54 protein-coding genes and 1 tRNA gene (1 of these 55 only partly in view) are annotated in these 56,876 nt (G+C 66.5%); 45 read left to right on the forward strand and 10 right to left on the reverse strand.

Features of this window, described 5'->3' with window-relative positions; translation table 11 throughout:
• From PKO50_RS03455 to PKO50_RS03500, 10 genes are all read left to right on the forward strand, one after another.
• Positions 1–1,285, forward strand: partial view of a tape measure protein gene (locus PKO50_RS03455; RefSeq protein ID WP_275628827.1) — the final stretch only. It extends 1,994 nt beyond the left edge of the window; 1,285 of the gene's 3,279 nt are visible here — the last part of the coding sequence; the start codon falls outside the window, past its left edge; its stop codon occupies positions 1,283–1,285.
• Positions 1,285–1,710: a hypothetical protein gene (locus PKO50_RS03460; RefSeq protein WP_275628828.1), complete on the forward strand. Its 426-nt coding sequence runs from the start codon at positions 1,285–1,287 to the stop codon at positions 1,708–1,710. The genes PKO50_RS03455 and PKO50_RS03460 overlap by 1 nt, the downstream gene beginning before the upstream one ends.
• On the forward strand, positions 1,701–2,006 hold the full coding sequence (locus PKO50_RS03465) for a hypothetical protein (RefSeq protein ID WP_275628829.1): 306 nt from the start codon (positions 1,701–1,703) through the stop codon (positions 2,004–2,006). Before PKO50_RS03460 ends, PKO50_RS03465 begins: the two co-directional genes overlap by 10 nt.
• A gap of 65 nt (positions 2,007–2,071) precedes the next feature.
• Positions 2,072–5,644, forward strand: coding sequence for a hypothetical protein (locus PKO50_RS03470; RefSeq protein WP_275628830.1), 3,573 nt, complete (start codon positions 2,072–2,074; stop codon positions 5,642–5,644).
• A 1,026-nt stretch (positions 5,645–6,670) separates the two neighbouring features.
• Positions 6,671–7,366, forward strand: coding sequence for a hypothetical protein (locus tag PKO50_RS03475; RefSeq protein ID WP_275628831.1), 696 nt, complete (start codon positions 6,671–6,673; stop codon positions 7,364–7,366).
• A 70-nt stretch (positions 7,367–7,436) separates the two neighbouring features.
• A complete protein-coding gene (locus tag PKO50_RS03480; RefSeq protein WP_275628832.1) occupies positions 7,437–9,128 on the forward strand; it encodes a hypothetical protein in 1,692 nt (563 codons plus the stop codon).
• The gene (locus PKO50_RS03485; RefSeq protein ID WP_058487173.1) at positions 9,128–9,364 is read left to right on the forward strand and encodes a hypothetical protein; all 237 of its coding nucleotides are present in this window, start codon (positions 9,128–9,130) and stop codon (positions 9,362–9,364) included. The genes PKO50_RS03480 and PKO50_RS03485 overlap by 1 nt, the downstream gene beginning before the upstream one ends.
• Before the next feature lie 68 nt (positions 9,365–9,432).
• Positions 9,433–9,846: a cell wall hydrolase gene (locus tag PKO50_RS03490; RefSeq protein ID WP_058487174.1), complete on the forward strand. Its 414-nt coding sequence runs from the start codon at positions 9,433–9,435 to the stop codon at positions 9,844–9,846.
• Between the two features lie 9 nt (positions 9,847–9,855).
• Positions 9,856–10,230: a hypothetical protein gene (locus tag PKO50_RS03495; protein WP_275628833.1), complete on the forward strand. Its 375-nt coding sequence runs from the start codon at positions 9,856–9,858 to the stop codon at positions 10,228–10,230.
• A gap of 71 nt (positions 10,231–10,301) precedes the next feature.
• Positions 10,302–10,550: a hypothetical protein gene (locus PKO50_RS03500; protein ID WP_275628834.1), complete on the forward strand. Its 249-nt coding sequence runs from the start codon at positions 10,302–10,304 to the stop codon at positions 10,548–10,550.
• Positions 10,551–10,618: 68 nt separating this feature from the next.
• Here the strand turns inward: PKO50_RS03500 and PKO50_RS03505 are convergent.
• A tRNA-Leu gene (locus PKO50_RS03505) sits at positions 10,619–10,704 on the reverse strand.
• 104 nt (positions 10,705–10,808) lie between these two features.
• Here PKO50_RS03505 and queA point away from each other — a divergent pair.
• The 6 genes from queA to PKO50_RS03535 all read left to right on the forward strand — a co-directional run bounded on the left by queA (position 10,809) and on the right by PKO50_RS03535 (position 16,943).
• On the forward strand, positions 10,809–11,852 hold the full coding sequence (gene queA / locus PKO50_RS03510; protein WP_275628835.1) for a tRNA preQ1(34) S-adenosylmethionine ribosyltransferase-isomerase QueA: 1,044 nt from the start codon (positions 10,809–10,811) through the stop codon (positions 11,850–11,852).
• Positions 11,853–11,865: 13 nt separating this feature from the next.
• Complete coding sequence (gene tgt / locus PKO50_RS03515; RefSeq protein WP_275630421.1) at positions 11,866–12,984, forward strand: tRNA guanosine(34) transglycosylase Tgt; 1,119 nt, start codon at positions 11,866–11,868, stop codon at positions 12,982–12,984.
• A 39-nt stretch (positions 12,985–13,023) separates the two neighbouring features.
• Entirely contained in the window at positions 13,024–13,365 is a 342-nt protein-coding gene (gene yajC / locus PKO50_RS03520; RefSeq protein ID WP_109933685.1) for a preprotein translocase subunit YajC, read from the forward strand.
• Positions 13,366–13,431: 66 nt separating this feature from the next.
• Positions 13,432–15,294, forward strand: coding sequence for a protein translocase subunit SecD (secD, locus tag PKO50_RS03525; protein WP_109933686.1), 1,863 nt, complete (start codon positions 13,432–13,434; stop codon positions 15,292–15,294).
• A gap of 13 nt (positions 15,295–15,307) precedes the next feature.
• Entirely contained in the window at positions 15,308–16,225 is a 918-nt protein-coding gene (gene secF / locus PKO50_RS03530; RefSeq protein ID WP_089389514.1) for a protein translocase subunit SecF, read from the forward strand.
• Between the two features lie 181 nt (positions 16,226–16,406).
• On the forward strand, positions 16,407–16,943 hold the full coding sequence (locus tag PKO50_RS03535) for a glycine zipper 2TM domain-containing protein (protein ID WP_009616158.1): 537 nt from the start codon (positions 16,407–16,409) through the stop codon (positions 16,941–16,943).
• Positions 16,944–17,444: 501 nt separating this feature from the next.
• Here the strand turns inward: PKO50_RS03535 and suhB are convergent.
• Positions 17,445–18,260: an inositol-phosphate phosphatase gene (gene suhB / locus PKO50_RS03540; protein ID WP_089389513.1), complete on the reverse strand. Its 816-nt coding sequence runs from the start codon at positions 18,258–18,260 to the stop codon at positions 17,445–17,447.
• A gap of 152 nt (positions 18,261–18,412) precedes the next feature.
• On the opposite strand from suhB, the gene trmJ reads away from it, so the two are divergent.
• From trmJ to PKO50_RS03645, 21 genes are all read left to right on the forward strand, one after another.
• A complete protein-coding gene (gene trmJ, locus PKO50_RS03545; protein ID WP_109933687.1) occupies positions 18,413–19,192 on the forward strand; it encodes a tRNA (cytosine(32)/uridine(32)-2'-O)-methyltransferase TrmJ in 780 nt (259 codons plus the stop codon).
• Positions 19,185–19,961, forward strand: coding sequence for a serine O-acetyltransferase (gene cysE / locus PKO50_RS03550; protein WP_109933688.1), 777 nt, complete (start codon positions 19,185–19,187; stop codon positions 19,959–19,961). The genes trmJ and cysE overlap by 8 nt, the downstream gene beginning before the upstream one ends.
• Before the next feature lie 139 nt (positions 19,962–20,100).
• Complete coding sequence (gene iscR / locus PKO50_RS03555) at positions 20,101–20,598, forward strand: Fe-S cluster assembly transcriptional regulator IscR (RefSeq protein WP_009616162.1); 498 nt, start codon at positions 20,101–20,103, stop codon at positions 20,596–20,598.
• Positions 20,599–20,626: 28 nt separating this feature from the next.
• Positions 20,627–21,841 (forward strand): IscS subfamily cysteine desulfurase, encoded by a 1,215-nt coding sequence (locus tag PKO50_RS03560; protein WP_009616163.1) that lies wholly within the window; start codon positions 20,627–20,629, stop codon positions 21,839–21,841.
• A gap of 26 nt (positions 21,842–21,867) precedes the next feature.
• On the forward strand, positions 21,868–22,254 hold the full coding sequence (gene iscU / locus PKO50_RS03565; RefSeq protein WP_074978984.1) for a Fe-S cluster assembly scaffold IscU: 387 nt from the start codon (positions 21,868–21,870) through the stop codon (positions 22,252–22,254).
• A gap of 26 nt (positions 22,255–22,280) precedes the next feature.
• Positions 22,281–22,604 (forward strand): iron-sulfur cluster assembly protein IscA, encoded by a 324-nt coding sequence (iscA, locus tag PKO50_RS03570; protein WP_009616165.1) that lies wholly within the window; start codon positions 22,281–22,283, stop codon positions 22,602–22,604.
• Between the two features lie 7 nt (positions 22,605–22,611).
• Positions 22,612–23,133: a co-chaperone HscB gene (gene hscB / locus PKO50_RS03575; protein WP_275628836.1), complete on the forward strand. Its 522-nt coding sequence runs from the start codon at positions 22,612–22,614 to the stop codon at positions 23,131–23,133.
• Between the two features lie 45 nt (positions 23,134–23,178).
• The gene (gene hscA / locus PKO50_RS03580) at positions 23,179–25,038 is read left to right on the forward strand and encodes a Fe-S protein assembly chaperone HscA (RefSeq protein ID WP_275628837.1); all 1,860 of its coding nucleotides are present in this window, start codon (positions 23,179–23,181) and stop codon (positions 25,036–25,038) included.
• Between the two features lie 6 nt (positions 25,039–25,044).
• Positions 25,045–25,383: an ISC system 2Fe-2S type ferredoxin gene (gene fdx, locus PKO50_RS03585; protein WP_089389507.1), complete on the forward strand. Its 339-nt coding sequence runs from the start codon at positions 25,045–25,047 to the stop codon at positions 25,381–25,383.
• 13 nt (positions 25,384–25,396) lie between these two features.
• Positions 25,397–25,597, forward strand: a complete 201-nt coding sequence (iscX, locus tag PKO50_RS03590) for a Fe-S cluster assembly protein IscX (protein WP_089389506.1) — start codon at positions 25,397–25,399, stop codon at positions 25,595–25,597.
• A 323-nt stretch (positions 25,598–25,920) separates the two neighbouring features.
• Positions 25,921–26,352, forward strand: a complete 432-nt coding sequence (gene ndk, locus PKO50_RS03595; RefSeq protein WP_009616170.1) for a nucleoside-diphosphate kinase — start codon at positions 25,921–25,923, stop codon at positions 26,350–26,352.
• Between the two features lie 27 nt (positions 26,353–26,379).
• On the forward strand, positions 26,380–27,522 hold the full coding sequence (gene rlmN, locus PKO50_RS03600; protein WP_275628838.1) for a 23S rRNA (adenine(2503)-C(2))-methyltransferase RlmN: 1,143 nt from the start codon (positions 26,380–26,382) through the stop codon (positions 27,520–27,522).
• A gap of 18 nt (positions 27,523–27,540) precedes the next feature.
• Complete coding sequence (pilW, locus tag PKO50_RS03605; RefSeq protein WP_109933692.1) at positions 27,541–28,296, forward strand: type IV pilus biogenesis/stability protein PilW; 756 nt, start codon at positions 27,541–27,543, stop codon at positions 28,294–28,296.
• A complete protein-coding gene (locus PKO50_RS03610; protein ID WP_275628839.1) occupies positions 28,293–29,324 on the forward strand; it encodes a RodZ family helix-turn-helix domain-containing protein in 1,032 nt (343 codons plus the stop codon). Before pilW ends, PKO50_RS03610 begins: the two co-directional genes overlap by 4 nt.
• Positions 29,325–29,326: 2 nt before the next feature.
• A complete protein-coding gene (ispG, locus tag PKO50_RS03615; protein WP_009616174.1) occupies positions 29,327–30,439 on the forward strand; it encodes a flavodoxin-dependent (E)-4-hydroxy-3-methylbut-2-enyl-diphosphate synthase in 1,113 nt (370 codons plus the stop codon).
• An 18-nt stretch (positions 30,440–30,457) separates the two neighbouring features.
• Positions 30,458–31,747, forward strand: a complete 1,290-nt coding sequence (gene hisS / locus PKO50_RS03620) for a histidine--tRNA ligase (protein ID WP_089389502.1) — start codon at positions 30,458–30,460, stop codon at positions 31,745–31,747.
• 26 nt (positions 31,748–31,773) lie between these two features.
• Positions 31,774–32,418 (forward strand): YfgM family protein, encoded by a 645-nt coding sequence (locus PKO50_RS03625; RefSeq protein WP_089389501.1) that lies wholly within the window; start codon positions 31,774–31,776, stop codon positions 32,416–32,418.
• Between the two features lies 1 nt (position 32,419).
• Complete coding sequence (gene bamB / locus PKO50_RS03630) at positions 32,420–33,562, forward strand: outer membrane protein assembly factor BamB (RefSeq protein ID WP_109933696.1); 1,143 nt, start codon at positions 32,420–32,422, stop codon at positions 33,560–33,562.
• 86 nt (positions 33,563–33,648) lie between these two features.
• Positions 33,649–35,136, forward strand: coding sequence for a ribosome biogenesis GTPase Der (gene der, locus PKO50_RS03635; protein WP_089389499.1), 1,488 nt, complete (start codon positions 33,649–33,651; stop codon positions 35,134–35,136).
• A gap of 182 nt (positions 35,137–35,318) precedes the next feature.
• Positions 35,319–36,467, forward strand: a complete 1,149-nt coding sequence (locus tag PKO50_RS03640) for a pyridoxal phosphate-dependent aminotransferase (RefSeq protein WP_275628840.1) — start codon at positions 35,319–35,321, stop codon at positions 36,465–36,467.
• Positions 36,455–37,264: an amidohydrolase gene (locus PKO50_RS03645; protein ID WP_275628841.1), complete on the forward strand. Its 810-nt coding sequence runs from the start codon at positions 36,455–36,457 to the stop codon at positions 37,262–37,264. The genes PKO50_RS03640 and PKO50_RS03645 overlap by 13 nt, the downstream gene beginning before the upstream one ends.
• A gap of 862 nt (positions 37,265–38,126) precedes the next feature.
• Here the strand turns inward: PKO50_RS03645 and PKO50_RS03650 are convergent.
• Positions 38,127–39,056 carry a sulfotransferase gene (locus PKO50_RS03650; RefSeq protein ID WP_275628842.1) on the reverse strand — a complete coding sequence of 310 codons (930 nt, stop codon included), beginning with the start codon at positions 39,054–39,056 and terminating at the stop codon, positions 38,127–38,129.
• A 100-nt stretch (positions 39,057–39,156) separates the two neighbouring features.
• Positions 39,157–40,110 carry an aldo/keto reductase gene (locus PKO50_RS03655; RefSeq protein ID WP_109933700.1) on the reverse strand — a complete coding sequence of 318 codons (954 nt, stop codon included), beginning with the start codon at positions 40,108–40,110 and terminating at the stop codon, positions 39,157–39,159.
• A 344-nt stretch (positions 40,111–40,454) separates the two neighbouring features.
• Here PKO50_RS03655 and dapA point away from each other — a divergent pair, with 344 nt between their 5' ends.
• Positions 40,455–41,321: a 4-hydroxy-tetrahydrodipicolinate synthase gene (gene dapA, locus PKO50_RS03660; protein WP_275628843.1), complete on the forward strand. Its 867-nt coding sequence runs from the start codon at positions 40,455–40,457 to the stop codon at positions 41,319–41,321.
• A 65-nt stretch (positions 41,322–41,386) separates the two neighbouring features.
• Complete coding sequence (locus tag PKO50_RS03665; protein WP_275628844.1) at positions 41,387–41,722, forward strand: DUF5629 family protein; 336 nt, start codon at positions 41,387–41,389, stop codon at positions 41,720–41,722.
• A 422-nt stretch (positions 41,723–42,144) separates the two neighbouring features.
• On the opposite strand, the gene leuA is transcribed toward PKO50_RS03665, so the two are convergent.
• On the reverse strand, positions 42,145–43,815 hold the full coding sequence (gene leuA, locus PKO50_RS03670; RefSeq protein WP_275628845.1) for a 2-isopropylmalate synthase: 1,671 nt from the start codon (positions 43,813–43,815) through the stop codon (positions 42,145–42,147).
• A 404-nt stretch (positions 43,816–44,219) separates the two neighbouring features.
• On the opposite strand from leuA, the gene PKO50_RS03675 reads away from it, so the two are divergent.
• The 4 genes from PKO50_RS03675 (at position 44,220) to PKO50_RS03690 (ending at position 47,981) form a co-directional block, all read left to right on the forward strand.
• The gene (locus PKO50_RS03675) at positions 44,220–44,630 is read left to right on the forward strand and encodes a DUF2946 domain-containing protein (protein WP_275628846.1); all 411 of its coding nucleotides are present in this window, start codon (positions 44,220–44,222) and stop codon (positions 44,628–44,630) included.
• Between the two features lie 110 nt (positions 44,631–44,740).
• Positions 44,741–46,852 (forward strand): TonB-dependent copper receptor, encoded by a 2,112-nt coding sequence (locus tag PKO50_RS03680; protein WP_275628847.1) that lies wholly within the window; start codon positions 44,741–44,743, stop codon positions 46,850–46,852.
• 107 nt (positions 46,853–46,959) lie between these two features.
• Positions 46,960–47,472, forward strand: coding sequence for a copper chaperone PCu(A)C (locus PKO50_RS03685; protein ID WP_109933705.1), 513 nt, complete (start codon positions 46,960–46,962; stop codon positions 47,470–47,472).
• Positions 47,473–47,573: 101 nt separating this feature from the next.
• Complete coding sequence (locus PKO50_RS03690; RefSeq protein WP_109933706.1) at positions 47,574–47,981, forward strand: DUF6491 family protein; 408 nt, start codon at positions 47,574–47,576, stop codon at positions 47,979–47,981.
• Positions 47,982–47,984: 3 nt separating this feature from the next.
• Here PKO50_RS03690 and PKO50_RS03695 read toward each other — a convergent pair whose 3' ends face one another.
• The 3 genes from PKO50_RS03695 to xseA all read right to left on the reverse strand — a co-directional run bounded on the left by PKO50_RS03695 (position 47,985) and on the right by xseA (position 51,482).
• The gene (locus PKO50_RS03695) at positions 47,985–48,821 is read right to left on the reverse strand and encodes a M23 family metallopeptidase (RefSeq protein ID WP_275628848.1); all 837 of its coding nucleotides are present in this window, start codon (positions 48,819–48,821) and stop codon (positions 47,985–47,987) included.
• Positions 48,822–49,323: 502 nt separating this feature from the next.
• Complete coding sequence (locus tag PKO50_RS03700; protein ID WP_275628849.1) at positions 49,324–50,097, reverse strand: M15 family metallopeptidase; 774 nt, start codon at positions 50,095–50,097, stop codon at positions 49,324–49,326.
• Between the two features lie 5 nt (positions 50,098–50,102).
• Positions 50,103–51,482 (reverse strand): exodeoxyribonuclease VII large subunit, encoded by a 1,380-nt coding sequence (gene xseA / locus PKO50_RS03705; RefSeq protein ID WP_275628850.1) that lies wholly within the window; start codon positions 51,480–51,482, stop codon positions 50,103–50,105.
• A 137-nt stretch (positions 51,483–51,619) separates the two neighbouring features.
• Here xseA and guaB point away from each other — a divergent pair, with 137 nt between their 5' ends.
• Together guaB and guaA are read left to right on the forward strand one after the other, a co-directional pair.
• Positions 51,620–53,089: an IMP dehydrogenase gene (guaB, locus tag PKO50_RS03710; protein WP_089389482.1), complete on the forward strand. Its 1,470-nt coding sequence runs from the start codon at positions 51,620–51,622 to the stop codon at positions 53,087–53,089.
• A 121-nt stretch (positions 53,090–53,210) separates the two neighbouring features.
• Entirely contained in the window at positions 53,211–54,788 is a 1,578-nt protein-coding gene (guaA, locus tag PKO50_RS03715; protein WP_275628851.1) for a glutamine-hydrolyzing GMP synthase, read from the forward strand.
• A 164-nt stretch (positions 54,789–54,952) separates the two neighbouring features.
• On the opposite strand, the gene PKO50_RS03720 is transcribed toward guaA, so the two are convergent.
• Positions 54,953–55,246, reverse strand: coding sequence for a hypothetical protein (locus PKO50_RS03720; RefSeq protein ID WP_275628852.1), 294 nt, complete (start codon positions 55,244–55,246; stop codon positions 54,953–54,955).
• A gap of 35 nt (positions 55,247–55,281) precedes the next feature.
• Positions 55,282–56,421, reverse strand: a complete 1,140-nt coding sequence (locus PKO50_RS03725; RefSeq protein ID WP_275628853.1) for an AAA family ATPase — start codon at positions 56,419–56,421, stop codon at positions 55,282–55,284.
• Positions 56,422–56,876 lie beyond the last annotated feature (455 nt).

Here is a 56,876-nt window from a genome sequence, read left to right on the forward strand (position 1 = left end):
CGCCAAGCTGAAGGAACTGCAGAAGGCAGCAGGCGGTGCGGCCCTGGGTGTCTCTGACCTGAGCACAGGCCTGGAGTCGCTAAAGGATGTACAGAACGCCATCGCCAATGCCAGGACCTCGGCGGATATCTCGAACATCCGCACCGCGCTGAATAAGCTGTACAACGACGGCAAGATCAAGGCGGACGAGTTCAACCGCTCGCAGAAGGAGCTCAGCGAGAAGATCGCCGAGATGAAGGCTGCCGGCACCACTGGCGCCCAGGGCATGGATGCCTTCGCTGAGTCGACGGACAAGGCCACCGACTCCCTGGAGGCGCAGCGCAAGGCCATCGGCGACGCCATGGAGGAGGAACGCAAGTCGGTGGGGTTCGTGAAGGAGGACATGTCCGACTTCGCGAATTTCTTCTCCGGCGTGATCAGTTCCACCCGCGCGCCGCTGGCCCAGCTCAGCGCCGAGGCGCTGGCGGCCTTCGACCAACTGCGCGGCCTCTCCAGCGCGGCCCCACAGATCGACACCAGTTCGCTGGAGAGCACCACCGAGTCGCTACAGCGCGTGCGCGAGGAGATGGGCAAGGTCGAGGCCGCTGCCTCGATGCCTGGCGTTTCCAGCCTCGGGAAGTGGGCCCTGTCGATGAAGGCCGACAGCGACAGCGTGGCGGTGTCGTACCTGGAGCAGAAGCGGCAACTGCTAAGCCTGCTCGATGGCTACGAGACGGGCGAGATCACCTTGCGTCAGTTCCTGGAGCAGGCCAAGGCCGCGCGCAATGGCATGAACCTGTTGGGCGACTCCGACTTGCGGCAGTTGGAGAGCAGCATTGACTCGGCCAAACAGCGGATGCAGCAGCTGTCCGAGGGCTCGCGCGACACCCTGGCGAGCCTGCGGGAAGAGCTGGCGGGCCTGCGCGGCGAGCAGGATGCGGTGGACCGTAGCAGGTTCAACAGCCGCAAGCAGGACCTGACGACGCAGTTGGCCGACGCACAGAAGGCCGGCGACCTCAACGCCGTGCAGAACCTGATGCAGGCCTTGGCCACGCTCCAGCAGATCCAGGCCGAGACCGACGCCAAGCGCCAACTGGCGGACCAGCAGGCGCGCGTCGACGCCCAGAACGCTGCGCAGGCACAGGCTCCCGCGCCGGCCGCGGCGGCTCCTGCAACTGCAGCACCTTCCCAGCCGATGAAGACCATCCGCCTCGAGGTCCAGGGGCGGAGCGTAGATGTCGGCGTCACCGATGACGGTAGCCAACTGCTCGACGTGCTCGGCAAGGCTGCCTTGAGGACTAGCTGATGATGCTCGACAGCATCGAACTGGATGACCAGCTCGAATGGACCGATGAGTTCACCTGGGACTCGGTGGCGCAGGAGCAGGAGCGCTCCATCACCGGCGCCCTCCTGGTGCAGGAGGGCATCAAGCTGCACGGTCGGCCCATCACCCTGCAGGCCAACGGCGGCGCCTGGACGCCGTTGTCGGTCGTGCGGCAGCTGGAGGCCCTGCGCGACCAGCGGCTGAAGGTCATGGACCTGGTGCTGCCGGACGGCCGGGAGTTCTCGGTGACGTGGAACCGGGCCAACGGCCAGGCGCCCCTGGAAGCCTCCCAGGTGCACCGCACGGTGAACCCGGGGCCAGCCGAGGACTACGAAATCACCCTGCGCTTGATCACAGTGGCCCCCCGCCCCCGAAACACCCTGACCCGGAGAACACCATGCAACTGATTGCCTACTGGATGGGCGGCAGCATCGTGGCCGCTCGTTCGCCGCTGGGCGCTGTCGCCATCATGGAGCAGCACGAGCCCGCCGGCCGCTGGTTGGTCGACGATGCCGTGCCGCTGACCGAGGCCGAACTGGCCCTCCAGGTCAGCCCGGACTCCCCCGAAACCATCGCCCAGGCCCTGGCGCGCTGTCAGGGCGAGCCCGCCCGCGGAGGCAGCCGTGCCGATTCCCGGCTTGCCCAGGCCAGCGAGGGCGGCGGTCGGCCGCAGCTGATCCGCTGGGACTTCCCCGTCGCCTGATCCCTCTCTCTTCCCCCTTTCCCAAACCCGCTTCGGCGGGTTTTTCGTTTCTGGCTGGAGCACACATGGCCATCAGCAAAAGCGACATCAAGCTGCTCAAGTCCCAGCGCCTGACCGACGAGTCGGACGGCGGCGGCCGAGCCACCGGGCAGGCCGTGGTGGATGCCGAAGTGAACAACTTGTTCCCGGACATCTCGCGCCTGGACCGCACCATCGGCCGCATCAACCTGCGCAAGGCCTTCGCGGGCGTCCAGTCGACCAACAGCGACAGCTACCTGGGCGCCCACGCCATCCTCACCCAGGCCCCGGCCGATCCGCGCGTGTCGGTGCTGCTGTTCGGCGGCACCCAGACCGACGAGCGCGCCGACGCCCGCAACGCCATCGAGTCCTACGTCGTGCCGGCGGTGATCGCGCCGTTCGATCTGTTGGGCAACCAGTTGCAGGGCCAGCGCGCTATCGCCTGCATCCAGCGAGAAGAGCAGCGCCTGCCGGAGATCGGCGAGGTTTACCAACTGGTGAACGGCGCCCTGTCGCAGTACGTGCGGATCACCAGCGTGGACGCCCGTCTGGAGAGCTTCACGTACGACTATGGCAACGGCAACTTCGTCAACTTCACCCGGCGCCGCCTCGACCTGTCGATCAGCTCGCCGCTGCTGAGCACGTTCCCGGGCGGCCAGCCGACGCCGGCCGGCACCGCGATGCCTTCCGGCTCCAGTGGCACCAAGAGCCAGATCCTGACCACCCAGGTCGCCGACGCCGCGCACTACTACGGCATCAGCCCGCTGGCCCAGGGCATCGCCCAGGGCGCCCTGAGCGTGCGGGTGAAATCCGTCTACGCCCAGCTGGTGCCGTCGAGCACCCGCGAGAACGCGCTGATCGACCAACTGGCCGGCTACCAGCGTCGCATCGTGCTTGCCACCGGTCCGGCGCGCTCGGTCAACCTGACGTTCGCCCTGGTCAGCGGCGGCCAGTCGCGGACCTTCCTCGGCACCGGCTGCGCCCCGAGCACCCTGAGCTTGTCCGTCAACGGCGGCACCTTCGCCGACGACAGCAAAGGTGGCATCCGCTTCGTGTCGGGCAGCAACTGGATTACAAGCGGCACCATCGACTACGAGACCGGCGAAATCAACCTGGTGCGCACCGGGGCCGGCTATACCGGCGCGGCCACCGCCAGCCACCAGCCCGGCGCCGCGGCGACCGGCGAGACCGTCACCGGCGAGATCCCGGTCGACCTGTCGAACCGTGGCTACGTGTACACGCTGAGCCTGTCCGACGCGCCACCCATGCCGGGCACGCTCGAGATCTCCTACATGGCCTTGGGCAAGTGGCAGACCTTGCGCGACCAGGGCAACGGCGAGCTGGCCGGGGAGGGCACCGGGACCATCCAGTTCGGCACGGGCTCGGTTTCGCTGACACTGAACGCCCTGCCGGATGTCGGTAGTTCGGTGATCTGGGCATACGTGGGGCAGAACAGCGCCGCGTTCACCCAGCGCACCGGCGTGAGCATCCAGGCCAAGGCGAAGGTCAACCGCACGCTGCCCCACCAGGGGCTGCTGCCGGGCTCCTACGTTGCCACCTTCAAGGTCGGCGGGGTGAACAAGACCATCACCGACGCCGGCAACGGCACCCTATCCGGCACCGGCGGTAGCGGCGTCATCAACTACGCCGCCGGCACCGTGTCGATGGAGTTGACCGCCACCCCGGACGCCGGGACGGCGATCACCCACACCTACCAGCAAGGTGCCTTCACCGACACCCCGCTGGCGGTGACCTCGGACGGCACCGGCATGACCACGTTCACCATCCCGGGCGCGCCGCTGAAGCCGGGTTCGGTGCAGATCAGTTGGATCACCAAGCAGCGGCAGGCCGTGCCGGCTATCGACCACGGCGTGCTGGAGAGCGGCAACAGCCTGCCGGTGTACGAGTCCGAAGTGCTGGTCAACAACGCCGTCAGCGACAACACCGCCGGCGGCTGGAGCGGTGGCCGGGCCGGGAGCATCAACTACTCGACCGGCGCCTGCTCGCTGCAGGTGGCGCGGACCTACACCTACAAGGAATTCACCTACGCGACGGAGAAGCACGGGTTCAACCCGGACACCATCGAACTGGTCAGCACCGACCGCAGCGAGATGGAGGCCTTCGGCGGCACGCTGACCATCCGCGCGCAGTCGAACGGCCAGAGCTACGGCGACCAGACCGACACCCAGGCCGTGGTCCCGGTCACCCTGGACCTGCTGCCGGGCGTTGCCGAGACGATCCTGCCGGGCTCGCTGGTGTTCACGTATGCCGGTGAGACCTATGTGGACCGCTCCGGCGTGCTCTACAAGAACGTCAGCAGCACCACGAACGCCGGGGTGGCGGTCGGCTCGGTGGACTATGCCGGCCGCGCGGCCACGCTCAGCACCTACCCGGCCGGCGCTGCGGCGGCCGTCACGCTGCTGGCGTGCCTGACCACGAACTCCGGGTTCGCGGTCAACGCCATGACGTTCCGCACGCCAGGGGCGCCGCTGCGGCCGGCGAGCCTGCAGGTCACTGCGGTGCGCGTCGACACCGCCCAGGTGGTGACGGCCACGGCCGACGCCAACGGCGTGCTGAGCGGGGCGGTGATCAAGGGCACGGTGGACATCGCGACGGGCATCGTCAGGCTGCGGTTCACCAGCAACCTGGACGACCAGACCGGGGCCAGCGACATCCCGGTGATCCCGATCCTGCTGCGCTACAACGCGGTGGTGTATTCCACCCTGCCGCTGGACGCCAACCTGATCGGCCTCGATCCGGTGCGTCTGCCGGCAGATGGCCGGGTGCCGCAGTTCCGCGAGGCCGACGTGCTGGTGATCCGCCACGTCGCGGAGACCGTAGTCGCCTCGCCTGTGGCCGGTGGCACCCTGGCACTCACGCGGCAGCAGCAGGCCGAGATCGAGGTGTTCGACGCCAACGGCACCGCCCTGCGCGCCGCCAGCTTCACGGCGAACCGCGCGGCGGGAACGGTGACGTGGGCCAACCCGCTGGTCCTGCAGGACGAGGCCGGCAACCCGCTGACGCTGCCGCTGGTGGTGCACGACCGCGTCGAGCACATGACGCTGTGCACCGAGGTGCAGATCAGCGGCGAGATCGGCCTGGCCTCGCCGGTGCCCTGGGACATGCCGGCGAACGAGGCGACGGTGAGCAGCGCGCTCAGCTGGGGCGACCTGCAGGCGCGCTATCACCACTGGTTCACCCAGAAGGCCTGGAACACCGGGGCGCCGAACTGGACGGACGCGCCCGTCGGCGAGACCACCACGGCGAACTACAACCTGCTGAGCTACCCGCCGGTGATCACCAACATGGGCGCCATCGACGGGAAGTGGGCGCTGGTGTTCACCTCGGCAACCACCTTCAACGTGGTGGAAGAGAAACTGGGTGTCATCAGCTCCGGGAGCGTGGCATCTGACTGCTCACCGATCAATGCGGAGACGGGAACCCCGTATTTCACAATCCGCAAGGATGGCTGGGGGGCGGGCTGGGCGGCTTCCAACGCGGTGCGCTTCAACACCGATTCGGCATTGGGCCCTGTCTGGCTGGCGCGCACGGTGCTGAGCGGGCAGGGCACGGTTGAGGACGATGAGTTCCGTCTGCAGATTCGAGGGGATGCTGACTAATGGCACGAATCTACCACTGGCAAGACACAGGCAGCCCGAGCCGAACCCTGACCGGTACTGTTGCCAACAAGCTCAGGACGATCTTGTTGGCCTGCCTGGTCAATGGTTATCAGGACAAGCCGGGGGCGGGGTGGACGTTGGTGCATGATGCCACCGGCGGATTCAGCCTGCGCAACGGGCCGGGCACCGGGATCATCAACATTTCGGACTACGACAGTTCTACGTACATGGTCATTAAGGTCACGCTGCTGGAGACGATTACTGGCGACCTGACCAAGTCGATTCCGAGTGGGGACAACCTCCGCTCCGGCCAGGGGCACCGTCGGCAACGCCGCATTTACTCCCGCTCTATGGTTTCCAGCAGAACCTTTCCACGGCGGTTTGGACGGTTGTCGCTGATGAGCGCTCCTTCTGCATGTACATGGGGGGTGGGGCGCAGGACGCAACGTCTACGGGGTATGCCACCCTCCGGGCGGCCTGGTTGTATGCGGGCGAGACCAGCAACGGAACCTTTGTTGCCTTTGGCGGGACACTGACTGGCTCGCCTTCGTCGCCCTCATACGACGGTGACGGCTACACCGTACTACGTGATCCAGTCACCGGATTGGTAATTTCTGGAGCGGGCCTGGAGCTGACTTCGGGCGGTGTCTCGACTGTACAGGCAACGCTGGCGATGACTGACCCTGTTGGTGGGTTGGACTTGCTTCCGTATCCGCTGCTCTATGGCGACCGGGTTTCCGGCTCAGCGGTCTCAGTCGGCAGCTTGCGGGGCGTGGTGGTCAGCCCCAGGCATTTGCGGATGAACGATAGTTCGGCGGAGGCGTTGCTTGGTTTGCCCGTCAGTGGTGACAGTCGCGGCAAGCCGATGACCATCGACGGCATAACCTTGTGCCCGGTAGCCGGTGGCCTTCCTGCGCGTTGCCGCTGCTTCCTTACAGACCATGCGGACTATTGGTGATGGCTACGATTCAACAGGCTCGCCAGGTACAAGGGGCGGCTGCCAGCATGCCGCCGAGGATCGTCAGCATGCGCTTTCTGCGGGATGGCGAGGGAACCCTGAGCTACAAGAAGGCCAAGCTGTTCAGCAACGCTGATGACATGACACTGCTCGCGATTTTCCAGGCATCGGATACTGAGTCGACTTTGCCCCAGCGGTTCCTGGCTTCGGCGATAGATGGCCAATGTCTGATGTTGGCCGTAGACAGTGCAGCGCCTCGCCTGGCCAGGGCCGCCTACCTGGAGATCGGTGCCGACGTGGAGCTGCTGGTGGACATCACCAGTGGTGATTCGTCGGGTGGGATTCCTGCGCAGTTGGAGGCTAGGGTTCGAGTAGATGGCGCGCCGGCCGACCGGGAGGTCGTAGCATTGGAGCGCCCGCTAAACGGCGAGTGGCGGGTGGCCGGTTATGGCAAGACCGAGGCCGGTGAAGCCATATTGTCGCTTCGGGTTACTGGTAGCGGGCGAATCTACACGCTGAGCCCGGACAGTTGGGGGGAGGCGTTCCAGCCGTCCCTCAACGTGGCCGAGGGCGACCTGATCCGGCCCACGGTGTTCATGGGCTGGATCTACCAGGTCACCCAGGCCGGGCAACTGCCCGCCGTAGAGCCGGCCTGGTGGGATGACAGTCTGCAGGGGCCGCAACCGCTGGGCACGGCCCGCGCCGAAGTGCACCGCTACTACCCACCGCAAGGGCGCGGTCCCATTCCTGTGGAGTTGACCTGATGCTGACGCATGACGCGGTGGCGGGCTGGAGCAAGGCCCGCCGCCAGCTCGATCCTGCGCGCCATTCGGCGTGGGGGACGGTCGCCGCCAGGGAGGTGGCCACCTCGGCGCCCTGGGGGAAGGCGAGACGCGGAACGCCGACCTGGCGGGGCGATGGAACACGGTGGCGCAGGCCGACCAGGGCCACGGCGGGCGCTGGGGGGAGGGTGGGGCGCTGGAGGCGGATGCCGCCAGCCGCTGGGACACCGTGGCGCAGAAGGACCTGGCGCAGCGCCTGGGCTGGGATCGTTCGATCAAGCCCCAGGACACCCGCCTGCGCCTGCTCTACAACCCCAGGCCTGCGCGCAAGGACATATCCAGCGGGCAGGCGTGGTTCCGCTGTGATGAGTTCGGCCAGCGCTTCGACGCCGCGGCCGAGCGCGCCGCCAGCCTCTACGTGCCCACGCCGGGCCTGGTGGACTTCAGCTTCGGTGGGGAACGCTACGTGCCCAGCACGTCGGCAATCGTGTTCTTCGACTTCCGCTACAGCCCGCAGCCGCATGCCATCCAGCCGGTGGACAGCGGCGCGGTGGTGCGCTTCACCCCGGCGCGCATCATCGACCAGATGCGGACCATGCCCTGGGGCTGGGGCACGCCGACCGATCCGCGCCCGACGGGCATCGTATACCCGGACTACCCCGGACCCGTGGTCGTCATCGACCCGCCCGAGGAGCCGACCATCCTGGAGACCTACATGATCGCCAACACGGTCACCCTGGTGGAACTGGCCGGCGGCACGCCGCTGGACGCCAGCAACATCCGCATCGGCCTGGACATCGACTCGTTCGCCTGGACGTTCAGCGCCGACCTGTTCGGCCGCACCTCGCTCAACCTGGTGCTGCAGGATGCCGACGGGCCGAAGACGGTCGAGCTGGTGGTCAACGGCTGGACCTGGCACTTCCTGGTCGAGCGCTATAGCGGCACCGGCAAGTTCCCGGAGGAGCGCTACACGATCAGCGGCAGCAGCCGCACCCAGCTCCTCGCCGCGCCCTACGCGCCGAAGCGCAGCGGCATGAACACCAGCCCCATCAACGCCCGCAACATCGTCGACGACCAGCTGGAGTTCACCGGCTTCGCGGCGAGCTGGGACACGGTGTCGATGGGGCCGCCGGACTGGACGCTGCCGGCCGGCGCGTTCAGCTACAGCGAGATGACCGCCATGGAGGTCATCCACCGCCTGGCTGAGGTCGCCGGCGGCATCGTGCGCCCGGCGCTGGCCGACGATGCCTTCACGATCCTGCCGCGGTATCGGGAGGCGACCTGGTACTGGGGCAGCGCGATTCCTGACTGCATCGTGCCGGCGGAGATCGTCGCCGAGTGGGGCAGCGAATGGTCGCCACAGCCGGAGTGGAATTTCGTCTACGTCAGAGGCACCAGCTACGGGGTGGGCGTACAGATTCGTCGCAGCGGCACGGCCGGCGACGATGCTGCGCCGGATGTGATGGAGGAGTGGATGACCGGCACCGACGTGGCCCGTGCCCGCGGCATCTGCGAACTGTCGAAAGGCGGCAGCCAGGCCATCGAGACACGGCGTATCCCCCTGTTCGCGGATGGCGACAACACCCCGGGCCTGGTGCAGCCGGGGATGATCGTGGAGTTCCGTGACCCGGACGTCACATGGCGCGGCCTGTGCCTGGGCGTCGACATCACCGCCGAAGGCGTGGGCGCCTCGCGCGTCTGGCAGACGCTTCGGATCGAGCGCCACTACGGGAGCAGCAGCTGATGGCCACGGTGAATCCCTGGAAGAAATTCATCGGCCTGCTGCCGGGCGGCTCCCGCACAGTGGGCGAGGTGATCAGCGTCGACGCCATGGCCGGCACCAGCGTGGTGGAACTGCGAACCGGCACCCGGGTGCTCGCCCGCGGCACCTCGGTGGCTGCCGGCCAGAACGCATTTCTGGTTGACGGCCAGGTCACCGGCCCGGCCCCGGATCTGCCGCAGTACGACTTCGAGGTCTGAGCCAACCGGCTCCAGGCTTTCAACCCAAGCCCGCCACCTGGCGGGCTTTTTCATGCCCGGAGGAAACCATGGGCCAAGACCGTGATGTGGATGTGCTGGCGCGGACGCTGTGGGGCGAGGCGCGCGGCGAGGGGGCGGCCGGCATGGTCGCCGTGGGCTGGACGATCCGTAACCGCGCGGCGAAGCCCGGCTGGTGGGGGCGGGACATCGTAAGCGTCTGCCAGGCGCCCTGGCAGTTCAGCTGCTGGAACAAGAACGATCCGAACTATCAGTACCTGTCGGGGGCGAAGCAGATCCCGGCGGGTGAGTACCTCCGCGCGCGCGAAGCTGCGCTGGCGGTGATCAGTGGCAGCCAGCCGGATCCGACCGGCGGGGCCACCCACTACTACGCCACCACCATGGCCAAGCCGCCAGCCTGGGCGGCGAAGGCGAAGCGCACGGCCACCATCGGCCGGCACGTGTTCTTCCGCGACGTCCCGTAGGAGCGAACCATGCAGAACTTCCCGTGGAAGGCGGCCGGCCTGGTGCTGGCTGCGCTGCTGCTGGTCGCCGTCGGCGCCGGCCTGGGTGTGTGGCTGGCAGCCGAGCACTACCGGCCCCAGCTCGACCAGGCCGCCCAGGACCTGGCCAGCTGCCGCGCCGCCCGGGGCAACCTCGAGGCACTGGTGGGCCAGCAGAACGCGGCCATCGCCGGCCTGGCTGATCAGGCCGAGCAGCGCCAGGCGAAGGCTGCCCAGGCGGTTGCCGATGCTCAGCAGCAGGCCGGCCAGCACTTCGCCGCCGCCCAGCGGCTGCAGTTGGAGCGCGCCGAGGGCGATCCGGCGCAGGTGGCGGCCGACATCATCGACAAGGAACTGGGCCTATGAGCCGTAGGAGCGAAATAGGTGCGGCGGCGCCGCAGCCCCTTGCGTGGCGCGGCCTCTGCCGTAGGAGCGGGGTGATTGCTGTTCTGGTTGCGCTGGCGGGATGCGCCGGCCAGGTCGAGCCTGAGCCGCGCACGGTGCGCGTAGAGGTGCCGGTGGCGGTGCCCTGCCGAGCGCCGGCGGTACAGGAGCCGACCTGGGCCACGGCGAGCCTGCAGAAGGGGGACAGCCTGCAGACCAAGGTCCGGGCGCTGCTGGCTGATAGGCAGCAGCACCTCGGATACGAGGCGCAGCTGCGTGCCGCGGTGGATGCGTGTCGCTAGGCATTACGCCAAATTTACGCCACAAAAAACAAAAAAGCCTGCAAGATCAACATCTTACAGGCTTTATGTGGTGCCCCGGGAGAGACTCGAACTCTCACTCTGTCGCCAGAAACGGATTTTGAATCCGCCGCGTCTACCATTCCGCCACCGAGGCAATGGCGCGGCAGTATAGGGAGGCCCTCGGTACCGGTCAATCCACTTGCGTGGCTATGCCAGTGCAATTCCAGTAATATAGCCGGCCCTTCGAGATATACCCCCATGCGCGTCGCCGACTTCCATTTCGATCTGCCCGAGGCCCTGATCGCCCGCCATCCGCTCGCCGAACGTCGCGCCAGCCGCCTGCTGGTGCTGGACGGACCGACGGGCGCGCTCAGTCACCGTCATTTCACCGACCTGCTGGAATACCTGCGGCCGGGCGACCTGATGGTGTTCAACAACACCCGGGTGATTCCGGCGCGGCTGTTCGGCCAGAAGGCGTCCGGCGGCAAGCTGGAGATCCTCGTCGAGCGCGTGCTGGACAGCCGCCGCGTGCTGGCCCACGTGCGCTCGAGCAAGTCGCCCAAGCCGGGTTCGAAGATCCTCATCGACGGTGGCGCCGAGGCGCAGATGCTGCAGCGGCACGACGCGCTGTTCGAGCTGGGCTTCGCCGAGGACGTGCTGCCGTTGCTGGAGCGGGTGGGGCACATGCCGCTGCCGCCCTATATAGACCGCCCCGACGAGGACGCCGACCGCGAGCGTTACCAGACCGTCTACGCCGAGCGCGCCGGCGCCGTGGCTGCGCCCACCGCCGGACTGCACTTCGATGAAGGGCTGCTGGCGGCTATCCGCGAGAAGGGCGTGGACACCGCCTTCGTCACCCTGCACGTGGGCGCCGGCACCTTCCAGCCGGTGCGCGTGGAGAAAATCGAAGACCACCACATGCACAGCGAGTGGCTGGAGGTCGGCCAGGACGTGGTCGATGCCGTGGCCGCCTGCCGTGCCCGTGGCGGCCGGGTGATCGCCGTCGGCACCACCAGCGTGCGTTCGCTGGAGAGCGCGGCCCGCGGCGGCCAGCTCAAGCCCTTCAGCGGCGACACCGACATCTTCCTCTACCCGGGCCGACCCTTCCATGTGGTCGATGCCCTGGTGACCAACTTCCACCTGCCCGAGTCGACCCTGCTGATGCTGGTCTCGGCCTTCGCCGGCTACCCGCAGACCATGGCCGCCTATGCCGCGGCGGTGGAGCACGAGTACCGCTTCTTCAGCTACGGCGATGCCATGTTCATCACCCGCAACCCCGCGCCGCGCGGGCCCGAGGACTGATCCCATGAGTTTCATGAAGTTCGAACTGCTGGCCACCGACGGCAAGGCCCGGCGCGGCCGCCTGAGCTTCCCCCGTGGGGTGGTCGAGACCCCGGCGTTCATGCCGGTGGGTACCTACGGCACGGTCAAGGGCATGCTGCCGCGGGACATCGAGGGCATTGGCGCGCAGATCATCCTCGGCAACACCTTCCACCTGTGGCTGCGCCCGGGCACCGAGGTGATCCGCAAGCACGGCGACCTGCACGACTTCATGCAGTGGCAGGGGCCGATCCTCACCGATTCCGGCGGCTTCCAGGTGTTCAGCCTGGGCGCCCTGCGCAAGATCAAGGAAGAGGGCGTGTACTTCGCCTCGCCGGTGGACGGCGCCAAGGTCTTCATGGGCCCCGAGGAGTCCATGGCGGTGCAGCGCGCGCTGGGTTCGGACATCGTGATGATCTTCGACGAGTGCACCCCGTACCCGGCCGAGTTCGACGTGGCCAAGCGCTCCATGGAGCTGTCGCTGCGCTGGGCGAAGCGCTCGAAGGTCGCCCATGGCGACAGCCCCTCGGCGCTGTTCGGCATCGTCCAGGGCGGTATGCATGAAGAGCTGCGCATGCGCTCGCTGGAAGGCCTGCAGGAAATCGGCTTCGACGGCCTGGCCATCGGCGGCCTGTCGGTGGGCGAGCCGAAGGAGGAGATGATCCGTGTGCTGGACTTCCTGCCGCCACGCATGCCGGCCGACAAACCCCGTTACCTGATGGGGGTGGGCAAACCCGAGGACCTCGTGGAAGGTGTGCGCCGCGGCGTCGACATGTTCGACTGCGTGATGCCCACGCGCAACGCGCGCAACGGCCATCTGTTCGTCGACACCGGGGTGATCAAGATCCGCAACGCCGTGCACAAGCACGACGAATCGCCGCTGGACCCGACCTGCGACTGCTACACCTGCAAGCACTTCTCCCGCGCCTACCTCTACCACCTGGACAAGTGTGGGGAAATGCTCGGCAGCATGCTCAATACCATCCATAACTTGCGGCATTATCAGCGGCTTATGGCTGGTTTGCGCGAGGCAATCCAACAGGGTACATTGGCCGCCTTTGTCGACGCCTTCTATGCCAAACGCGGCCTTCCGACGCCGCCGTTGGGCGATTGATCCCGATTTTCCAAAAGAATATAGAGACAGGAGTATCCGATGAGCTTTCTGATTCCCGCCGCCTACGCCGACGCCGCTGCTCCCGCGGCCGCCGCAGGCCCGATGGGCACTGGTTTTGAGTGGGTCTTCCTGGTCGGCTTCCTGGTCATCTTCTACCTGATGATCTGGCGTCCGCAGGCCAAGCGCACCAAGGAGCACAAGAACCTCCTGTCCAACCTGCAGAAAGGTGACGAAGTCGTCACTTCCGCGGGTATCGCCGGCAAGGTGCTGAAAGTCGCCGACGACTTCGTGGTCGTCGAGGTCGCCGACAACGTCGAGCTGAAGTTCCAGAAGGGCGCCATCGCCGCGACCCTGCCCAAAGGCACGCTCAAGGCCATCTGAGTCCAGGCAACAGAAAACCAATAGACGGGGCGCATGAAGCGCCCCGCGTCATAACGGGCGGTATCAATGCTCAACAAATATCCCCTGTGGAAATACCTGCTGATCCTGGCGGTGCTTGCCGTCGGCTTCATCTATTCCGCACCCAACCTCTACCCGGACGATCCGGCCGTGCAGGTCAGCGGCGCCAGCAGCGCGCTGCAGATCACCCAGGCCGACATCGACAAGGCCAGCAAGGCGCTGACCGACGCGGGCATCGCCGTCAAGGCGGGCAGCCTCGGCAAGAACAGCGGCCTGATCCGTCTGGCCAAGCAGGAAGACCAGCTTCCCGCCAAGGACATCGTGCGTCGCGCCCTGGGCGACGACTACGTGGTCGCGCTGAACCTGGCGCAGACCACCCCGAACTGGCTGCGCAACATCGCCGCCCATCCGATGAAGCTGGGCCTGGACCTGTCCGGTGGTGTGCATTTCCTCCTCGAAGTGGACATGGACAAGGCCGTGGACGCCCGCCTGAACGTCTACGAGAGCGAGATCAAGAGCGCCCTGCGCAAGGAGCGCCTGCGCTACCGCAGCCTGCCGGTGCAGGACCGCGCCATCCAGCTGGGCTTCACCGACGAGGAGTCGCTGGACAAGGCCAAGGCACTGATCGCCAAGGACTACCGCGACTTCGAGGTGACCCAGGACCAGCGCAACGACATGCAGGTGCTGCGCCTGGCCATGACCGCGGCCAAGCTCGCCGAGATCCGCGAATACTCGATCAAGCAGAACCTCACCACCGTGCGCAACCGCGTCAACGAGCTGGGCGTGTCCGAGCCGCTGGTGCAGCGCCAGGGCGCCAACCGCATCGTGGTCGAGCTGCCGGGCGTGCAGGACACCGCCGAAGCCAAGCGCATCCTCGGCAAGACCGCCAACCTGGAGTTCCGCCTGGCCGCCGAGCCCGACGCCATCAAGTCGGCCACCGAGACCTTCGAGTTCCGCGAGCCGCGCCGCCCGCCGGCGGCCCTGGAGCGCAGCGTGATCATCACCGGTGACCAGGTCACCGACGCCAGCGCCAGCTTCGACGAGAACGGTCGCCCGCAGGTGAACATCCGCCTCGACGGCCACGGCGGCGAGCTGATGAACCGCGCCACCCGCAACAACGTCGGCCGCAGCATGGCGGTGGTGTTCATCGAGCAGAAGCCGATCACCCGCTACGCCAAGCAGGTGGTCGACGGCGTCGAGCAGGAAGTCGCCGTCCCGGCCTTCAAGGAAGAGAAGAAGATCATCAGCCTGGCGACCATCCAGTCGGCCCTGGGCAACCAGTTCCGCATCACCGGCCTCGACGGCCCGGGCGAATCCTCGGAACTGGCCCTGCTGCTGCGCGCTGGCGGCCTGGCCGCACCGATGTACTTCGCCGAGGAGCGCACCATCGGCCCGAGCCTGGGCGCCGACAACATCGCCAAGGGCATCGACGCTTCCCTGTGGGGCATGGTGTTCGTGTCGCTGTTCATCATCGTCATCTACCGCTTCTTCGGCTTGATCGCCACCGTCGCCCTGGGCTTCAACATGGTCCTGCTGGTGGCGCTGATGTCGATCCTCGGCGCGACCCTGACGCTGCCGGGCATCGCCGGTATCGTGCTGACCATGGGCATGGCGGTGGACGCCAACGTGCTGATCTTCTCGCGGATACGCGAGGAACTGGCCGGCGGCATGTCGGTGCAGCGCGCCATCCACGAAGGCTTCAACCGCGCCTTCACCGCCATCGTCGACGCCAACCTGACCTCGCTGCTGGTCGGCGGCATCCTCTACGCCATGGGCACCGGCCCGGTGAAGGGCTTCGCCGTGACCATGTCGCTCGGTATTCTCACCTCGATGTTCACGGCCATCATGGTCACCCGCGCAATGGTCAACCTGATCTTCGGCGGGCGTGACTTCAAGAAGCTGTGGATCTAAGGGGGATCATGAGATGAATATCAAGATCGGTACCATCAACTTCATGGGCGTGCGCAACATTGCGTTCGCCGCTACCCTGGTCCTCACCCTGATCGCCCTCGGCAGCTGGATCACCAAGGGCATCAACTTCGGCCTGGACTTCACCGGCGGTACGCTCATCGAGCTGAACTACCAGCAGCCGGCGGACCTGGGCAAGGTCCGCGACGAGCTGGTCAAGGCCGGCTACGCCGAGGCCGTGGTGCAGAGCTTCGGCGACACCAAGGACGTGCTGGTGCGCATGCCCAGCGAGGACCCGGAGCTGGGCAAGAAGGTCGCCGCGGCGCTGCAGGCGGCCGACACCAGCAACCCGGCCAGCCTCAAGCGCGTGGAATACGTCGGCCCGCAGGTCGGCGAGGAGCTGCGCGACCAGGGCGGCCTGGGCATGCTCCTGGCCCTGGGCGGCATCCTCATCTACGTCGGCTTCCGCTTCCAGTGGAAGTTCGCCCTGGGCGCCATCCTCTCGCTGATCCACGACGCCATCATCGTGATGGGCGTGCTGTCGTTCTTCCAGATCACCTTCGACCTCACCGTGCTCGCCGCGGTGCTGGCGGTGGTGGGCTACTCGCTGAACGACACCATCGTGATCTTCGACCGGGTGCGCGAGAACTTTCGCGTGCTGCGCAAGGCCAGCCTGATCGAGAACATCAACATCTCGACCAGCCAGACCCTGCTGCGGACCATGGCGACCTCGATCTCCACCCTGCTGGCCATCGCCGCGCTGCTGTTCTTCGCCGGCGACAACCTGTTCGGCTTCTCCATCGCCCTGTTCGTCGGCGTGCTGGCCGGTACCTACTCGTCGATCTACATCGCCGATGTGGTGCTGATCTGGCTGAAGCTGTCGGCCGAGGACCTGATCCCGCCGCAGGCCAAGGAAGTCGACGACCGCCCCTGAGGCTGTCCCGCGCTCCCTGGAAACTCCCGCTTCGGCGGGAGTTTTTCTTTGTGCGCGATGCGGCCGTGCGTCGGTATCGGGTGGCGCATCGCCAAGGAATGTCGGAACTTTCTTAAGGATTCCCGCTCCAAGGCAAGGACAAGGGCAAGTGCCCGTATGAAAGGAAAGCCAGGAGGTCTATGTGAACAAGTCGTTGCTCATCGGTACCGTGTTGGGCGCAGTCGGCGTTACGGCAGGTGGAGCGGTGGCCACGTACAGCCTGGTGGACCGCGGCCCGGAATATGCCGAGGTCGTCGCCGTCCAGCCGGTCAAGGAAACCATCAAGACCCCGCGCCAGGTGTGCAAGGACGTGGCGGTCACCCACCAGCGCCCGGTCAAGGACCAGCACCAGATCGTCGGCACCGCCATCGGCGCCATCGCCGGCGGCCTGCTGGGCAACCAGATCGGCGGCGGCAATGGCAAGAAGATCGCCACCGTGGCCGGTGCGGTCGGCGGCGGCTACGCCGGCAACAAGGTGCAGGAAGGCATGCAGGAGCGTGACACCTACACCACCACCGAAACCCGCTGCAGCACCGTGAACGACACCAGCGAGAAAGTGGTGGGCTACGACGTCAAGTACATGCTCGACGGCAAGGCCGGCCAGGTGCGCATGGATCGTGATCCGGGCAGCCAGATCCCGGTGGACAAGAGCGGTCGGCTGATCCTCAGCCAGCAGTAAGCATCGAAGCATGAGAAGGCGCCCCGCGGGGCGCCTTCTTCGTTTCCGGCAGGTAGGAGCGAGCCGTGCTCACCCGCAGCGTAGGAGCGGATCTCATCCGCGAATCGCGCCGACACCTCCGGCTATCGCGGACAAGGTCCGCTCCTACAGTGGAACACCGTGCTTCCCGATGGGTTGTAGGAGCGGGCCCTGCCCGCGATTTCGCGCGCAGGGCGCGCTCCTACAGGGGAATGGTGCGGTGGGGTGGCGTAGGATCTTATCCGCGAAACGCGCCGGAACCGCCGGCTATCGCGGACAAAGTCCGCTCCTACAGGGGGATACCGTGCCTCACTGCGAACTGTAGGAGCGGGCCCTGCCCGCGATTCGCGCCCAGGGCGCGTCCAGCATGGGAATGCTGTAGGAGCGGACTCCGTCCGCGATCGGGCTCGCCAGCGGCTCCGACGTCCCCATCACCCAACAAAAAGCCCGACACAAGGCCGGGCTTTTTCATTCCATCCGCGCTCAGCGCTTGAGCGACGGCGGCAGGTGCGGCTGGATGCTGGTCAGCAGCGCCTTGAAGCACTTGGTGTTGCCGGCGACGATGTGGCCTTTCTCGAGGAACTCGTGGCTGCCGGTGAAATCGCTCACCAGGCCGCCGGCTTCCTGCACCAGCAGGGCGCCCGCGGCCATGTCCCACTCGGACAGGCCGAACTCCCAGAAGGCGTCGAAGCGGCCGGCCGCGACGTAGGCCAGGTCCAGGCTGGCGGCGCCGGCGCGGCGGATGCCGGCGGTCTGGCCGACCAGGCTGCGGAACATGCCCAGGTAGGCGTCGAGGTTGTCCAGCTGGCTGTCGCGGAACGGGAAGCCGGTGCCCAGCAGGGCGCCTTCCAGGCTCTTGCGGTTGCTCACCCGCAGGCGGCGGCCGTTCAGCGCGGCGCCGCGGCCGCGGCTGGCGGTGAATTCTTCCTGGCGCACCGGGTCGAGGACCACGGCGTGCTCCAGGCGGCCCTTGTACTTGCAGGCGATGCTGACGGCGAAGTGCGGGACGCCGTGGATGAAGTTGGTGGTGCCATCCAGCGGGTCGATGATCCACAGGTAGTCGGCGCCTTCGCCGCTGCCCTCGAGGTAGCCGCCTTCCTCGCCCATGATGCCGTGGTTCGGGTAGGCCTTGCGCAGGGCGGTGACGATGCTGAGCTCGGCGGCGCGATCGACTTCGGTGACGTAGTCCTTGGCGTCTTTTTCGTTGACCGAGAGGGTGTCCAGGCGTTCGATGGAGCGGAAGATCAGTTCACCGGCGCTGCGGGCCGCGCGCAGGGCGATGTTCAGCATGGGCTGCATGGAGAGGTCACCTGGATGATGTTAAAGAAAGCCGAACATTGTACCAGAAAACCGTGGCGCTCATAGGGCGGCCTGTCGCTTGCGTGGCGCAAGACCGAGCGCTGCGGTAGGATTCCGTTCCTTTTCGTATCTGCTTGTGTGGAGAGCTCCGGTTGCTCGACAGAATTCGCGTGGTGCTGGTCAACACCAGTCATCCCGGCAATATCGGCGGTACCGCCCGGGCCATGAAGAACATGGGCCTGTCGCGCCTGGTGCTGGTCGACCCCATGGACTTCCCCAGCGGCGAGGCGGTGGCCCGCGCCTCCGGGGCGACCGACATCCTCGACGCCGCCCAGGTGGTGCCGACCCTGGAGGACGCCCTGGTTGGCTGCAGCCTGGTGCTCGGCACCAGCGCCCGTGACCGGCGCATCCCCTGGCCGTTGCTCGACCCCCGCGAGTGCGCCACCACCAGCCTGCAGCACGCCCAGCAGGGCGGCGAGGTGGCCCTGGTGTTCGGCCGCGAGTACGCGGGCCTGACCAACGAAGAATTGCAGCGATGTCAGTTCCATGTGCACATTCCCGCCAACCCCGAGTTCAGCTCGCTGAACCTGGCGACGGCGGTCCAGGTGCTCGCCTACGAAGTGCGCATGGCCTGGCTGGCCGCCGAAGGCCAGCCGACCAAGCAGGAGAAGCTGGAGACCACGGCCATGCTCAACAGCCTGCCGGTCACCGCCGACGAGCTGGAGCGCTTCTATTCGCACCTGGAATCGACCCTCGTGGATATCGGCTTCCTCGACCCGCAGAAGCCGCGGCACCTGATGTCGCGCCTGCGCCGCCTGTACGGTCGCGCCGGGGTCAGCAAGCTGGAGATGAATATCCTCCGGGGTATCCTCACCGAAACACAGAAGGCCGCGCAGGGCGCGGCCTGCAAGCGGAGTGACGATGATGTTTGAGCGTGTGCGCGAAGATATCCAGAGCGTATTCCATCGCGACCCGGCAGCGCGCAATGCCTTCGAGGTACTCACCTGCTACCCCGGCCTGCACGCCGTGTGGCTGCACCGCCTGGCGCACCTGCTGTGGACCTCCGGCTGGAAGTGGCTGGCGCGCCTGGTATCCAACTTCGGCCGCTGGATGACCGGCATCGAGATCCACCCGGGCGCCAGGATCGGTCGGCGCTTCTTCATCGACCACGGCATGGGCATCGTGATCGGCGAGACCGCCGAGATCGGTGACGACGTGACCCTCTACCAGGGCGTGACCCTCGGCGGCACCAGCTGGAACAAGGGCAAACGCCACCCGACCCTGGCCGATGGCGTGGTGGTAGGCGCCGGCGCCAAGGTGCTCGGTCCGTTCACCGTCGGCGCCGGGGCGAAAGTGGGCTCCAACGCCGTGGTCACCAAGGAAGTGCCGCCGGGCGCCACCGTGGTTGGCATCCCGGGGCGCATCATCATGAAGGACGACGCCGAGCAGCTGGCCAAGCGCCAGGCCATGGCCGAGAAGCTCGGCTTCGACGCCTACGGCGTCAGCCAGGACATGCCCGACCCGGTGGCGCGCGCCATCGGCCAGTTGCTCGACCACCTGCAGGCGGTCGACGGCCGGTTGGAGGGCATGTGCCAGGCGCTGACGGCCCTGGGTAGCGACTATTGTGCGAAAAAGCTGCCCGAGCTGCGTGAAGAGGACTTCGCCGGCGTCAAGGACGAAGAGGGCAAGGCGGCGCATTGATGCGCCGCTAACGATTTTCTGCTACATTATGCCGCCCTTCGCTGGCTAAACCCGAGTAATTTGATAGGTCTTATAGTTGACTCAAATACTCGGAAATGGCATCCTTTCGCCAGTCCAGTGATTCATTCGGGAATGTTCCATGCGCTTGACCACCAAAGGCCGCTATGCCGTAACCGCCATGCTCGACCTGGCGTTGCATGCCCAGCGTGGTCCGGTTTCCCTGGCGGACATTTCCGAGCGCCAGGGCATATCCCTGTCCTACCTTGAACAGCTGTTCGCCAAGTTGCGCCGTGGCAACCTGGTGACCAGCGTGCGCGGTCCCGGCGGCGGCTACCAGCTGTCCCGCGACATGGCCGGCATCCACGTCGCCCAGGTGATCGATGCGGTCAATGAATCGGTCGACGCCACGCGCTGCCAGGGGCAGGGGGATTGCCACTCCGGCGACACCTGCCTGACCCACCACCTTTGGTGCGACCTCAGCCAGCAGATCCACGAATTCCTCAGCGGCATCAGCCTCGCCGACCTGGTCGAGCGCCGAGAAGTCCAGGAAGTCGCGCAGCGGCAGGATGAGCGTCGTTGCGGAGGCACCGGCAAACGGCCGAGCCTCGATAAGATTGAAGCGTCCGCCATCGATTGAGCGCGCGCCAGCCTGTAGGAGTTACCTGATGAAATTGCCGATCTACCTCGACTACTCCGCCACCACCCCGGTGGACCCGCGCGTCGCTCAGAAGATGGCTGACTGCCTGCTGGTGGACGGCAACTTCGGCAACCCCGCCTCGCGCTCCCACGTGTTCGGCTGGAAGGCCGAGGAAGCCGTGGAGAATGCCCGCCGCCAGGTCGCCGAACTGGTCAATGCCGACCCCCGCGAGATCGTCTGGACCTCCGGCGCCACCGAGTCCGACAACCTCGCCATCAAGGGCGTGGCGCACTTCTACGGCAGCAAGGGCAAGCACATCGTCACCTCGAAAATCGAGCACAAGGCGGTGCTGGACACCACCCGCCAGCTGGAGCGCGAAGGCTTCGAAGTGACCTACCTCGACCCCACCGAGGAAGGCCTGATCACCCCGGCCATGGTCGAGGCGGCGCTGCGTGACGACACCATCCTGGTCTCGATCATGCACGTGAACAACGAGATCGGCACCATCAACGACATCGCCGCCATCGGCGAGCTGACCCGCTCCCGCGGCATCCTGTTCCATGTCGACGCCGCGCAGTCCACCGGCAAGGTCGACATCGACCTGGACAAGCTCAAGGTCGACCTGATGTCCTTCTCCGCCCACAAGACCTACGGTCCCAAGGGCATCGGCGCCCTGTACGTGCGCCGCAAGCCGCGCGTGCGCCTGGAAGCCCAGATGCACGGCGGCGGCCACGAGCGCGGCATGCGCTCGGGCACCCTGGCCACCCACCAGATCGTCGGCATGGGCGAGGCCTTCCGCATCGCCAAGGAAGAGATGCACGCCGAGAACGAGCGCATCCGCGCCCTGCGCGACCGCTTCTTCGCCAAGCTCGAAGGCCTGGAAGAACTCTACGTCAACGGCAGCCTGACCCAGCGCGTGCCGCACAACCTGAACCTGAGCTTCAACTACGTCGAAGGCGAGTCGCTGATCATGGCCCTGAAGGACCTCGCGGTCTCTTCCGGTTCGGCCTGCACCTCCGCCTCCCTGGAGCCGTCCTACGTGCTGCGCGCCCTGGGCCGCAACGACGAGCTGGCGCACAGTTCCATCCGTTTCACCTTCGGCCGCTTCACCACCGAGGAAGAGGTCGACTACGCCGCCGGTATCGTGGGGCAAGCCGTTTCCAAGCTGCGCGAGCTCTCGCCGCTGTGGGACATGTTCAAAGAGGGTGTCGACCTGTCCAAGGTCGAATGGCAGGCCCACTGACCCGCCCCATAGAGTGAGGATTAGCCATGGCATACAGTGACAAGGTCATCGACCACTACGAAAACCCCCGTAACGTCGGCAAGCTCGACGCCGAGGATCCCGATGTCGGCACCGGCATGGTCGGCGCGCCGGCCTGCGGCGACGTGATGCGCCTGCAGATCAAGGTCAACGAGCAGGGCGTGATCGAAGACGCCAAGTTCAAGACCTACGGCTGCGGTTCGGCCATCGCCTCCAGCTCCCTCGCCACCGAGTGGATGAAGGGCAAGACCCTGGACGAGGCCGAGGCCATCAAGAACACCACCATCGCCGAAGAACTGGCCCTGCCGCCGGTGAAGATCCACTGCTCGGTGCTCGCCGAGGACGCCATCAAGGCGGCCGTGCGCGACTACAAGCAGAAGAAGGGTCTGCTCTAACCGCTTCCGTTGAGTAAGGAGTTCCCATGGCCATCAGCATGACCGAAGCCGCCGCCAAGCATGTCCAGCGCTCCCTCGAGGGGCGCGGCAAGGGCGAGGGCATTCGTCTTGGCGTGCGCACCACCGGGTGTTCCGGCCTGGCCTACGTGCTCGAGTTCGTCGATGAGCTGGCGCCCGAGGACCTGGTCTACGAGAGCCACGGCGTGAAGGTCATCATCGACCCGAAGAGCCTGGTCTACCTCGACGGCACCGAGTTGGACTTCACCAAGGAAGGCCTCAACGAGGGCTTCAAGTTCAACAACCCGAACGTTCGTGGCGAGTGCGGCTGCGGCGAAAGCTTCAACGTCTGAGGCCGGCGTGGGTAGTCCCTGTCACTTCGCCCTCTTCGACCTGCAGCCGGCTTTCCGCCTCGACCTGGATGCCCTCGGCCAGCGTTACCGCGAGCTGGCCCGCAGCGTCCACCCGGACCGCTTCGCCGACGCCACCGAGCGCGAGCAGCGCGTGGCGCTGGAGCGCGCCGCCGAGCTCAACGACGCCTATCAGACGCTGAAGAGCGCGCCGCGCCGGGCGCTGTACCTGCTGTCCCTGCGGGGCCAGGCGCTGCCGCTGGAAGCCACGGTGCAGGACCCGGAGTTCCTCCTGCAGCAGATGCAGCTGCGCGAGGAGCTGGAAGACTTGCAGGAAAGCGCCGACCTGGATGGGGTGGCCGCCTTCAAGCGCCGCCTGAAAGGGGCTCAGCAGCAGCTGGAGGACAGCTTCGCCGATTGCTGGGACGACGCCGAGCGTCGCCCGCAAGCCGAGCGCCTGGTACGCCGCATGCAGTTTCTCGACAAGCTGGCGCAGGAAGTGCGCCAGCTCGAAGAGCGACTCGACGATTAATCCGCGCGGCCTGCGCCGCGCCCGTTACGCCTGATTAGAAGCCGCATGGTCCTACTGCAGATCGCCGAGCCCGGACAAAGCCCCCAGCCGCACCAGCGCCGGCTGGCCGTGGGCATTGACCTGGGCACCACCAATTCCCTGGTCGCCGCCGTGCGCAGCGGCGTCGCCGCACCCCTGGCCGATGCCGAGGGGCGCCTGATCCTGCCGTCGGCGGTGCGTTACCTGGCCGACCGCGTCGAGGTCGGCGAGTCGGTCAAGCGGGGCGCCTCCGCCGATCCGCTGAACTCCATCATCTCGGTCAAGCGCCTGATGGGCCGCGGCCTGGAAGACGTGAAACAGCTCGGTGGCCAGTTGCCCTACCGCTTCACCCAGGGCGAATCGCACATGCCCTTCATCGAGACCGTGCAGGGCCCGAAGAGCCCGGTCGAGGTCTCCGCGGAAATCCTCCGCAGCCTGCGCCAGCGCGCCGAAAGCACCCTGGGCGGCGAGCTGGTCGGCGCGGTGATCACGGTGCCGGCGTATTTCGACGACGCCCAGCGCCAGGCCACCAAGGACGCCGCGCGCCTGGCCGGCCTGCACGTGCTGCGCCTGCTCAACGAGCCCACCGCTGCGGCGGTCGCCTACGGCCTGGACAAGAATGCCGAAGGCGTGGTGGCCATCTATGACCTGGGTGGCGGCACCTTCGACATTTCCATCCTGCGCCTGACCCGTGGCGTCTTCGAGGTCCTGGCCACCGGTGGCGACAGTGCCCTGGGCGGCGACGACTTCGACCATGCCATCGCCGGCTGGATCATCCAGCAGGCCGGCGCCTCCGACGACCTCGACCCGGGCAGCCAGCGCCAGTTGCTGCAGGCCGCCTGTGCGGCGAAGGAAGCCCTGACCCTCAATGAAAGCGTCGAGGTCGCCTATGGCGACTGGCGCGGCAAGCTGGACCGCAGCCAGCTGGACGCCCTGATCGAACCCTTCGTCGCCCGCAGCCTCAAGGCCTGCCGTCGCGCCGTGCGCGATTCCGGCATCGAGCTGGAAGACATTGGCGCCGTGGTCATGGTCGGCGGCTCCACCCGCGTGCCGCGCGTGCGCCAGGCGGTGGGCGAGCTGTTCGGCCGCGAACCGCTGGTGGACATCGACCCCGACCAGGTGGTGGCCATCGGCGCCGCCATCCAGGCCGATGCCCTGGCCGGCAACAAGCGCGGCGAAGAGCTGCTGTTGCTGGACGTCATCCCGCTGTCCCTGGGCCTCGAGACCATGGGCGGGCTGATGGAGAAGGTGATCCCGCGCAACACCACCATCCCGGTGGCCCGCGCCCAGGAATTCACCACCTACAAGGATGGCCAGACGGCCATGATGATCCACGTGCTGCAGGGCGAGCGCGAACTGGTCAAGGACTGCCGCTCCCTGGCGCGCTTCGAGCTGCGCGGCATCCCGCCGATGGTGGCCGGCGCGGCGAAGATCCGCGTCAGCTTCCAGGTGGACGCCGACGGCCTGCTGGCGGTGTCCGCCCGCGAGATGAGCTCCGGCGTCGAGGCCAGCATCCAGGTCAAGCCGTCCTACGGCCTGACCGACGGCGAGATCGCCCGCATGCTGCAGGACTCCTTCCAGTATGCCGGCGACGACATGAGCGCCCGCGCCCTGCGCGAGCAGCAGGTCGAGGCGCAGCGTCTGCTCGAAGCCGTGCGTTCGGCGCTGGATGCCGACGGCGAACGCCTGCTGGACGCCGACGAGCGGCTGGTCATCGAGGCCGGCATGGATACCCTGCGCGAACTGGCCGCCGGTACCGATACCGCCGCCATCGAGCAACAGATCAAGCGTCTGTCCCAGGTGACCGACGCCTTCGCCGCGCGACGGATGGACGCTTCCGTCAAGGCCGCCCTGGCCGGTCGCCGGCTCAACGAAATCGAGGAATAAGCGAAGATGCCGCAGATCGTATTTCTGCCCCACCCCGAGCATTGCCCGGAGGGCGCGGTGGTCGAGGCCCAGCCCGGCGAGACCATCCTCAAGGCTGCGCTGCGTAACGGCATCGATATCGAGCACGCCTGCGAGATGTCCTGCGCCTGCACCACCTGCCACGTGATCGTGCGCGAGGGCTTCGGCTCCATGGAGCCGTCCGACGAGCTGGAAGACGACATGCTGGACAAGGCCTGGGGCCTGGAGCCGGATTCGCGCCTGTCCTGCCAGGCGGTGGTGGCGGACGAGGACCTGGTGGTGGAAATTCCGAAATACACCATCAACCAGGTTTCCGAAGGCCATTGAGGGGAGTGCGCGCATGAGCCTGAAATGGACCGATGTGCTGGAAATCGCCATCCAGCTGGCCGATAGCCACCCCGACGTGGACCCGCGCTACGTCAACTTCGTCGACCTGCACAACTGGGTGGTCAGCCTGCCGGAGTTTTCCGACGACCCGTCGCGCGGCGGCGAGAAGGTCCTGGAAGCCATCCAGGGCGCCTGGATCGAAGAAGCGGACTGAAAGCGGCGGCAGGCGGCAGGCGAAGAGCAAGCTCGCTCCTACAGGGCTTTCGCTCTTGCCTGCAGCCTGTAGCCTGCCGCTTGCAGCCGCCCTTATGCTTTTCCCCGAACCCGCGTATAATTCGCGGGTTTTATCTTTAGGTGATCGGCCAGGTTCCCCGCGGTACCTGCCGATGCCCGCCGGAACGCCGCGTGCGTGCCGGCTCCGCGCGTGCCAGCCCCGTGGCTGCAGCCGTCGCGCGGCACACCCTGAATCACAGGAGCTCCTGGGTCCGCCCAGGGGCTTCTCAGCATTACCAACCTTGCTTTTCGGAGTTATCCCAAATGGCCCTGCAACGTACCTTCTCCATCATCAAGCCCGACGCCGTCGCCAAGAACGTCATCGGCGAAATCCTGACCCGCTTCGAGAAGGCCGGTCTGCGCGTCGTCGCTTCCAAGATGGTCCAACTGTCCGAGCGCGAAGCCGGTGGCTTCTACGCCGAGCACAAAGAGCGTCCCTTCTTCAAGGACCTGGTCGCCTTCATGACCTCCGGCCCGGTCGTCCTGCAGGTTCTGGAAGGCGAAGACGCCATCGCCAAGAACCGTGAGCTGATGGGCGCCACCGATCCGAAGAAAGCCGACGCCGGCACCATCCGCGCCGATTTCGCCGTTTCCATCGACGAAAACGCCGTTCACGGTTCCGACTCGGAAGCTTCCGCTGCCCGCGAAATCGCCTACTTCTTCTCCAGCACCGAGGTGTGCGAGCGCATTCGCTGATCCAGGCGAATGGGCGAGGGTGAATCCATGACTGATACCGCTGCAAAGGCCAACCTGCTGGGCATGACCAAGCCCCAGCTCGAGGAATTCTTCGAGTCCATCGGTGAAAAGCGCTTCCGCGCCGGCCAGGTGATGCAATGGATTCACCACTTTGGCGCCGAGGATTTCGACGCCATGACCAATGTCGGCAAGGCCTTGCGCGAAAAGCTCAAGGCCTGTGCCGAGATCCGCGGCCCCGAAGTGGTCAGCCAGGACATCTCCAGCGACGGCACCCGCAAGTGGGTGGTGCGCGTGGCGTCCGGCAGCTGCGTCGAGACCGTGTACATCCCGCAGAACGGCCGCGGCACCCTGTGCGTGTCGTCCCAGGCCGGCTGCGCCCTGGACTGCAGCTTCTGCTCCACCGGCAAGCAGGGCTTCAACAGCGACCTGACCTCCGCCGAGATCATCGGCCAGGTGTGGCTCGCCAACAAATCCTTCGGCACCGTGCCCGGCAAGATCGACCGCGCCATCACCAACGTGGTGATGATGGGCATGGGCGAGCCGCTGCTGAACTTCGACAACGTCGTCACCGCCATGAGCATCATGATGGAGGACTTCGGCTATGGCATCTCCAAGCGCAAGGTGACCCTGTCCACCTCCGGCGTGGTGCCGATGATCGACAAGCTCGGCGAAGTCACCGACGTGTCCCTGGCGCTGTCGCTGCACGCGCCCAACGACGAGCTGCGCAACCAGCTGGTGCCGATCAACAAGAAGTACCCCCTGGCGGTGCTGCTGGATGCCTGCCAGCGCTACATCGGCCGCCTGGGCAAGGAACGCGTGCTGACCGTCGAGTACACCCTGCTCAAGGATGTCAACGACCAGCCCGAGCACGCTGAGCAGATGATCGCATTGCTCAAGGAAATTCCTTGCAAGATCAACCTGATTCCGTTTAATCCGTTCCCCCATTCCGGCTACGAGCGGCCGAGCAACAACTCGATCCGCCGTTTCCAGGACATGCTGCACAAGGGCGGCTTCAACGTCACCGTACGCACCACCCGCGGCGACGACATCGACGCCGCCTGCGGCCAACTGGTCGGCCAGGTGATGGACCGTACCCGCCGCAGCGAACGCTACATCGTCGTGCGCCAGCTGTCGGCCGACGCCGAGAAGGCGCCCGCCAATCGAAACTGATCTCGAGGGAGGATTCCGATGACCTTGCGCGCCGCGCTGTTCGTATTCCTGGCCAGCCTGCTGGCGGGTTGCGTGACGTCTGGGAAGCAGGACCCCCTCCGCACCGCCAAGGGCCGTGAAGAGGCCCGCGACGCCTACATCCAGCTGGCCATCGGCTACCTGCAGAACGGCAATACCGAGCAGGCCAAGGTGCCGCTGCGCCAGGCCCTGGAGCTGGACTCCTCGAGCGCCGATGCCCACGCCGCGCTGGCCCTGGTCTACCAGCAGGAGATGGAGCCCAAGCTGGCCGAGCAGGAGTACCGCAAGGCGCTGTCCTCGCGTTCGGATGCGCGCATCTGGAACAACTACGGCAGCTTCCTGTACGAGCAGAATCGCGACGACGAGGCCGTCGACGCCTTCCAGAAGGCCGCCGACGACACCCTCTATCCGGAGCGCTCGCGGGTCTTCGAGAACCTCGGCCTGGTCAGCCTCAAGCTGAAGCAGCGCGAGCAGGCCAAGCAGTACTTCGAAAAGGCCCTGCGCCTGAACCGCCGGCAGCCCAGCGCCTTGCTGGAAATGTCGCAGCTGTCCTACGACGATCGCCAGTACGTGCCAGCGCGCGACTACTACAACGAATACCTGAAGCAGGGACAGCAGAACGCCAAGAGCCTGCTGCTGGGCGTGCGGCTGGCGCGGGTCTTTGACGACAAGGACACCGCCGCCAGCTATGGCCTGCAGCTCAAGCGCCTGTATCCCGCATCCCCCGAATACCAGGCATACCAGGCAGAGAAATGATGAAGACGTCGCAGCCAGAAGTCGCCAGCGCGACCCGCGCCAATCCGGGTGAGGCCTTGCGCCAGGCGCGCGAGAGCCGGGGCTGGTCGACCTCGCAGGTGGCCGGTCAACTGAACCTCACCGAGAATTCCCTGCGCCAGCTGGAGCTGGGCAACTTCGACAAGCTGCCGGGCCACACCTTCGCCCGCGGCTACGTGCGCGCCTATGCCAAGCTGCTGGGCATGGACCAGGCGCAGATGGTCAGCGCCTTCGACCAGTACACTGGCACCGACGCCACCGGCAGCAACGTGCAGAGCCTCGGCCGGGTGGCCGAGCCGATGCGCCTGTCGCGCAACCTGCTGCGCCTGTTCAGCCTGCTGCTGCTGGCGATCCTGGTGGGCTTCGGCTACTTCTGGTGGCAGGAGCGCGCCGGGCGCAACCTCGCCGAGAACAGTGGCCTGAACCTGGAGCACGTCGAGGTCGAGAGCGCCGACGGCACCACCGAAGTTCACAGCCTCGACGAGCCCGAAGACCAGGCCGTCGCCGAGGACAAGGCCGCCGCGCCGAGCGAGCCGGCCGGCGATACCGCCGCCGCCGAGCCCGAGCAGGCCGCCGAGGCCCCGGCCAATCCGGCCAGCCCGACCGAGCCCGCGCCCCAGGTGGCCGCACCGGCAGCGCCGGCGGTTCCTGCCGTACCGGCCGCCAATGCCGCCGCCGTGCCCGCTGCTCCTGCCGCGCCGGCTGCCCCGGCGGCTCCGGCCGAGCCTGCCGCTCCGGCTGCTGCGCCCGTGGTCGCTGCGGCCGGCCAGGGCGTGGTCAAGGTGCAGTTCATCGCCGACTGCTGGACCCAGGTCACCGATGCCGACGGCAAGGTCCTGGTCAGCGCGCTCAAGCGCAAGGGCGACTCCATGGAAGTTGCCGCCAAGGTTCCCCTGGAGCTGCGCCTGGGCTTCGCCCGCGGCGCCCAGGTCAGCTACAACGGCCAGCCGGTCGACGTTTCGCCCTATTCCCGTGGCGAGACGGCACGCATGAAGTTGGGTGGTAACTAAAGATGCATTGCGCTTCTCCGATCAAGCGACGCCAGTCCCGCAAGATCTGGGTCGGTTCGGTGCCGGTGGGGGGCGACGCGCCCATTGCCGTGCAGAGCATGACCAACACCGATACGCTGGACGTGGCCGCCACCGTCGCGCAGATCCGCCGCCTGGAAGACGCCGGCGCGGACATCGTGCGCGTCTCGGTGCCGGACATGGACGCGGCGGAGGCCTTCGGCAAGATCAAGCAGCAGGTCCGCGTACCGCTGGTGGCCGATATCCACTTTGACTACAAGATCGCCCTGCGCGTGGCGGAGCTTGGCGTCGACTGCCTGCGCATCAACCCGGGCAACATCGGCCGCGAGGACCGCGTCAAGGCGGTGGTGGACGCGGCCCGCGACAAGAACATCCCGATCCGCATCGGCGTCAACGCCGGTTCCCTGGAGAAGGACCTGCAGAAGAAATACGGCGAGCCGACCCCCGAGGCCCTGCTGGAATCGGCCATGCGCCACGTCGAACATCTCCAGCGCCTGGATTTCCAGAACTTCAAGGTCAGCGTGAAGGCCTCCGACGTGTTCATGGCCGTGGCGGCCTACCGCCTGCTGGCCAAGGAAATCGAGCAGCCGCTGCACCTGGGCATCACCGAGGCCGGCGGCCTGCGTTCGGGCACCGTGAAGTCCGCGGTGGGCCTGGGCATGCTGCTGGCCGAGGGCATCGGCGACACCATCCGCATCTCCCTGGCCGCCGACCCGGTGGAGGAGATCAAGGTCGGTTTCGACATCCTCAAGTCCCTGCACCTGCGTTCGCGCGGCATCAACTTCATCGCCTGCCCGAGCTGCTCGCGGCAGAACTTCGACGTGGTCAAGACCATGAACGAGCTCGAAGGCCGCCTCGAAGACCTGCTGGTGCCCATGGACGTGGCCGTGATCGGCTGCGTGGTCAACGGCCCGGGCGAAGCCAAGGAGGCCCACATCGGCCTCACCGGCGGCACGCCGAACAACCTCGTCTACATCGACGGCAAGCCGGCGCAGAAGCTGCAGAACGAAAACCTGGTGGATGAGCTGGAACGGCTGATCCGCGAAAAAGCGGCCGCCAAGGCCGAAGCCGACGCCGCCCTGATCGTGCGCGGCTGACCGCAACAAGGACAACATGTGAGCAAGTCCCTGCAAGCCATTCGTGGCATGAACGACATCCTGCCGGAACAGACCCCGGTATGGCGCTACCTGGAAAACACCTTCGCCGGCCTGCTGGAAGAATACGGCTACAGCGAGATCCGCCTGCCGATCATGGAGTTCACCGAACTCTTCGCCCGCGGCATCGGCGAAGGCACCGACGTGGTCGACAAGGAGATGTACACCTTCCTCGACCGCAACGAGGAGTCGCTGACGCTGCGCCCCGAAGGCACCGCGGGCACCGTGCGGGCCATGCTCGAACATGGCCTGACCGGCGGCGGCCAGGTGCAGAAGCTCTGGTACGCCGGGCCGATGTTCCGCTACGAGAAGCCGCAGAAGGGCCGCTACCGCCAGTTCCACCAGATCGGCGTGGAAGTCTTCAACCTGCCGGGGCCGGACATCGACGCCGAGCTGATCATCCTCACCTGGCGCCTGTGGCAGAAGCTGGGCATGGCCGATGCCGTGACCCTGCAGCTCAACACCCTGGGCTCCAGCGAGGCCCGCGCGCGCTACCGCGAGGCGCTGGTGGCCTACCTGCAGGAGCGCTTCGAGCAGCTCGACGAGGACAGCCAGCGGCGCATGACCACCAACCCGCTGCGCATCCTCGACAGCAAGGTGGAAAGCACCCAGGCGCTGCTGGTCGGCGCGCCGACCCTGCACGACTACCTGGACGAAGAGTCGATCGCCCACTTCGAGGGCCTGAAGGCCCGCCTGGACGCGGTCGGCCTGCGCTACGAGATCAACCAGAAGCTGGTGCGCGGCCTGGACTACTACTGTCGCACCGCCTTCGAATGGGTCACCGACAGGCTCGGCGCCCAGGGCACCGTCTGCGGCGGGGGCCGCTACGACGGCCTGGTCAGCCAGTTCGGCGGCAAGCCGACGCCGGGCGTGGGCTTCGCCATGGGCGTGGAGCGCCTGGTATTGCTGCTGGAGACACTGGGCGTGGTGCCTGCCGAGCTGAAGCGCCCGGCCGACGTCTACGTCTGCGCCTTCGGCGAGCCGGCCGAGCTGGCCGCCCTGGCCCTGGCGGAGAAGCTGCGCAGTGCCGTCCCCGGCATCCGACTGCTGCTCAACGCCGGCGCCGGCAGCTTCAAGAGCCAGTTCAAGAAGGCCGACAAGAGCGGCGCCCAGTTCGCGCTGATCCTGGGTGACGACGAACTGGCCGCGCGCGTGGTAGGTTTCAAGCCCCTGCGTGGCGAGGGTGAGCAACAGAACATAGCCTGGGAGGCTCTGCCCGAGCACCTGGCAGCCTGCATCCAGCGGGCCTGAGAATCGAGCGGATTAGGAGTATTGGGGTGACCACGCGTACCGAAGAAGAACAACTGGCGGATCTCAAGGACTGGTGGCAGCGCAACGGCATGCCCCTGCTCACCGGTGCCGCGCTGGCGCTGGTGGTGGTGTTCGGCTGGCAGGCCTGGAAGAAGTACCAGGCCAACCAGGCGCAGAACGCCTCCATCCTCTACCAGCAACTGGTCGAAGCCTCGCTGACGCCCTCCGGCCAGCCGGACACCGCGCGCGTCGCCGAGCTGGCCAACAAGCTCACCAGCGAATACGGCGGTACCCACTACGCCCAGTACGGCCGCCTGTTCGTCGCCAAGGTGGCGGTGGACGCCGGCAAGCTGGACGATGCCGCCGGTGAACTGAAGGCGGTGGTCGACAAGCCGGTGGACGCCACCCTCGGCGAGCTGGCCCGCCAGCGCCTGGCCCGTGTCCTGGCCGCCCAGGGCAAGGCCGAGGAAGGCCTGAAGCTGCTGGAAGGTGACGCCGACAAGGCCTACGTCTCCAGCCGCGAGGAACTCAAGGGCGACCTGCTGGTGCAGCTCAAGCGCACCGACGACGCCCGCAGCGCCTACGAGAAGGCCAAGGCCGCACTGCCTGAGGAGGCCGCCGCCGGCGCCCTGCAGGTGAAGCTCGACGACCTGGCCAAGGGAGGTGCCTAAGATGCTGCGCTGGAAACATGCGGCGCTGCTGGCGCTGACCCTGCTCGCGGTCGGTTGCAGCAGCAACAGCAAGAAGGAACTGCCGCCGGCGGAACTCACCGACTTCAAGGAAGAGGTGCGCCTGGACAAGCAGTGGAGCCGCTCGGTCGGTGACGGCCAGGGCGACCTCTACGAACTGCTGCAGCCGGCCGTGGACGGCTCCAGCATCTATGCCGCTTCCGCCGAAGGCCGCGTCATGGCCATGCAGCGCGAGAACGGCGACGTGATCTGGAAGCAGGACCTCGACGTGCCGGTCTCCGGCGGTGTCGGCGTCGGTGGCGGCCTGGTGCTGGTCGGCACCCTGAAGGGCGACGTCATCGCCCTGAACGCCGCCAACGGCGAGCAGAAGTGGCGTACCCGGGTGCCCAGCGAAGTGCTGGCGGCGCCGGTCACCGACGGCGACGTGGTGATCGTGCAGACCCAGGACGACAAGCTGATCGCCCTCGACGCCAGCACCGGCAACCAGCGCTGGGTGTACGAGAACACCGTGCCCGTGCTGACCCTGCGCGGCACCGGCGCACCCATCATCGCCGGGCGCATGGCCATCGCCGGCCTCGCCAGCGGCAAGGTGGTGGCGGTGGACGTGCAGCGTGGCCTGCCGATCTGGGAAACCCGCGTCGCCGTGCCCCAGGGCCGTTCCGAACTGGACCGCGTGGTGGACATCGACGGCGGCCTGACCCTGGTCGATAACGTGATCTACGTGGCCAGCTACCAGGGCCGCGCCGCCGCCCTCGACCTGGCCAGCGGCCGGGTGATCTGGCAGCGCGAAGCCTCCAGCTACGCCGGCGTCGCCGAAGGCATCGGCAGCGTCTACGTCAGCGATGCCAGCGGCACCGTGGAAGCCCTGGACGGGCGCAGCTCGTCCTCGCTGTGGAGCAACGACGCCCTGGCGCGCCGCCAGCTGTCGGCACCGGCGGTGTTCTCCAGCAACGTGGTGGTGGGCGACCTGGAAGGCTACATTCACCTGCTGAGCCAGGTGGACGGCCGCTTCGTCGGCCGCGAGAAGGTCGACGGCGACGGCGTGCGCGTGCGCCCGCTGGTGGTCGACCGGTGGATGTACGTGTACGGCAACAGCGGCAAGCTGGTCGCCTACACCATTCGCTAAGCTATGTTCTACCTGCCGGCCGCTGTTGGATGACGACAGCGGCCGGCGTGTTTTTTACGAATTCCTGAAATTTCCTGGAGAGCCGCATGGTTCCCGTAATCGCCCTGGTGGGCCGCCCCAACGTCGGCAAGTCCACCCTGTTCAACCGCCTGACCAAGACGCGCGACGCCATCGTCGCCGAGTACGCCGGCCTGACCCGCGACCGCCAGTACGGCGAGGCCAAGTGGCAGGGCAAGAAATTCATCGTCATCGATACCGGCGGTATCACCGGTGACGAGGAAGGCATCGACGCCAAGATGGCCGAGCAGTCGATGCAGGCGATCGAGGAAGCCGATGCGGTGCTGTTCATGGTCGACGCCCGCGCGGGCCTGACCGCTGCCGACGAAATGATCGCCGAACACCTGCGCAAGCGGAACAAGCGCTGCTACCTGGTGGCCAACAAGATCGACACTGTCGACCCGGACATCGCCCGCGCCGAGTTCAGCCCGCTGGGCCTGGGCGACGCCCTGACTATCGCCGCCGCCCACGGCCGTGGCATTACCCACATGCTGCAGACGGCCCTGGGCGAGATGTTCCAGCCCGAGCCCGAGGCGCCGGAAGACAACGACCTGCCGGACGAGCTGGAAGAGGTCGCCGAGGGCGAGGAAGCCAAGCGCATCCCCGGCCCGAGCGAGAAGGACGGCATCAAGATCGCCATCATCGGCCGCCCCAACGTCGGCAAGTCGACCCTGGTCAACCGCATGCTCGGCGAGGAGCGGGTGATCGTCTACGACCAGGCCGGCACCACCCGCGACAGCATCTACATCCCCTTCGAACGCAACGAAGAGAAGTACACCCTGATCGACACCGCCGGCGTGCGCCGCCGCGGCAAGATCTTCGAGGCGGTGGAGAAGTTCTCGGTCGTGAAGACCCTGCAGGCCATCCAGGACGCCAACGTGGTGATCTTCGTGATGGACGCCCGCGAAGGCGTGGTCGAGCACGACCTCAACCTGCTCGGCTTCGTGCTGGAGACCGGTCGCGCGCTGGTCATCGCGCTGAACAAGTGGGATGGCATGGAGTCCGCCGAGCGCGACTACGTGAAGACCGAGCTGGAGCGCCGCCTGCTGTTCGTCGACTTCGCCGACATCCACTTCATCTCGGCGCTGCACGGCACAGGCGTCGGCCACCTGTACAAGTCGGTGCAGGAGTCGTTCCGCTCCGCCGTGACCCGCTGGCCGACCAGCAAGCTGACGCAGATCCTCGAGGACGCGGTGCAGACGCACCAGCCGCCGATGGTCAACGGCCGCCGCATCAAGCTGCGCTACGCCCACCTAGGGGGCGCCAACCCGCCGCTGATCGTGGTCCACGGCAACCAGACCGAGGCGGTACCCAAGGCCTATACCCGCTACCTGGAGAAGACCTACAGGCGCGTGCTCAAGCTGGTCGGCACGCCGATCCGCATCGAATACAAGGGCGGCGACAACCCCTTCGAAGGCAAGAAGACCCAGCTCACCGAGCGCCAGGTCAACAAGAAGCGCCGGCTGATGTCGCACCACAAGAAGGCCGAGAAGAAGAAGAAGGACAAGAAAAGATAGCGGCAGGCCACAGGCTGCAGGCAAGAGCGAAGAGCTTGACCCGCAGCCAGGCTGCCGTATCTTCTTCGCCTGTAGCCTGTAGCCTGTAGCCTGTAGCCTGTAGCCTGTAGCCTGTAGCCTGTAGCCTGTAGCCTGTAGCCTGTAGCCTGTAGCCTGTAGCCTGTAGCCTGTAGCCTGTAGCCATGATCACCAGCAAACTGCCCAACGTCGGCACCACCATCTTCACCCGCATGTCGCAGCTCGCCGCCGAGTGCGGCGCGCTCAACCTGTCCCAGGGCTTCCCCGACTTCGACGGCCCCGTCGCCTTGCGTGAGGCCGTGGCCCGCCACGTCATGGCCGGGCACAACCAGTACTGCCCGATGACCGGCCTGCCGGCGCTGCGCGAGCAGGTGGCGGCCAAGGTCGCGGCCTTCTACGGGCGCAACGTCAGCGCCGACGCCGAGGTGACCATCACCCCCGGCGCCACCGAGGCGATCTTCTGCGCCGTGCAGGCGCTGATCCGTCCGGGCGACGAGGCCATCGTCCTCGACCCCTGCTACGACAGCTACGAGCCCTCGGTGGAGCTGGCCGGCGGCCGCTGCGTGCACGTGCCCCTGAGCCTGCCGGACTTCCGCATCGACTGGCAGCGCCTGGCCGACGCCATCACCCCGCGTACCCGCCTGATTTTCCTCAACAGCCCACACAACCCCAGTGGCGCTCTGATCGACCGCGCCGACCTGGACCGCCTGGCGGCGCTGATCCGCGAGCGCGAGATCTACGTCATCAGCGACGAGGTCTACGAGCACCTGATCTACGACGGCGTGCAGCACGCCAGCGTGCTGGCCCACGACGAACTCTACGCCCGCGCCTTCGTGGTCAGCTCCTTCGGCAAGACCTACCACGTCACCGGCTGGAAGACCGGCTACGTGGTGGCGCCGCCGGCGCTGTCGGCGGAAATGCGCAAGATCCACCAGTACGTGAACTTCTGCGGCGTCACCCCGCTGCAGTGGGCGCTGGCCGACTTCATGGCCGCGCACCCGGAGCACCTGCGCGAGCTGCCGGGCTTCTACCAGGCCAAGCGCGACCTGTTCTGCGACCTGCTGGGGCGCTCGCGCTTCAGCTTCCAGCGCGCCGCCGGTACCTACTTCCAGGTGGTCGACTACTCGGCGATCCGCCCGGACCTCGACGACGTCGCCATGGCCGAGTGGCTGACCCGCGAGCACGGCGTGGCGGCCATCCCGGTGTCGGTGTTCTACCAGCAGGCCCCGGCGGACATGCGCCTGGTGCGCTTCTGCTTCGCCAAGAAAGAGGAGACGCTGCGCCAGGCGGCGGACAAGCTATGCGCAATCTGAGCCAACTACCCGACCTCAAGCTGGCCCTGGTGCAGACCACCCTGGCCTGGCACGACGCACCGGCCAACCGCGCGCACTTCGACGCGCTGCTGGAACAGGCCCGCGGCGCCGACATCGTCATCCTCCCGGAGATGTTCACCACCGGCTTCTCCATGGACTCCGAGGCCCTGGCCGAGGCGGAGGAGGGCGAGACCTACGTCTGGCTGCGCCACCAGGCCGCGCGCCTGGACGCGGTGGTGACCGGCAGCGTCATCATCCGCACCGCCGACGGCAGCCACCGCAACCGCCTGCTCTGGGCCCGCCCGGACGGCGAAATCCTCCACTACGACAAGCGCCACCTGTTCCGCATGGCCGGCGAGCACAAGCACTACACCCCGGGCGAGCGCCAGGTGCTGCTGGAATGGAAGGGCTGGCGGGTGCGCCCGCTGGTCTGCTACGACCTGCGCTTCCCGGCCTGGAGCCGCGATGCCCAGGACACCGACCTGCTGCTCTACACCGCCAACTGGCCGGCCGCCCGGCGCCTGCACTGGAACCGCCTGCTGCCGGCCCGGGCCATCGAGAACCTGTGCTACGTGGCGGCGGTGAACCGCGTCGGCGAGGACGGCAAGGGCCACGCCTATGCCGGCGACAGCCAGGTGCTGGACTTCCAGGGCGAACCGCTGCTGGAAGCGGCCAACGGCGACGGCGTGTTCCACGCCAGCCTCTCGGCCCAGGCGCTGGCCGCCTACCGCGAACGCTTCCCGGCCTACCTCGACGCCGACCGCTTCGTCATCGAGCCCTGGATGGGACGCCTGTAGGCGCGAGCAGCGCAGGGTGAATAACCGTTCGCGGTGATCCGCCGCCGGCCGGAACGCCGATACCGGGGCCAATGGCGGATAACCCCATGGGGTGGCATGGAGTAGGAGCAACTGTCTGACGGCCCGCGCATGGATGCTCTTCGTAGGAGCGAGCTTGCTCGCGAACCTTTGTTCCACGCACCTCACTTAACCTCGTCATTCCCGCGAACGCGGGACGCGGCTCCATCGCGAACAGCGCTTGCGCTGGCCCGAAGGGGAATAACCCAGAGACTTCTTTGGGGTTGGGCTTGGAGTAGCGCGCCGCTCCGAGTGCGTTGATGTTTCTTGTTTCGCCCCCTCGGGCGAGTCCCTTTTGTCAGTCGCCACAAAAGGAACCAAAAAGGCTTGCCCCGCATACGGGCCCGATGGAGCCGGGCTACCCTCACGAACTCCCCCGCCACGGAGGCCCGCCCCGAGGGTACGTCCCTGTAGCCCATCGGGGCTCTCGCGACATCCATGTCGCATGACCTCCTGAGCGCCGGTTTCGCTCGGCCTCCTGAAGGGGCGTTTCGGTGCGCTCGGAGGTTTCTCTGGAAATCCAAAAGCAAGAGCGGCACTGCTCTTCGTAGGATCGAGGGGGACGCCTAGTTCTTGCTCGCGAACCCTGGCTCCGTTCCCCCTCCCTAACCCTCCCCCGCAAGCGGGAGAGGGGACCGTTCGGCGTGATGCGAAACCGCGAAGCTCCCGGGCTCCCCGTAGGGCGCATAACGCCTACGGCGTTATCCGCCGAATCGCGGACAGAGTCCGCTCCTACGGTTCCAGGAAGCGCGGGCGTAGGATCTTATCCGCGAATCGCGCCTTAACCTCCGGCCGCGATGGACTGTCAGGACGCCACCAGCAACCCCACGATACGCCGGTGCAGGTTGCCGAGCGGGGTGAAGTGCGCCGGGTCGATATGGTTGGAATTCTGCTCCAGCTGCACCAGGCGCATGCCGCCGACGACCTGCCCGCGCAATTCCTCGTAGGCGGCGATGACTTCCTCCGCCAGGGCCCGGGCGTGCTCCGGCACCTGGTCCAGGCTGTAGCGCCTGACGCGGGCGTTGTCGTAGTAGCTGGCGGCCTCGCCCAGGTCGACGCCCAGCCAGGCGCCGGTATCGCGCAGCACCGCCTCGCCGAGGTCCTCGTGGAACACCGCCCTGACCGAGGGCAGGTTACGCAGGAAGCGGATGTACAGCGCCATCACCTGCAGGAAGCTCTTGAGCACCGTGTCGTGGCCGGCCGCCTCGTCGCCGTTCAGCTCGGCCAGGCCGCGGGTCGACATGAGCACGTCGATGGGGTTGCGGAAGGTGAAGACGTAGTGCGAGCGGTAGAAGTGCCGGCAATGGAATTCGAACAATTGCTGGCAGGTGCGCGCGGCCTCGTGGGGGTTGACCACGATCTTGCTGCCGACGTAGCGGTAGTGCCGGGCGAGGCGGGCCAGGTAATGCTGCCAGGGAGCATCCTGCTCGAACAGCGGCGGGCAGAAGCTGCTCTTGTTCTCCTGGTTGCCCCAGGACCTGTGCATGGCGTTGTAGCGCGCGGCGAAGTCCGGGGTGCCCGGGTCGTCCTGCAGCGCCGGTTCGCCGAGGAGGAAGATTTCCGGCGAGCTGTTCAGGGCGTTCTGGAATACGGTGGTACCGCTGCGTGCCGCGCCGATGACGAACAGGCCGCAGTCGTCCGGCGGCGCGATGCTGGGGGCCTCTGCCGTGGGTGATTCCTCGCGCTGTGGGTTGGGCTTGAGCACCTGCCAGAGGCGTTGCGGCGTGGACAGCATTCTCTGCTCCGTTTTTCTTCTTGTCGGGGACCCGCGCAGCAGAGAGTAAGGGCCCATGGGCGGCCGCGGCAAGCCTCCGCGGCCATCCCGGCGGGCGCCCTCAGTAGGCGCTCGCCGCATCCAGCCGGTGGATGTCCTCCTGGCTCAGTTGCAGCCGCGTCGCCGCGACCAGGTCCGGCAGCTGTTCGAGGCTGGAGGCGCTGGCGATGGGCGCGGTGATGCCGGGGCGGGCGATCAGCCAGGCCAGGGCCACCTGGGCCGGGGTGGCGTCGTATTCCTCGGCCACCTCGTCCAGGGCCACGAGGATGGTCACGCCGCGTTCGTTCAGGTAGCCCTTGACCTTGTCCGCCCGCGCCGGGCTCTTGTCCAGGTCGGCCTCGCTGCGGTACTTGCCGCTGAGGAAGCCGCCGGCCAGGCCGTAGTAGGGGATGACGCCGATGCCCAGCTCGCGCACCGTCGGTTCCAGGCGCGTTTCGTAGTCGGCGCGGTCGTAGAGGTTGTAGTTCGGCTGCAGGCTCTGGTAGCTAGGCAGGTGCAGGCGTTCGGCCACCTCGCGGGCCTCGCGCAGGCGCCGGCCGTCGTAGTTGGAGGCGCCTATGACGCGCACCTTGCCCTTCGCCACCAGTTCGGCGTAGGCGCCCAGGGTTTCCTCCAGGGAGGTGTGGGTGTCGTCGCAGTGGGACTGGTAGAGGTCGATGTAGTCGGTCTGCAGGCGCTGCAGCGAGCGCTCCACGGCCTGTTCGATATAGGCCGCGGAAAGGCCCTTGTGGCCATTGCCCATGTCCATGCCGACCTTGGTGGCGATGATCATCCTGCCGCGGTTGCCGCGCTGCTTCATCCACTTGCCGATGATGGCCTCGGATTCGCCGCCCTTGTGCCCGGGCACCCAGCGCGAGTACACGTCGGCGGTGTCGATGCAGTTCAGCCCGGCGTCCAGCAGGGCATCGAGCAGACGGAAGGAAGTCGCCTCGTCGGCGCTCCAGCCGAAGACGTTGCCGCCGAACACCAGCGGCGCAATGGCCAGCCCGGAGTGGCCCAGTTCGCGAGAGTTCACCTGTCACTTCTCCATACTGCGGTGTGGTTGAACCAGCATAGACCCTAGGAGACTGTTGACAGCCAAGTCTGACGTTGAGCATATTCGGTGCCTGATTCGCGCAACGGACTTCCCATGTTCGCCAACTTCGACCACTCGCTGCCGCTCCCGGGCTCCTTCGCCCCGGCCTGCGCGTGCGTCGCCGTTGCCAAGAAATCCAAGAAACAGTCGCTCATTTGACCGGGGCGCGCTGTCCCGTCAGATGGGCTGACAGGACAACCAGGCGCCAGGTCGATCTCTCCCCCGCTTGCATCCCGCACCCTCCCTGACGGCGACCAGACGGTCAGCCACAAGGAGTTTTTCGCATGTCTACGTTTCGTGGGATCTGGGTGGCCCTGGCCACGCCCTTCCGTGCCGGGGAAATCGATTTCGCCGCCCTGCAAGGCCTGGTGGGCCGGCTGCTGGAGGACGGCGTCGCCGGCTTCGTGGTCTGCGGCACCACCGGCGAGGCCGCCGCGCTCAGCCATGAGGAGCAGCTGGCGGTGCTCGACGCCGTGCTCCAGTGGGTGCCGCCGCAGCAGGTGATCATGGGCCAGGCCGGCAACAACCAACGCGAGCTGCTGGCCTTCCAGCAGGACGTCCAGCGTCGCCCCGTGGCCGGCCTGCTGGTGCCGGCGCCTTATTACATCCGCCCCTCGCAGCAGGGCCTGGAAGCGTTCTTCCAGGCGGTCGCCGACGCTGCCACCGTGCCGCTGGTGCTCTACGACATTCCCTACCGCACCGGCGTGCGCATCGAGTGCGAGACCCTGCGGCGCATCGTCCGCCATCCCCGCATCGCGGCGGTCAAGGATTGTGGCGGCGACCTCGAGACCACCCTGGCGCTGATCGCCGACGGCAACGTCGAAGTGCTGGCCGGCGAGGACCTGCAGATCTTCGCCAACCTGTGCCTGGGCGGTGCCGGGGCCATCTCCGCGTCCGCCCACGTGCGCGCCGACCTCTACGTGCGGATGCAGCGCCAGGCGGAGGCGGGCGACCTGGCCGGGGCGCGGGCGACCTTCCAGCGCCTGCTGCCGTGGATGCAGGCCGCCTTCGCCGAGCCCAACCCGGCGCCCGTGAAGGCCGCCCTGGCCTTGCAGGGGCTGATCGCCGACGAACTGCGCGAGCCCATGCAGCCTTGCTCGGCGGCCACGGTGGAACGCCTGCGCGGCGTGCTGGCGGCATTGGCCGACTAGGCGGGGGAGGGCCGCCGGTGGCGCTTTGCTCTATGATGGCGGCCTGTCTCACCGGGAATACGAAGATGTCCGACGAAACCCTCTACCTGCTGGACCAGCTCGAGCTGACCGACATGCTCGAACTGGACGGCCTGCACGCCTGGGAATTCAGCCTCGACGAGGACCTGCTGGACCGCGCCGAGATCGCCGCCGAAGCCGGCCAGGCCTTCGCCAGCGAAGACGTGGTGCTGCGCGTGGAAGCGGTCGACGGCCGCGACAAGCGGCGCTGGCAGTTCACCTACAACGAGGTGATGGAAGCGCAGTACGAGGCCAGCGACGACAGCTGGACGCTGCAGTCCGAGGGCAGCGAGCACCGCCTGCGCTGCCTGGGCGCGCTGAGCGCCAGCGGCGATGAAGAGTAAGCATGGCGAGCGGGCCCTGCCCGCGAATCGCGCGCAGGGCGCGCTCCTACATGGGCACGGTGTGGGGGCGTAGCGTAGGACCGTGCCCAGCCGCTGGCCAATGAATGCACCGATGCCCGATGAAAACGGCGGATAACGCCGTAGGCGTTATGCGCCCTACGGGTCAGAATGACGCCTGATTTTCCAGCCGCTCAGGACGGCCCCCTCTCCCGCTTGCGGGAGAGGGTTGGGGAGAGGGGGCGGGGCCAATCCCAGGCACCGTGGCCGCCGGGAAACGCCATTCGCGAGCAAGAGCTAGGCACCCCCTTGATCCTACGAAGAGCAACTCGGCGCGGCCTGCAAGACAGTCGCTCCTACGACGAGCGGGTGTGCATAGGCGAAAAAAGGGGCCCGAAGGCCCCTTTTTCACATCACCGGCGAACTCAGGCGGCTTTCGCCTGGCCCAGGGTCACGGCGCGGTTCAGCGCGCTGAACAGGGCGCGGAAGCTGGCGGTGGTGATGTTCTCGTCGATGCCGATGCCGTGCAGCGAGCGGCCGCCTTCCACGCGCAGCTCGATGTAGGCCGCCGCGCGGGCGTTGGTGCCGGCGCCGATGGCGTGCTCGTTGTAGTCCATGATCTCGACCTCCACCGGCAGCGCGGCGACCAGGGCTTCCAGGGTGCCCTTGCCCTTGCCGTGCCAGCGGTGCTGCTCGCCCTTGTGCACCACGTCGATGTCGATGGCGCAGATGCCGTTCTCTTCCTGCAGACGGTAGTTCTTCAGGGCGAACGGCGACACCGCTTGCAGGTACTCGCTCTGCAGCAGGCCGTAGATCTGCTCGGCGGTCATTTCCAGGCCGAGACGGTCGGTCTCGTTCTGCACCACCTGGCTGAACTCGATCTGCATGCGGCGCGGCAGGCTGATGCCGTACTCCTGCTCGAGCAGGAAGGTGATGCCGCCCTTGCCCGACTGGCTGTTGACGCGGATGACCGCCTCGTAGCTGCGGCCGATGTCGGCCGGGTCGATCGGCAAGTAGGGCACTTCCCACACGGCGTCTTCCTTCTGCTGGGCGAAGCCCTTGCGGATGGCGTCCTGGTGGGAGCCGGAGAAGGCGGTGTGGACCAGGTCGCCGACGTACGGGTGGCGCGGGTGCACCGGGATCTGGTTGCACTCTTCCACCACCTTGCGCACGGCGTCGATGTCGGAGAAGTCCAGCCCCGGGTTGACGCCCTGGGTGTACATGTTCAGCGCCATGGTCACCAGGCAGAGGTTGCCGGTGCGCTCGCCGTTGCCGAACAGGCAGCCTTCGACACGGTCGGCGCCGGCCATCAGCGCCAGCTCCGAGGCGGCTACGCCGGTGCCGCGGTCGTTGTGGGTGTGCAGGCTGATGATCACGCTGTCGCGCTTGTCGATGTGGCGGCCGAACCACTCGATCTGGTCGGCGTAGTTGTTCGGCGTGGCGCACTCGATGGTGGCCGGCAGGTTGAGGATCAGGCGGTTGGCCGGGGTCGGCTGGAACACGTCGATCACCGCGTTGCACACCTCGACGGCGAAGTCGGTCTCGGTGGAGCTGAAGACTTCCGGCGAGTACTCGAAGCCCCACTGGGTCTCGGGTGCGGCGGCGGCCAGGCGCTTGATGGTCTTGCCGGCGGCGATGGCGATCTGCTTGACGCCTTCCTTGTCCTGGTTGAAGACGATCTTGCGGAAGCTCGGCGCGCAGGCGTTGTAGTAGTGCACGATGGCGCGCTTGGCGCCCTTCAGCGACTCGAAGGTGCGCTCGATGAGGTCGTCGCGGGCCTGGGTCAGCACCTGGATGGTGACGTCATCGGGAATGTGGCCACCCTCGATCAGCTCGCGGACGAAGTCGAAGTCGGTCTGCGAGGCGGACGGGAAGCCCACTTCGATTTCCTTCAGGCCCACCTGCACCAGGCACTTGAAGAAGCGCATCTTCTTCTCGGCGTCCATCGGCTCGATCAGCGACTGGTTGCCGTCGCGCAGGTCGGTGCTCAGCCAGATCGGCGCCTGGTCGATGATCTTGTCCGGCCAGGTGCGGTCGGGCAGGGTGATCGGGGTGAAGGGACGGTATTTCTTCGACGGGTCTTTGAGCATGGTCATGGGCGGAATCCTTGTTCTTCCGGGCCAGCGGCGGCCCTGCGCGGTAGAAAGATGAAGAGGTGAAGCCGGGAAACGGATTCAGCCACGCAGTCGCGGGCTGACCAGGCGCAGGCAGGCGTGTTGGCGAAGCAGGATGAGGGTGTGTGCGGTTTTCATAGCGCCCACCCTAGTGCGCTTTGGGGGTGGATGGCAAGCATTGTGGAAAAATTGGTAGCCGTAGCTTGATTATACGGATAGGCGAGATTTTCTGCTTCTGTTCAGGCTTTATTGCGCAAGGAATTGCGAGGCGGTTTTTCTGCTTTACTCTCCGATGCGTCTCCATGCCGCACAGCATTGAGCCATCGGCGAATTGCGCCCGCCGGCCCGGCAGGGTAAAACGCCGCCAATCGATTCGGGGACTTCCAGTGACAGGTCGCAGACGGCGAGGCACAGGACAAGGCACGGGCATCTGGCTGGCGCTGTTCGCCATGCTGATGATCCACCTCGGCCCGCTGTTGTCGCAGTCCATGCCCATGGACCACCCCATGCCGACCATGGCCGGCATGGAAGACATGGCCTGCTCCGAACAGATGCGCGGCGGCCACCACGGGGCCGATGCCGCGCAGCAGGGCTTCTCCGCCGACCACTTCATGGAGAAGTGCGGCTACTGCGGCCTGCTGCTCCACAGCCCGGCGCTGGAAACCCCGCGCCTGGCGCTCTCCGCCGACCTGCCCGGGGCCGCCCCGGCGCCCCAGGTCGTCATCGAACAAGCCATCCCGCCTTCGCCGATCTTCCCCGGCGCCCGTTCGCGCGCGCCGCCGTCCATGACCGCCTGACCTTTCTTTCGCCGTAGCCAGCGCAAGCGCCATCGCGCAGGGGAACCTTCCTCCGCGCGCGTCCGCCGTGCCTGGCCAGAAGAACATCGTCATCGATCATGGAAAACCGCATGTCCAGAACCTTCCTGCGCGGGCGCGTTCGCCCGGCACGCCTGCGCACCCTTTGCGCACTGACCGCCCTCGGCGGCATCGTCGGCCTGACCCCGTCCGTACGCGCCGATGAGGCCGACGACCCGCACGCCGGCCATCAAGCCATCGAACTGCAGCCCAGCGTCATCACCGCGGTGGCGCAGAGCTCGCCGCTGACCGTGGTCACCGACCCGAAGCAGGCGCGCCAGCCGATCCCGGCCAGCGACGGCGCCGACTACCTGAAGACCATCCCCGGCTTCTCCGCCATCCGCAACGGCGGCACCAATGGCGACCCGGTATTGCGCGGCATGTTCGGCTCGCGGCTGAACATCCTCACCAACGGCGGCGTCATGCTCGGCGCCTGCCCGGCACGGATGGACGCCCCCACCTCCTATATCTCCCCGGAGACCTACGACCGGCTCACCGTGGTCAAGGGCCCGGAAACCGTGATCTGGGGCCCCGGCGCCTCGGCCGGGACCATCCGCTTCGACCGTGATCCGGAGCGCTTCGGCGAGCTGGGCACGCGGATAAACGGCAGCCTGGTGGCTGGCTCCAACGGCCGCTTCGACCGCGTGCTGGACGCCGCCGCCGGCGGCCCCGAAGGCTACCTGCGCTTCACCGGCAACCGCTCGCAGTCCGACGACTACGAGGACGGTGGCGGCAACACCGTGCCCTCGCGCTGGAACAAGTGGAACGGCGACGTCGCCCTGGGCTGGACGCCGGACGCCGACACCCTGGTCGAGCTGACCGCCGGCAAGGGCGACGGCGAGGCGCGCTACGCCGGGCGCGGCATGGATGGCTCGCAGTTCAAGCGCGAAAGCCTGGGCCTGCGCTTCGAGAAGTCCAACCTCGGCGGCGTGCTCGACAAGCTGGAGGCGCAGGTCTACTACAACTACGCCGACCACGTGATGGACAACTACAGCCTGCGCACCCCCTCGGGCACCGGCATGATGGCCGGGCCCATGGCCTCCAACGTCGACCGTCGCACCCTTGGCGGGCGCCTGGCGGCCACCTGGCGCTGGGACGACTTCAAGCTGATCTCCGGCGTCGACGCCCAGAGCAGCGAGCACCGCCAGCGCAGCGCCATGGGCATCGGCGCCTACGACGAGGTGCCGTGGAACAAGGATGCGGCCTTCCACAACTACGGCGCCTTCGGTGAGCTGACCTGGTACGCCGCCGAGCGCGACCGGGTGATCGGCGGCGCGCGCCTGGACCGCGCTTCGGCCAAGGACTACCGGCAGACCCTCGGCTCGGGGATGATGACGCGGCCCAACCCGACCGCCGACGACACCCGCGCCGATACCCTGCCCAGCGGCTTCCTGCGCTACGAGCACGACCTGGCGGGTTCGCCCACCACCCTCTATGCCGGCCTCGGCCACGCGCAGCGCTTCCCCGACTATTGGGAGCTGTTTTCCCCGAGCATGGGACCGGCCGGCTCGGCCAACGCCTTCGACGCCATCAAGCCGGAGAAGACCACCCAGCTCGACTTCGGCGCCCAGTACGAGGGCGAGAAGCTCAAGGCCTGGGCTTCGGGCTACGTCGGCGAGATCCGCGACTACATCCTCTTCACCTACCGCAGCGGCGGCATGATGGGTTCAACGTCCCAGGCGACCAACGTGGACGCACGCATCATGGGCGGTGAACTGGGCGCGGCCTACCAGCTGACGCCGAACTGGAAGACCGACGCGACCCTGGCCTACGCCTGGGGCAAGAACACCACGGACGACCGCGCGTTGCCGCAGATGCCGCCGCTGGAAAGCCGCCTGGGCCTGACCTACGAGCAGGGCGACTGGAGCGCCGGGGCGCTGTGGCGCCTGGTGGCGAAGCAGGGGCGGGTGGCCGAGGGGCAGGGCAATGTGGTCGGCCAGGACTTCGACGAGAGCGCCGGCTTCGGCGTCTTCTCGCTCAACGCCGCGTACCGCGTGAACAAGCACTTCAAGGTCAGCACCGGCGTCGACAACCTGTTCGACAAGGACTACGCCGAGCACCTCAACCTCGCCGGCAACGCCGGCTTTGGCTACCCGGCGGACGATCCCCAGGCGATCCGCGAGCCGGGCCGTACGTTCTGGACCAAGGTGGACTTCAGCTTCTGAGCACCGCCGGCTTGAGTGGGGGCGCGAAGCGGCTATGCTGCCCGTGCCCTCGACGTTGCCGCCCGGCGTTGTGCCGGGCGGCCCATGAGATCGTTAGGAGTTCCAACATGCGCAAGACCCTCCTGGCCCTGGCGGCCATGCTGTCCTTCTCCACCCCGCTGCTGGCCCACGAATACAAGGCCGGCGACCTCGACGTCGAGCACCCCTGGTCGCTGCTGCTGCCGGCCAACTCGGAGAACGGCGCGGCCTATTTCGTCGTGCACAACCACGGCAAGGCGGCCGACCGCCTGCTCGGCGCCGACACCGAGCGTGCGGCCAGCGCCGAGGTCCACGAGCACCAGATGAAGGACGGCATGATGAAGATGCAGAAGGTCGAGGGCGTGGACATTCCCGCCGGCGGCACCGTCACCTTCGCCCCCGGCCACTACCACCTGATGCTGCTTGGCCTGAAGAAGCCGCTGGCCGACGGCGAGCGCTTCCCGCTGACCCTGCACTTCCAGCAGGCCGGCGACCTCAAGGTGGAGGTCGAGGTGCAGAAGCAGGCACCCGAGGGCGGTGACCACGGCATGTCCGGCCACGATATGTCGGGCCATGACATGCCCGGGATGAAGATGAACTGACCGTCTGGCCGGCCGTGTGCCGGCCTTTCCCCAGGGTGGGAAAATGGAACGGGACCGATTCCGGCCCGAGCAGCGGCCATCCGTGTGGCCGGGAGGTGAGCATGGGCACTGTCCGCAGCGCCGCCATGGTGGCGGCTGCCGTTCTGCTGGCCGCCTGCAGCCAGTCCGGGCTGCGCAACGACCAGTTGCCCCTCGACCAGCACCTGGAACGTCTCGGCTACCGGCAGGGCGAGGCGGTGAAGTCGATCCCGGTGTGGGAAACCCAGGGCTGGGAATACCTCGACAAGGGCCACATCGTCCTCGGCCAGGCGCCCGGCCGGCGCTACCTGGTGGCCTTCTCCTCGCCCTGCGACAACCTGTCGTTCAGCAACCGCCTGAACATCAGCAGCACGGTGGGGGCGGTGACCAAGCTCGACCGCATTCTCTCGTACGACTCGACCGGCATCCCCGAGCCTTGCCTGATCGGCGAGCTCTACCGCCTGGAGCGTGTTTCCACCCGAGCGGAATGAGCCTCAGGGCTTGAAGGCGCCGATGAATATCGCCGGGTCGACGCGGGCGTCGTTGAGGCTGACGTTCCAGTGCATGTGCGGCCCGGTGGCCCGACCGGTGGCGCCGACGCGGCCGACCACGCCGCCGCGCGGTACCTGGTCGCCGAGCTTCACGTCGATCTTCGACATGTGGCAGAACATGCTGATGAAGCCCTGGCCATGGTCGACGAACACGGTGTTGCCGTTGAAGAAGTAGTTGCCGATCAGGATCACCTTGCCCGCCGCCGGGGCCTTGATCGGCGTGCCGGCGGGCACCGCGAAGTCCAGCCCGGAATGCGGGTTGCGCTCCTCGCCATTGAAGAAGCGGCGCAGGCCGAAGGGGCTGGACAGCGGGCCGTTCACCGGCTTGTCCAGCACCAGGTTGCTCGGCGTGCCGGGGCTGAAGCTGCGGTAGGCGGCGGTCTGTTCGGCCAGCTCGCGGTTGATGCGCTTGAGGTCCTCGGGCAGCGGGTTGACCTGGCGGGTGTTCTTCAGGGTGATGCGCTGTTCGCGGTAGTGCTTGGCGCCGACCTGGAAGGCCAGGCTGCGGCTGGCGCCGGCCTGCTTCACCTGGATCTGCTGCGTACCCGGCTTGACGCTCAGCGGGATGCCGACCACGGCGATCCAGTCGCGGCCTTCCTCGCGCACCACCAGCACCGGCTTGCCCTGGTAGCTGGCGCTCGGCGCCGGCCCCGTGCTGCCCAGCTGGACCACGGCGACGCCACCGGGCACCGGTTTGTTCAGGGTTCGGCTGATGAAGCCCTCGGCATGGGCGGGCAGGGCGAGCAGGGTGGCGAACAGCAGGCAGAAGACGCGGAACATGGGCTTTCCGTAAATCCGGTAAAGCCGGCAGTCTACATGGCACGAACCTGGGGCGTATAACCGTTTGCGGTGATTCATCCGGTGTGCCAGCGCCTGTAGGAACAATGTCCATTGGGTTCCCGCATTCGCGGGAATGGCGAGGATGGTGGTTCGTAGGGCGGATAACGCCTACGGCGTTATCCGCCAAATCGCGGACAGAGTCCGCTCGCTGCCCGAGCCATGCCATTCCCCTGTAGGAGCGCGCCCTGCGCGCGAATCGCGGGCAGGGCCCGCTCCTACAATGGGGCGACATGGGAGGCGCGAATTTCGATCCAGTCACCCCCACGAACGAGGGAGCCCAGAAGACAGTTGCTCCTACGGTTCCAGGAGGCACGGACGTAGGACTCCGTCCGCGATTCCGCCGGCGGGCATGGCGATAGGTGCGTGGTTCGCACGTGGAGCCGCCTGGGCGTGAGGTCAGGCGGCGGATAACGCCTGGGGCGTTATGCGCCCTACGCCCTGATCAGCCAAGGGATGGACCTGTAGAAGAGCCAGGGAGGCTGTGCAGTTGCTGGCGCCACAGCGCTTCCAGCGGCTGCACCTGGGCCGGGCCGTAGAGCGCCGCTTGCTCGCCGCGGTGCCAGGCCCACAGCTGGTCGCCGTAGTCGTAGTGCCACCACTCGCTGGACAGGTTGCTGAAGCCGGCCTCGCGCATCACGTTGAACAGCAGCCGGCGGCGGTCGCGGATGGCGCGGCCGTGGTCGTCGCTCGCGTCTTCGTAATGGCGGGTGTAGGAGCGTGGGGTGGCCTCGTCGAACAGGCTGCCCATGTCCAGCCAGCGGCCGTCGCGGTCGCACAGGGTGATGTCGACGGCGCCGCCGGTCAGGTGCGGGCTCGGCGCTTCGGCGCAGGTGCTGGGCGGGGCGACGAACTCGCGGGTGCGCCGCGTCAGTTCCGCTGGATCGGTGTCCGGCGCGTGCTGGCGGAGGATTTCGTAGAGGGTGTCGTACAGGTGCTGCTGCACCGCGAACGGCCGCCAGGCGTCCAGCACCGCCAGGCGCAGGCCGTCGGGCAGCAGCCGCGCCGCCCGCAGCAGGCGCTCGAACACCCCGGCGCGGGCGTGGCATTCGGCCGGGGCGTTGGGGACGCCCAGGCGGTGGTAGGCCGGCCAGACCAGGAAGCCCTGGCTGGTGCCGAGGGCCTCCAGGGGCTCGCCGCATTCGACGATGGGCATGCGGAAGGCCGCGGCCCAGTCCGGTTCCGGCGCTTCGGGGATGGCGGCGAGCAGGTCGGTCACGGCGGTCAGTCCAGCAGCGAGAGGGTTACCGGGGCCTGGTGGTTGTCTTCCACGCGCACCTCCAGCTGGCCTTCGCCCAGTTTCGCGGTCAGGCGCTGGCCGGGCTGGGCCTGGGCGGCGCGGCGGATGGCCTGGCCGCGCTCGTCGAGGAGGATGCTGTAGCCGCGCCCGAGGGTCGCCAGCGGGCTGACGATGTGCAGGCTCTGGGCCAGGCCGTCGAGGCGCTGGCGGCGCTCGCGGAGGATCGCCCGGGTGGCGTGGGGCAGGCGCGCGGCCAGGCTGTCGAGCTTCTGCCGCAGCAGCGCCAGGGCGCGGCCCGGGTGCTGCGCCTGCAGGCGCGTCTGCAGGCGGCCGATGCGCTCCTGGCGCACCTGCAGCTGGCGCTCGAAGGCGCGGCGCAGGCGCATGTCCAGGTCATCCAGGCGCTGGGCCTGCTGGCGCAGGCGCTCGCCGGGGTGGCGCAGGCGCCGGGCGCTGCCTTCCAGGCGCAGGCGCTCGCGGGTCAGGCGCTCCTGGATGCGCAGGATCAGCCGCCGGCGCAGGCTGTCCAGGCGCTGCTGCAGGTCGCCGGCGTGGGGCGCCAGCAGCTCGGCGGCGGCCGAGGGCGTGGGGGCGCGGACGTCGGCGACGAAATCGCTGATGGATACGTCGGTCTCGTGGCCCACGGCGCTCACCACCGGGGTGGCGCAGGCGGCGATGGCGCGGGCCACGGCTTCCTCGTTGAAGCACCAGAGGTCTTCCAGCGAGCCGCCGCCGCGGGCCAGGATGATGGCGTCGAAACCGCGCGCGTCGGCCAGCTGCAGGGCGCGGACGATCTGCGCGGTGGCCTCGCGGCCCTGCACCGCGGTGGGCACCAGGGTCAGCCGGACCTGGGGGGCGCGGCGGCGGAACACGCTGATGATGTCGCGGATCACCGCGCCGGTGGGCGAGCTGACGATGCCGATGCGCTGCGGGTGGGCCGGCAACGGCCGCTTGCGTTCGGCGGCGAACAGGCCCTCGGCGGCGAGCTTCTGCTTCAGCGCTTCGAAGGCCAGGCGCAGGGCGCCGTCACCGGCCGGCTCGACCGCATCGGCGATCAGTTGGTAGTCGCCGCGGCCCTCGAACAGCGAGACCTTGCCGCGCACCTTGACCGCCAGGCCGTCGCGCAGGGCCTGGCGCACCCGCAGGGCGTGCTGGCGGAACAGCGCACAGCGCACCTGGGCGTTGCCGTCCTTCAGGGTGAAATAGATGTGCCCGGAGGCGGGGCGGGCGAGGTTGGAGATCTCGCCTTCCACCCACACCTGCGGGAACACGTCCTCCAGGAGCTGGCGGGCGCGCTGGTTGAGCTGGCTGACGGTCAGCACCTCGCGGTCGAGGCCGAGCCGTTGGAAAGGGTCGTTGAGCATGGCGCTGGATGATAAGCCCGGGGCCTTGCCGAGGGCCAGCGCGAAACCCGCGAATCCAGCGGTCGGGCGCGTTGAGCCGGAGCGTGAAGCTGGGGTATAATGCCGCGCTTCCATTTTCCCGTGTGGGAGCCCTCGCCATGCTGCGCATCAGCCAAGAAGCCCTGACGTTCGACGACGTCCTCCTCATCCCCGGTTACTCCGAGGTCCTGCCCAAGGACGTGAGTCTGAAGACTCGCCTGACCCGGGGCATCGAACTGAACATCCCGCTGGTGTCCGCCGCCATGGATACCGTGACCGAATCCCGCCTGGCCATCGCCATGGCGCAGGAGGGCGGTATCGGCATCATCCACAAGAACATGGGCATCGAGCAGCAGGCTGCCGAAGTGCGCAAGGTCAAGAAGCACGAGACCGCCATCGTTCGCGACCCGGTCACCGTGACCCCCTCGACCAAGATCATCGAGCTGCTGCAGATCGCCCGCGAGTACGGCTTCTCTGGCTTCCCGGTGGTGGAGGAGGGCGAGCTGGTGGGCATCGTCACCGGCCGCGACCTGCGCGTTAAGCCGAACGTCGGCGACAGCGTGGCGGCGATCATGACGCCCAAGGACAAGCTGATCACCGCCCGCGAAGGCACCGCCCTGGAAGAGATCAAGGCCAAGCTGTACGAGAACCGCATCGAGAAGATGCTGGTGGTCGACGAGCATTTCCGCCTCACCGGCCTGGTCACCTTCCGTGACATCGAGAAGGCCAAGACCTACCCGCTGGCGTCCAAGGACGAGCAGGGCCGCCTGCGCGTCGGCGCCGCCGTCGGCACCGGCGCCGATACCGCCGAGCGTGTCGCAGCGCTGGTCGCCGCCGGCGTCGACGTGGTGGTGGTGGACACCGCCCACGGCCACTCCAAGGGTGTGATCGACCGCGTGCGCTGGGTGAAGGAAACCTTCCCGCAGGTCCAGGTGATCGGCGGCAACATCGCCACCGGCGAAGCCGCCAAGGCCCTGGCCGACGCCGGCGCCGACGCGGTCAAGGTCGGCATCGGCCCGGGCTCCATCTGCACCACCCGCATCGTCGCCGGTGTCGGCGTACCGCAGATCTCGGCCATCGCCAACGTCGCCGCCGCCCTCGAGGGCACCGGCGTCCCGCTGATCGCCGACGGCGGCATCCGCTTCTCCGGCGACCTGGCCAAGGCCATGGTGGCTGGCGCCTACTGCGTGATGATGGGCTCCATGTTCGCCGGCACCGAAGAGGCCCCGGGCGAGATCGAGCTGTTCCAGGGCCGCTCCTACAAGTCCTACCGCGGCATGGGCTCCCTGGGCGCCATGGCCGGCGCCACCGGTTCCTCCGACCGCTACTTCCAGGACGCCTCCGCCGGCGCCGAGAAGCTGGTCCCCGAGGGCATCGAAGGCCGCGTCCCCTACAAGGGCCAGCTGACCGCCATCGTCCACCAGCTGATGGGTGGCCTGCGCGCCGCCATGGGCTACACCGGCAGCGCCGACATCCAGGACATGCGCACCCGGCCGCAGTTCGTGCGCATCACCGGCGCCGGCATGGCCGAGTCCCACGTGCACGACGTGCAGATCACCAAGGAAGCGCCGAACTATAGGGTGGGCTGAAGCCCACTGGCGACAGGCTGCAGGCGGCAGGCTACAGGCAAAAGGCCCGTAGCCGCCGCGCAGCCTCTTCACAACCTGCAGCCTGCAGCCTGAAGCCTGCAGCTGCCTCGCAGAGGCATCCATGTCCCAAGACATTCACGCTCACCGGATCCTGATCCTCGACTTCGGCTCCCAGTACACCCAGCTGATCGCCCGCCGCGTGCGCGAGATCGGCGTGTACTGCGAAATCCACCCGTTCGACATGAGCGACGACGACATCCGCGCCTTCGCTCCGCGCGGCATCATCCTGGCCGGCGGCCCGGAATCGGTGCACGAGCTGGACAGCCCGCGCGCGCCCAAGGCGGTGTTCGACCTGAACGTGCCGCTGTTCGGCATCTGCTACGGCATGCAGACCATGGCCGAGCAGCTGGGCGGCAAGGTGCAGGGTTCGGACCTGCGCGAGTTCGGCTACGCCCGCGTCGACGTGGTCGGCAAGGCGCGCCTGCTGGACGGCATCGAGGACCACGTGGATGAAGATGGCGTGCTCGGCCTCGACGTGTGGATGAGCCACGGCGACAAGGTCACCGACATTCCCGAGGGCTTCCACATCCTCGCCAGCACCCCGAGCTGCCCGATCGCCGCCATGGCCGACGACGCCCGCGGCTACTACGGCGTGCAGTTCCACCCGGAAGTGACCCACACCAAGCAGGGCGGCCGCATCCTCTCGCGCTTCGTGCTGGACATCTGCGGCTGCGCGGCCCTGTGGACACCGTCGAACATCGTCAACGACGCCATCGCCACCGTGCGCGCCCAGGTGGGCAACGCCAAGGTGCTGCTGGGCCTGTCCGGCGGCGTCGATTCCTCGGTGGTCGCGGCCCTGCTGCACAAGGCCATCGGCGACCAACTGACCTGCGTGTTCGTCGACAACGGCCTGCTGCGCCTGCACGAGGGCGACCAGGTGATGGCCATGTTCGCCGAGAACATGGGCGTCAAGGTGATCCGCGCCAACGCCGAAGACAAGTTCCTCGGCCGCCTGGCCGGCGTCGCCGACCCGGAAGAGAAGCGCAAGATCATCGGCCGCACCTTCATCGAGGTCTTCGACGAGGAAGCCACCAGGCTGCAGGACGTGAAGTTCCTCGCCCAGGGCACCATCTACCCCGACGTGATCGAGTCGGCCGGCGCCAAGACCGGCAAGGCCCACGTGATCAAGTCGCACCACAACGTCGGCGGCCTGCCCGAAGACATGCAGTTCGAACTGGTCGAGCCGCTGCGCGAGCTGTTCAAGGACGAAGTGCGCAAGATCGGCCTGGAACTGGGCCTGCCCTACGACATGGTCTACCGCCACCCGTTCCCCGGCCCGGGCCTGGGCGTGCGCATCCTCGGCGAGGTGAAGAAGGAATACGCCGACCTGCTGCGCCGCGCCGACCACATCTTCATCGAAGAGCTGCGCAACTTCGACTGGTACCACAAGACCAGCCAGGCCTTCGTGGTGTTCCAACCGGTGAAATCCGTCGGCGTGGTCGGTGACGGCCGCCGCTACGCCTGGGTCGTGGCCCTGCGCGCGGTGGAGACCATCGACTTCATGACCGCCCGGTGGGCGCACCTGCCCTACGAGCTGCTGGAAAAGGTCAGCAACCGCATCATCAACGAGATCGAAGGCATCTCCCGCGTCACCTACGACGTGTCGAGCAAGCCGCCGGCGACCATCGAGTGGGAGTGAAATTTATCGGTAGCATATTGATTTAATTGTTGAATATTGGCCTTGGTAATTATATATACCACATTATTAATAGCCGTTTCTCTTGGTGTATTGAGAGGCGAGTTATAAAATAAATACTGATACCATGAGGGCGGATCAATCGTGGTCATGGTATCAGGCTATTCTCATGAGTTTATTGCGTCCCTGAAGATGACGTCGCTGACCATCTCTTCGTCAAGGAAATCGATCAACATATTTGAGTTTTCAAGGTCTTCTCTGGTCAATGCCCCGATTGCTTGTCCAACTACTACCTCCCAAGGTTTTTTGCACTCAACAATAGCACAGACGAGTTGGCGGATTTTCTTGATCTTCTTGTGACGCAATCGGTCGTTCGATTCCACTAGTTCTGCAATCAACGCTATGTCGGAATGTTTTTGATTATCCTCAACCCATTTTTTGGCTGCGGCTACAAATTCCACCCATGTAACGTTCATTACTGCAAGGCATGAATCAGTCAAAAGAACATTTTCGATAGCGTAGCATCGTAAGCGATAGCGTTTAAGGGGGGGCGATGTTCAAGCGACTCGTTAATTACACCATCGCCGTCACGAAGGGAAAAGGCGATTGGATTGTCATAGAGTGTACTAAGGAGGTCTACGCAAAAACCCTCAAGTTGGCTCTGTTGATCTACGCTACCTGCAAGTACGGGAAAGATTTTTATTCGGCCCTGTGATGTTCTGGCCGCTTGTTGCCACACCCTTTCGTCGTCCTCTCCTTCCAAAATCAATGCAGCGTCTTCGCTAAGAGAAAGCGATAGAGGATGTCCGAAGAATGGTGCAATCTTTCGAAGTTCGTCGCTGGCCGGTTTCAATAAGATTTCATTCACTGCAAAGCTCTTCGTGCCGATTGATACATATGGTGAGGCGGCAAGAGAACAGACGAGCGGAGAGCTATGAGTGGATAAGCATATGGCAATGCTATCTGTTTGGGTTCTGAATTCGTCGAGCATACTGATTATCAGCTTGCCCAGTCTAGCCTGGAGGTCGGGGTGCAGATGCACATCAGGCTCATCGAGGAGGAGTACGTTGAATTTCTCCGGATCTATTGTGTCGAAGAAATAGATGATTTCTGCAGCTAATGCAACCGCTTCTGATTCGCCGCTACTGATCTGGGCTGGATCAATGATCTGACCATCTACAAGTGATCGAAACTCGTAATCAGTGTTACCCATCTCAAGCGAAATATTAGTGAGAAGCTGATTGATTTTACTTAATCGATCCGTCTGAAAGTTTCGCGTTAGGTCAGCTCGAATTTCCAGAGTATTGGCGAGCCGACGTAAGTAAAGTGTCTCAGCCTCGCGAAATAGCATAGCTGATGCAGCTTTAAAGTCGCTTGCCTGATTTACTGCCCGAGTATGCCGCAGCCATTCAGAGTTGTTGCTCATATTTGTGAGGACGTTGCCATCACGTTTGAATGACCCCGCTCGCTCTGGACTGACATACCGGACATAGAATAGTTGCTTGCTCCTGCTGGCCATTTCTTCGATATCGCGAAGGAAACGGCTTTTCCCGGCGCCATTGCGGCCCATAATTATGTTGATGTTGTTTAAGCCGGAAAGGCGGCCGGTTTGGCCAAGCAACTCGCTTACTTTCAAAATTGTAGCTCCATTTTTCATTGCCATATAGTATATCGAATACACTAACTGAATAGGTGCGTCGGTGCCTCACTTTCTTCACGTCTTCGTTGAAATGGGTGATCCTCAGTTTGGTGTGAACGTGATACGGACTCAAGAGTGAGCGGAGCGACTCAGTTGTTCGTCTGAACCGCCTCTAGTCGGCCCCATTGGTAAGGTATGGTATTTTTCGTGGTACCTGCTAAATGATTAATTTTAAGTTGTTGATTTAATGATCATTTTTATCTCATTGATAGCTGAGTGGGAATGAGTTAGCCTCCCTTCGGGCTATCAATCATGCTTGAAAGCCTGCCGTGACATATTGATCCATAGGGAGATATGTTGCGGCGGCGGTCGGTGGCCGCCGCCTGCCAGCGGAACGGGCTGGTGGTTGGCGCGGTCATTCGGGATCCTCCCGTACACTCCCCCCTCTCGAC

It is taken from the genome of Pseudomonas sp. 273, from assembly GCF_029201425.1.
Classification (GTDB): Bacteria; Pseudomonadota; Gammaproteobacteria; order Pseudomonadales; family Pseudomonadaceae; genus Pseudomonas; species Pseudomonas delhiensis.

Excerpts from the sequence above, each read along its gene's own strand:
- PKO50_RS03460 (WP_275628828.1), top strand. The coding sequence starts at position 1,285 with ATGATGCTCGACAGCATCGAACTGGATGACCAGCTCGAATGGACCGAT.
- PKO50_RS03465 (WP_275628829.1), top strand. The coding sequence starts at position 1,701 with ATGCAACTGATTGCCTACTGGATGGGCGGCAGCATCGTGGCCGCTCGT.
- PKO50_RS03470 (WP_275628830.1), top strand. The coding sequence starts at position 2,072 with ATGGCCATCAGCAAAAGCGACATCAAGCTGCTCAAGTCCCAGCGCCTG.
- PKO50_RS03475 (WP_275628831.1), top strand. The coding sequence starts at position 6,671 with ATGCGCTTTCTGCGGGATGGCGAGGGAACCCTGAGCTACAAGAAGGCC.
- PKO50_RS03485 (WP_058487173.1), top strand. The coding sequence starts at position 9,128 with ATGGCCACGGTGAATCCCTGGAAGAAATTCATCGGCCTGCTGCCGGGC.
- PKO50_RS03490 (WP_058487174.1), top strand. The coding sequence starts at position 9,433 with ATGGGCCAAGACCGTGATGTGGATGTGCTGGCGCGGACGCTGTGGGGC.
- PKO50_RS03495 (WP_275628833.1), top strand. The coding sequence starts at position 9,856 with ATGCAGAACTTCCCGTGGAAGGCGGCCGGCCTGGTGCTGGCTGCGCTG.
- queA (WP_275628835.1), top strand. The coding sequence starts at position 10,809 with ATGCGCGTCGCCGACTTCCATTTCGATCTGCCCGAGGCCCTGATCGCC.
- tgt (WP_275630421.1), top strand. The coding sequence starts at position 11,866 with ATGAAGTTCGAACTGCTGGCCACCGACGGCAAGGCCCGGCGCGGCCGC.
- yajC (WP_109933685.1), top strand. The coding sequence starts at position 13,024 with ATGAGCTTTCTGATTCCCGCCGCCTACGCCGACGCCGCTGCTCCCGCG.
- secD (WP_109933686.1), top strand. The coding sequence starts at position 13,432 with ATGCTCAACAAATATCCCCTGTGGAAATACCTGCTGATCCTGGCGGTG.
- secF (WP_089389514.1), top strand. The coding sequence starts at position 15,308 with ATGAATATCAAGATCGGTACCATCAACTTCATGGGCGTGCGCAACATT.
- suhB (WP_089389513.1), bottom strand. The coding sequence starts at position 18,260 with ATGCAGCCCATGCTGAACATCGCCCTGCGCGCGGCCCGCAGCGCCGGT.
- cysE (WP_109933688.1), top strand. The coding sequence starts at position 19,185 with ATGTTTGAGCGTGTGCGCGAAGATATCCAGAGCGTATTCCATCGCGAC.
- iscR (WP_009616162.1), top strand. The coding sequence starts at position 20,101 with ATGCGCTTGACCACCAAAGGCCGCTATGCCGTAACCGCCATGCTCGAC.
- PKO50_RS03560 (WP_009616163.1), top strand. The coding sequence starts at position 20,627 with ATGAAATTGCCGATCTACCTCGACTACTCCGCCACCACCCCGGTGGAC.
- iscU (WP_074978984.1), top strand. The coding sequence starts at position 21,868 with ATGGCATACAGTGACAAGGTCATCGACCACTACGAAAACCCCCGTAAC.
- iscA (WP_009616165.1), top strand. The coding sequence starts at position 22,281 with ATGGCCATCAGCATGACCGAAGCCGCCGCCAAGCATGTCCAGCGCTCC.
- hscA (WP_275628837.1), top strand. The coding sequence starts at position 23,179 with ATGGTCCTACTGCAGATCGCCGAGCCCGGACAAAGCCCCCAGCCGCAC.
- fdx (WP_089389507.1), top strand. The coding sequence starts at position 25,045 with ATGCCGCAGATCGTATTTCTGCCCCACCCCGAGCATTGCCCGGAGGGC.
- iscX (WP_089389506.1), top strand. The coding sequence starts at position 25,397 with ATGAGCCTGAAATGGACCGATGTGCTGGAAATCGCCATCCAGCTGGCC.
- ndk (WP_009616170.1), top strand. The coding sequence starts at position 25,921 with ATGGCCCTGCAACGTACCTTCTCCATCATCAAGCCCGACGCCGTCGCC.
- rlmN (WP_275628838.1), top strand. The coding sequence starts at position 26,380 with ATGACTGATACCGCTGCAAAGGCCAACCTGCTGGGCATGACCAAGCCC.
- pilW (WP_109933692.1), top strand. The coding sequence starts at position 27,541 with ATGACCTTGCGCGCCGCGCTGTTCGTATTCCTGGCCAGCCTGCTGGCG.
- PKO50_RS03610 (WP_275628839.1), top strand. The coding sequence starts at position 28,293 with ATGATGAAGACGTCGCAGCCAGAAGTCGCCAGCGCGACCCGCGCCAAT.
- ispG (WP_009616174.1), top strand. The coding sequence starts at position 29,327 with ATGCATTGCGCTTCTCCGATCAAGCGACGCCAGTCCCGCAAGATCTGG.
- bamB (WP_109933696.1), top strand. The coding sequence starts at position 32,420 with ATGCTGCGCTGGAAACATGCGGCGCTGCTGGCGCTGACCCTGCTCGCG.
- der (WP_089389499.1), top strand. The coding sequence starts at position 33,649 with ATGGTTCCCGTAATCGCCCTGGTGGGCCGCCCCAACGTCGGCAAGTCC.
- PKO50_RS03640 (WP_275628840.1), top strand. The coding sequence starts at position 35,319 with ATGATCACCAGCAAACTGCCCAACGTCGGCACCACCATCTTCACCCGC.
- PKO50_RS03645 (WP_275628841.1), top strand. The coding sequence starts at position 36,455 with ATGCGCAATCTGAGCCAACTACCCGACCTCAAGCTGGCCCTGGTGCAG.
- PKO50_RS03650 (WP_275628842.1), bottom strand. The coding sequence starts at position 39,056 with ATGCTGTCCACGCCGCAACGCCTCTGGCAGGTGCTCAAGCCCAACCCA.
- dapA (WP_275628843.1), top strand. The coding sequence starts at position 40,455 with ATGTCTACGTTTCGTGGGATCTGGGTGGCCCTGGCCACGCCCTTCCGT.
- PKO50_RS03665 (WP_275628844.1), top strand. The coding sequence starts at position 41,387 with ATGTCCGACGAAACCCTCTACCTGCTGGACCAGCTCGAGCTGACCGAC.
- leuA (WP_275628845.1), bottom strand. The coding sequence starts at position 43,815 with ATGACCATGCTCAAAGACCCGTCGAAGAAATACCGTCCCTTCACCCCG.
- PKO50_RS03680 (WP_275628847.1), top strand. The coding sequence starts at position 44,741 with ATGTCCAGAACCTTCCTGCGCGGGCGCGTTCGCCCGGCACGCCTGCGC.
- PKO50_RS03685 (WP_109933705.1), top strand. The coding sequence starts at position 46,960 with ATGCGCAAGACCCTCCTGGCCCTGGCGGCCATGCTGTCCTTCTCCACC.
- PKO50_RS03690 (WP_109933706.1), top strand. The coding sequence starts at position 47,574 with ATGGGCACTGTCCGCAGCGCCGCCATGGTGGCGGCTGCCGTTCTGCTG.
- PKO50_RS03695 (WP_275628848.1), bottom strand. The coding sequence starts at position 48,821 with ATGTTCCGCGTCTTCTGCCTGCTGTTCGCCACCCTGCTCGCCCTGCCC.
- xseA (WP_275628850.1), bottom strand. The coding sequence starts at position 51,482 with ATGCTCAACGACCCTTTCCAACGGCTCGGCCTCGACCGCGAGGTGCTG.
- guaB (WP_089389482.1), top strand. The coding sequence starts at position 51,620 with ATGCTGCGCATCAGCCAAGAAGCCCTGACGTTCGACGACGTCCTCCTC.
- guaA (WP_275628851.1), top strand. The coding sequence starts at position 53,211 with ATGTCCCAAGACATTCACGCTCACCGGATCCTGATCCTCGACTTCGGC.